Origin of the sequence: Streptomyces carpinensis, from assembly GCF_002154505.1 — a bacterium.
GTDB lineage: Bacteria > Actinomycetota > Actinomycetes > Streptomycetales > Streptomycetaceae > Streptomyces > Streptomyces carpinensis.
The window spans coordinates 1-51,954 of the sequence record NZ_MUBM01000129.1 but is presented as its reverse complement, the minus strand read 5'-3'; the positions used below and the strand labels follow the sequence as shown (position 1 = coordinate 51,954).

Annotated in this window: 55 protein-coding genes and 1 pseudogene; 51 read left to right on the top strand and 5 right to left on the bottom strand. The window is 68.7% G+C overall.

The features are described 5' to 3' along the window. Positions 1–601: 601 nt before the first annotated feature. The 4 genes from rpsL (at position 602) to tuf (ending at position 4,962) form a co-directional block, all read left to right on the top strand. Positions 602–973 (top strand): 30S ribosomal protein S12, encoded by a 372-nt coding sequence (gene rpsL, locus BZY54_RS18235; RefSeq protein ID WP_003948652.1) that lies wholly within the window; start codon positions 602–604, stop codon positions 971–973. 2 nt (positions 974–975) lie between these two features. After that, a complete protein-coding gene (rpsG, locus tag BZY54_RS18230) occupies positions 976–1,446 on the top strand; it encodes a 30S ribosomal protein S7 (RefSeq protein WP_003998848.1) in 471 nt (156 codons plus the stop codon). A gap of 39 nt (positions 1,447–1,485) precedes the next feature. Then, complete coding sequence (gene fusA / locus BZY54_RS18225) at positions 1,486–3,612, top strand: elongation factor G (protein ID WP_086726250.1); 2,127 nt, start codon at positions 1,486–1,488, stop codon at positions 3,610–3,612. A 156-nt stretch (positions 3,613–3,768) separates the two neighbouring features. Beyond that, complete coding sequence (tuf, locus tag BZY54_RS18220) at positions 3,769–4,962, top strand: elongation factor Tu (RefSeq protein ID WP_086726249.1); 1,194 nt, start codon at positions 3,769–3,771, stop codon at positions 4,960–4,962. Positions 4,963–5,160: 198 nt separating this feature from the next. Here the strand turns inward: tuf and BZY54_RS18215 are convergent, their stop codons facing one another. Together BZY54_RS18215 and BZY54_RS18205 are read right to left on the bottom strand one after the other, a co-directional pair. Continuing rightward, on the bottom strand, positions 5,161–6,540 hold the full coding sequence (locus BZY54_RS18215) for a carbohydrate-binding protein (RefSeq protein ID WP_483025148.1): 1,380 nt from the start codon (positions 6,538–6,540) through the stop codon (positions 5,161–5,163). Positions 6,541–6,752: 212 nt separating this feature from the next. Next, positions 6,753–7,725 (bottom strand): annotated as a pseudogene (locus BZY54_RS18205) (LysR family transcriptional regulator). A gap of 188 nt (positions 7,726–7,913) precedes the next feature. Between BZY54_RS18205 and BZY54_RS18200 the strand changes: the two are divergent. The 7 genes from BZY54_RS18200 to mycP all read left to right on the top strand — a co-directional run bounded on the left by BZY54_RS18200 (position 7,914) and on the right by mycP (position 18,368). Next, positions 7,914–11,018, top strand: coding sequence for a glycosyl hydrolase 115 family protein (locus BZY54_RS18200; protein ID WP_086726246.1), 3,105 nt, complete (start codon positions 7,914–7,916; stop codon positions 11,016–11,018). Positions 11,019–11,137: 119 nt separating this feature from the next. Then, entirely contained in the window at positions 11,138–11,497 is a 360-nt protein-coding gene (locus BZY54_RS18195; RefSeq protein ID WP_086726245.1) for a hypothetical protein, read from the top strand. A 241-nt stretch (positions 11,498–11,738) separates the two neighbouring features. Beyond that, on the top strand, positions 11,739–12,017 hold the full coding sequence (locus tag BZY54_RS52260) for a hypothetical protein (protein ID WP_208640689.1): 279 nt from the start codon (positions 11,739–11,741) through the stop codon (positions 12,015–12,017). A gap of 7 nt (positions 12,018–12,024) precedes the next feature. Continuing rightward, a complete protein-coding gene (locus BZY54_RS18185) occupies positions 12,025–13,800 on the top strand; it encodes an alpha/beta hydrolase (protein ID WP_143668072.1) in 1,776 nt (591 codons plus the stop codon). A 95-nt stretch (positions 13,801–13,895) separates the two neighbouring features. Then, the gene (locus BZY54_RS18180) at positions 13,896–14,396 is read left to right on the top strand and encodes a hypothetical protein (protein ID WP_086726242.1); all 501 of its coding nucleotides are present in this window, start codon (positions 13,896–13,898) and stop codon (positions 14,394–14,396) included. Between the two features lie 222 nt (positions 14,397–14,618). Continuing rightward, a complete protein-coding gene (locus tag BZY54_RS18175; protein ID WP_244217215.1) occupies positions 14,619–15,185 on the top strand; it encodes a hypothetical protein in 567 nt (188 codons plus the stop codon). Between the two features lie 1,707 nt (positions 15,186–16,892). After that, positions 16,893–18,368 carry a type VII secretion-associated serine protease mycosin gene (mycP, locus tag BZY54_RS18165; RefSeq protein ID WP_244217214.1) on the top strand — a complete coding sequence of 492 codons (1,476 nt, stop codon included), beginning with the start codon at positions 16,893–16,895 and terminating at the stop codon, positions 18,366–18,368. 103 nt (positions 18,369–18,471) lie between these two features. Here the strand turns inward: mycP and BZY54_RS18160 are convergent, their stop codons facing one another. Next, positions 18,472–18,933 (bottom strand): hypothetical protein, encoded by a 462-nt coding sequence (locus BZY54_RS18160; RefSeq protein WP_086726240.1) that lies wholly within the window; start codon positions 18,931–18,933, stop codon positions 18,472–18,474. A gap of 427 nt (positions 18,934–19,360) precedes the next feature. On the opposite strand from BZY54_RS18160, the gene gdhA reads away from it, so the two are divergent. Both gdhA and BZY54_RS18150 read left to right on the top strand, forming a co-directional pair. Further along, positions 19,361–20,701 (top strand): NADP-specific glutamate dehydrogenase, encoded by a 1,341-nt coding sequence (gene gdhA, locus BZY54_RS18155; RefSeq protein ID WP_425276291.1) that lies wholly within the window; start codon positions 19,361–19,363, stop codon positions 20,699–20,701. A gap of 707 nt (positions 20,702–21,408) precedes the next feature. After that, entirely contained in the window at positions 21,409–22,755 is a 1,347-nt protein-coding gene (locus tag BZY54_RS18150; protein ID WP_244217213.1) for a sugar transferase, read from the top strand. Between the two features lie 189 nt (positions 22,756–22,944). Here the strand turns inward: BZY54_RS18150 and BZY54_RS18145 are convergent, their stop codons facing one another. After that, positions 22,945–23,613 (bottom strand): SGNH/GDSL hydrolase family protein, encoded by a 669-nt coding sequence (locus BZY54_RS18145; RefSeq protein ID WP_158103882.1) that lies wholly within the window; start codon positions 23,611–23,613, stop codon positions 22,945–22,947. Between the two features lie 416 nt (positions 23,614–24,029). On the opposite strand from BZY54_RS18145, the gene BZY54_RS18140 reads away from it, so the two are divergent. The 5 genes from BZY54_RS18140 (at position 24,030) to BZY54_RS18120 (ending at position 28,900) form a co-directional block, all read left to right on the top strand. Further along, the gene (locus tag BZY54_RS18140) at positions 24,030–24,800 is read left to right on the top strand and encodes a CDP-alcohol phosphatidyltransferase family protein (protein WP_086726236.1); all 771 of its coding nucleotides are present in this window, start codon (positions 24,030–24,032) and stop codon (positions 24,798–24,800) included. Beyond that, positions 24,800–25,330 (top strand): LbetaH domain-containing protein, encoded by a 531-nt coding sequence (locus BZY54_RS18135; RefSeq protein WP_244217212.1) that lies wholly within the window; start codon positions 24,800–24,802, stop codon positions 25,328–25,330. Before BZY54_RS18140 ends, BZY54_RS18135 begins: the two co-directional genes overlap by 1 nt. Further along, positions 25,327–26,463, top strand: coding sequence for a glycosyltransferase (locus BZY54_RS18130; protein ID WP_086726234.1), 1,137 nt, complete (start codon positions 25,327–25,329; stop codon positions 26,461–26,463). Before BZY54_RS18135 ends, BZY54_RS18130 begins: the two co-directional genes overlap by 4 nt. Before the next feature lie 115 nt (positions 26,464–26,578). Next, positions 26,579–27,805, top strand: a complete 1,227-nt coding sequence (locus BZY54_RS18125) for a nucleotide sugar dehydrogenase (RefSeq protein ID WP_086726233.1) — start codon at positions 26,579–26,581, stop codon at positions 27,803–27,805. Positions 27,806–27,877: 72 nt separating this feature from the next. Continuing rightward, positions 27,878–28,900: an NAD-dependent epimerase/dehydratase family protein gene (locus tag BZY54_RS18120; protein ID WP_086726232.1), complete on the top strand. Its 1,023-nt coding sequence runs from the start codon at positions 27,878–27,880 to the stop codon at positions 28,898–28,900. Between the two features lie 93 nt (positions 28,901–28,993). Here the strand turns inward: BZY54_RS18120 and BZY54_RS18115 are convergent, their stop codons facing one another. Beyond that, positions 28,994–30,232 (bottom strand): glycosyltransferase, encoded by a 1,239-nt coding sequence (locus BZY54_RS18115; RefSeq protein ID WP_086726231.1) that lies wholly within the window; start codon positions 30,230–30,232, stop codon positions 28,994–28,996. A 201-nt stretch (positions 30,233–30,433) separates the two neighbouring features. Between BZY54_RS18115 and BZY54_RS18110 the strand changes: the two genes are divergently transcribed. The 33 genes from BZY54_RS18110 to rpoA form a co-directional block, all read left to right on the top strand. Beyond that, complete coding sequence (locus BZY54_RS18110) at positions 30,434–31,849, top strand: hypothetical protein (RefSeq protein WP_208640688.1); 1,416 nt, start codon at positions 30,434–30,436, stop codon at positions 31,847–31,849. Beyond that, complete coding sequence (locus BZY54_RS18105; RefSeq protein WP_086726230.1) at positions 31,824–33,473, top strand: hypothetical protein; 1,650 nt, start codon at positions 31,824–31,826, stop codon at positions 33,471–33,473. The genes BZY54_RS18110 and BZY54_RS18105 overlap by 26 nt, the downstream gene beginning before the upstream one ends. Positions 33,474–33,920: 447 nt before the next feature. Next, positions 33,921–35,453: a fibronectin type III domain-containing protein gene (locus tag BZY54_RS18100; RefSeq protein ID WP_244217211.1), complete on the top strand. Its 1,533-nt coding sequence runs from the start codon at positions 33,921–33,923 to the stop codon at positions 35,451–35,453. Then, positions 35,453–35,917: an FAD synthase family protein gene (locus tag BZY54_RS18095; RefSeq protein WP_086726228.1), complete on the top strand. Its 465-nt coding sequence runs from the start codon at positions 35,453–35,455 to the stop codon at positions 35,915–35,917. Before BZY54_RS18100 ends, BZY54_RS18095 begins: the two co-directional genes overlap by 1 nt. A gap of 750 nt (positions 35,918–36,667) precedes the next feature. Further along, positions 36,668–36,976 carry a 30S ribosomal protein S10 gene (rpsJ, locus tag BZY54_RS18090; protein WP_003948644.1) on the top strand — a complete coding sequence of 103 codons (309 nt, stop codon included), beginning with the start codon at positions 36,668–36,670 and terminating at the stop codon, positions 36,974–36,976. Between the two features lie 18 nt (positions 36,977–36,994). Continuing rightward, positions 36,995–37,639 carry a 50S ribosomal protein L3 gene (rplC, locus tag BZY54_RS18085; protein WP_086726227.1) on the top strand — a complete coding sequence of 215 codons (645 nt, stop codon included), beginning with the start codon at positions 36,995–36,997 and terminating at the stop codon, positions 37,637–37,639. Between the two features lie 8 nt (positions 37,640–37,647). Beyond that, positions 37,648–38,304, top strand: a complete 657-nt coding sequence (gene rplD, locus BZY54_RS18080; protein WP_086726226.1) for a 50S ribosomal protein L4 — start codon at positions 37,648–37,650, stop codon at positions 38,302–38,304. Continuing rightward, a complete protein-coding gene (rplW, locus tag BZY54_RS18075; RefSeq protein WP_086726225.1) occupies positions 38,304–38,723 on the top strand; it encodes a 50S ribosomal protein L23 in 420 nt (139 codons plus the stop codon). The genes rplD and rplW overlap by 1 nt, the downstream gene beginning before the upstream one ends. A 40-nt stretch (positions 38,724–38,763) precedes the next feature. Next, positions 38,764–39,600: a 50S ribosomal protein L2 gene (rplB, locus tag BZY54_RS18070; protein ID WP_086726224.1), complete on the top strand. Its 837-nt coding sequence runs from the start codon at positions 38,764–38,766 to the stop codon at positions 39,598–39,600. A gap of 12 nt (positions 39,601–39,612) precedes the next feature. Further along, positions 39,613–39,894 (top strand): 30S ribosomal protein S19, encoded by a 282-nt coding sequence (gene rpsS, locus BZY54_RS18065; protein ID WP_086726223.1) that lies wholly within the window; start codon positions 39,613–39,615, stop codon positions 39,892–39,894. A gap of 44 nt (positions 39,895–39,938) precedes the next feature. Then, complete coding sequence (gene rplV, locus BZY54_RS18060) at positions 39,939–40,286, top strand: 50S ribosomal protein L22 (RefSeq protein ID WP_086726222.1); 348 nt, start codon at positions 39,939–39,941, stop codon at positions 40,284–40,286. Continuing rightward, on the top strand, positions 40,286–41,116 hold the full coding sequence (rpsC, locus tag BZY54_RS18055; protein WP_009190135.1) for a 30S ribosomal protein S3: 831 nt from the start codon (positions 40,286–40,288) through the stop codon (positions 41,114–41,116). Before rplV ends, rpsC begins: the two co-directional genes overlap by 1 nt. Positions 41,117–41,121: 5 nt before the next feature. Continuing rightward, complete coding sequence (gene rplP, locus BZY54_RS18050) at positions 41,122–41,541, top strand: 50S ribosomal protein L16 (RefSeq protein WP_086726221.1); 420 nt, start codon at positions 41,122–41,124, stop codon at positions 41,539–41,541. Next, the gene (gene rpmC, locus BZY54_RS18045) at positions 41,541–41,765 is read left to right on the top strand and encodes a 50S ribosomal protein L29 (RefSeq protein ID WP_018564811.1); all 225 of its coding nucleotides are present in this window, start codon (positions 41,541–41,543) and stop codon (positions 41,763–41,765) included. The genes rplP and rpmC overlap by 1 nt, the downstream gene beginning before the upstream one ends. After that, positions 41,765–42,049: a 30S ribosomal protein S17 gene (rpsQ, locus tag BZY54_RS18040; RefSeq protein WP_018543912.1), complete on the top strand. Its 285-nt coding sequence runs from the start codon at positions 41,765–41,767 to the stop codon at positions 42,047–42,049. Before rpmC ends, rpsQ begins: the two co-directional genes overlap by 1 nt. A gap of 98 nt (positions 42,050–42,147) precedes the next feature. Beyond that, a complete protein-coding gene (gene rplN / locus BZY54_RS18035) occupies positions 42,148–42,516 on the top strand; it encodes a 50S ribosomal protein L14 (protein WP_003998823.1) in 369 nt (122 codons plus the stop codon). A 2-nt stretch (positions 42,517–42,518) separates the two neighbouring features. Next, positions 42,519–42,842 carry a 50S ribosomal protein L24 gene (gene rplX, locus BZY54_RS18030; RefSeq protein ID WP_086726220.1) on the top strand — a complete coding sequence of 108 codons (324 nt, stop codon included), beginning with the start codon at positions 42,519–42,521 and terminating at the stop codon, positions 42,840–42,842. Then, positions 42,842–43,399, top strand: a complete 558-nt coding sequence (rplE, locus tag BZY54_RS18025) for a 50S ribosomal protein L5 (RefSeq protein ID WP_030174550.1) — start codon at positions 42,842–42,844, stop codon at positions 43,397–43,399. The genes rplX and rplE overlap by 1 nt, the downstream gene beginning before the upstream one ends. A 5-nt stretch (positions 43,400–43,404) precedes the next feature. Further along, positions 43,405–43,590, top strand: coding sequence for a type Z 30S ribosomal protein S14 (locus tag BZY54_RS18020; RefSeq protein ID WP_059127180.1), 186 nt, complete (start codon positions 43,405–43,407; stop codon positions 43,588–43,590). A gap of 212 nt (positions 43,591–43,802) precedes the next feature. Next, positions 43,803–44,201, top strand: coding sequence for a 30S ribosomal protein S8 (gene rpsH, locus BZY54_RS18010; protein WP_009190141.1), 399 nt, complete (start codon positions 43,803–43,805; stop codon positions 44,199–44,201). Between the two features lie 24 nt (positions 44,202–44,225). Next, positions 44,226–44,765, top strand: coding sequence for a 50S ribosomal protein L6 (rplF, locus tag BZY54_RS18005; RefSeq protein WP_086726219.1), 540 nt, complete (start codon positions 44,226–44,228; stop codon positions 44,763–44,765). A gap of 3 nt (positions 44,766–44,768) precedes the next feature. Next, the gene (rplR, locus tag BZY54_RS18000; RefSeq protein ID WP_030174556.1) at positions 44,769–45,152 is read left to right on the top strand and encodes a 50S ribosomal protein L18; all 384 of its coding nucleotides are present in this window, start codon (positions 44,769–44,771) and stop codon (positions 45,150–45,152) included. 40 nt (positions 45,153–45,192) lie between these two features. After that, positions 45,193–45,798, top strand: coding sequence for a 30S ribosomal protein S5 (rpsE, locus tag BZY54_RS17995; protein WP_009190144.1), 606 nt, complete (start codon positions 45,193–45,195; stop codon positions 45,796–45,798). Between the two features lie 2 nt (positions 45,799–45,800). Next, positions 45,801–45,983 carry a 50S ribosomal protein L30 gene (rpmD, locus tag BZY54_RS17990; RefSeq protein WP_009190145.1) on the top strand — a complete coding sequence of 61 codons (183 nt, stop codon included), beginning with the start codon at positions 45,801–45,803 and terminating at the stop codon, positions 45,981–45,983. Positions 45,984–45,985: 2 nt separating this feature from the next. Continuing rightward, entirely contained in the window at positions 45,986–46,441 is a 456-nt protein-coding gene (rplO, locus tag BZY54_RS17985; RefSeq protein ID WP_086726218.1) for a 50S ribosomal protein L15, read from the top strand. 183 nt (positions 46,442–46,624) lie between these two features. After that, the gene (gene secY / locus BZY54_RS17980) at positions 46,625–47,938 is read left to right on the top strand and encodes a preprotein translocase subunit SecY (RefSeq protein ID WP_086726217.1); all 1,314 of its coding nucleotides are present in this window, start codon (positions 46,625–46,627) and stop codon (positions 47,936–47,938) included. Further along, on the top strand, positions 47,938–48,600 hold the full coding sequence (locus tag BZY54_RS17975; RefSeq protein ID WP_086726216.1) for an adenylate kinase: 663 nt from the start codon (positions 47,938–47,940) through the stop codon (positions 48,598–48,600). Before secY ends, BZY54_RS17975 begins: the two co-directional genes overlap by 1 nt. Before the next feature lie 155 nt (positions 48,601–48,755). Next, positions 48,756–49,592 carry a type I methionyl aminopeptidase gene (gene map / locus BZY54_RS17970; protein WP_086726215.1) on the top strand — a complete coding sequence of 279 codons (837 nt, stop codon included), beginning with the start codon at positions 48,756–48,758 and terminating at the stop codon, positions 49,590–49,592. A 184-nt stretch (positions 49,593–49,776) separates the two neighbouring features. Further along, the gene (infA, locus tag BZY54_RS17965) at positions 49,777–49,998 is read left to right on the top strand and encodes a translation initiation factor IF-1 (protein WP_003948620.1); all 222 of its coding nucleotides are present in this window, start codon (positions 49,777–49,779) and stop codon (positions 49,996–49,998) included. Positions 49,999–50,064: 66 nt separating this feature from the next. Further along, positions 50,065–50,178, top strand: a complete 114-nt coding sequence (rpmJ, locus tag BZY54_RS17960; protein WP_003998809.1) for a 50S ribosomal protein L36 — start codon at positions 50,065–50,067, stop codon at positions 50,176–50,178. A 197-nt stretch (positions 50,179–50,375) separates the two neighbouring features. Continuing rightward, the gene (rpsM, locus tag BZY54_RS17955; RefSeq protein WP_086726214.1) at positions 50,376–50,756 is read left to right on the top strand and encodes a 30S ribosomal protein S13; all 381 of its coding nucleotides are present in this window, start codon (positions 50,376–50,378) and stop codon (positions 50,754–50,756) included. Positions 50,757–50,825: 69 nt separating this feature from the next. Continuing rightward, positions 50,826–51,230 (top strand): 30S ribosomal protein S11, encoded by a 405-nt coding sequence (rpsK, locus tag BZY54_RS17950; protein ID WP_003956432.1) that lies wholly within the window; start codon positions 50,826–50,828, stop codon positions 51,228–51,230. Positions 51,231–51,378: 148 nt separating this feature from the next. Continuing rightward, on the top strand, positions 51,379–51,954 hold a 576-nt coding region (gene rpoA / locus BZY54_RS17945; protein WP_086726213.1), incomplete at its 3' end, for a DNA-directed RNA polymerase subunit alpha.

Here is a 51,954-nt window from a genome sequence, read left to right as displayed (position 1 = left end):
CCGCACACGGACATACGGCCCTGAGTTTCATCGGTGGGACTGGGTTGAGACCGCAGCACGCGGCGGGCTTCGGCCGCACCCCCGCGGCCCGCTCCGGCCGTCTTGCGGGTGCGGGTGCGGTCGGCTGTCCCATACGGCTGCGGACGGCCGTGCCGCGGGGCAGCACGGGTGGGTTCGAGGCGCCTTCCTCTACGGCCAGGACACGCCCGCTGACGCCCGTATGGCGGGGCGCGTCGGCCTCGTTCGGCCCTCGCACGCCTTACTTCTGGGTCGCGTCCGGCCGCCAGCTGTGGTAAGGAGGTGACGATGGGTGGAACAGCAGGCAGGACGGCGGAGCCGATGCGCGGCGAGTGCGGCGTGCCGGTCGCGCCGCTTCTGTTTTGACCGGAGTGAGTGCGCTGGGTACGCTCAGACCTTGTGCCTGGGGTGTGCCCTGGCTCTCGTGCGTGCCTACAACCGCCAGGGAGCCGTCACCGGCCACCGTAATCTGCGCTTCTTCTGCCTTGCGGCGGGAATCCGCGGGATTCGACACACCCGACCGCGTGGGTCGGCGAAGTTCCAGGTTAGCTGTACCCATCGGCACACAGAAACCGGAGAAGTAGTGCCTACGATCCAGCAGCTGGTCCGCAAGGGCCGGCAGGACAAGGTCGAGAAGAACAAGACGCCCGCACTCGAGGGTTCGCCCCAGCGCCGTGGCGTCTGCACGCGTGTGTTCACGACCACCCCGAAGAAGCCGAACTCGGCCCTCCGCAAGGTCGCGCGTGTGCGTCTGACCAGCGGCATCGAGGTCACCGCTTACATTCCGGGTGAGGGACACAACCTGCAGGAGCACTCCATCGTGCTCGTGCGCGGCGGCCGTGTGAAGGACCTGCCGGGTGTTCGCTACAAGATCATCCGCGGCTCCCTCGACACCCAGGGTGTCAAGAACCGCAAGCAGGCCCGCAGCCGTTACGGCGCCAAGAAGGAGAAGTAAGAATGCCTCGTAAGGGCCCCGCCCCGAAGCGCCCGGTCATCATCGACCCGGTCTACGGTTCTCCTCTGGTGACCTCCCTGATCAACAAGGTGCTGCTGAACGGCAAGCGCTCCACCGCCGAGCGCATCGTCTACGGCGCCATGGAGGGCCTGCGCGAGAAGACCGGCAACGACCCGGTCATCACGCTCAAGCGCGCTCTCGAGAACATCAAGCCGACCCTCGAGGTCAAGTCCCGCCGTGTCGGTGGCGCCACCTACCAGGTGCCGGTCGAGGTCAAGCCCGGCCGTGCCAACACCCTGGCGCTGCGCTGGCTGGTCGGTTACTCCCGCGCCCGTCGCGAGAAGACCATGACCGAGCGTCTGCTCAACGAGCTCCTCGACGCCTCCAACGGCCTCGGTGCCGCTGTGAAGAAGCGCGAGGACACGCACAAGATGGCCGAGTCCAACAAGGCCTTCGCGCACTACCGCTGGTAGTCGCTACCCACATCGAGACCGAGAGAAGACTGAAGCCTTATGGCTACCACTTCACTTGACCTGGCCAAGGTCCGCAACATCGGGATCATGGCCCACATCGACGCGGGCAAGACGACCACCACCGAGCGGATCCTGTTCTACACCGGTGTGTCGTACAAGATCGGTGAGGTCCACGACGGCGCTGCCACCATGGACTGGATGGAGCAGGAGCAGGAGCGTGGCATCACGATCACCTCTGCTGCCACCACCTGCCACTGGCCGCTGGAAGACGTCGACCACACCATCAACATCATCGACACGCCGGGCCACGTCGACTTCACCGTCGAGGTGGAGCGTTCCCTGCGTGTGCTCGACGGTGCCGTGACGGTGTTCGACGGCGTCGCCGGCGTCGAGCCCCAGTCCGAGACGGTGTGGCGTCAGGCGGACCGCTACGGCGTCCCGCGTATCTGCTTCGTCAACAAGCTCGACCGCACCGGTGCCGAGTTCCACCGCTGTGTCGACATGATCACCGACCGCCTGGGTGCCCAGCCGCTCGTCATGCAGCTGCCGATCGGCGCCGAGGCGGACTTCAAGGGTGTCGTCGACCTGGTGAAGATGAAGGCCCTGGTGTGGTCCGCCGAGGCCACCAAGGGCGAGATGTACGACACCGTCGACATCCCGGCCACGCACACCGAGGCCGCCGAGGAGTGGCGCGGCAAGCTGCTCGAGGCCGTCGCGGAGAACGACGAAGAGCTGATGGAGCTGTACCTGGAGGGCGAGGAGCCCACCGAGGAGCAGCTGTACGCGGCGATCCGCCGTATCACCATCGCCTCCGGCAAGGGCACCGGCACCACCGTGACCCCGGTGTTCTGCGGCACCGCGTTCAAGAACAAGGGCGTCCAGCCCCTGCTCGACGCGGTCGTGCGCTACCTGCCGTCCCCGGTCGACATCGAGGCCATCGAGGGCCACGACGTCAAGGACCCGGAGACGGTCGTCAAGCGCAAGCCGTCCGACGACGAGCCGCTGTCGGCGCTGGCGTTCAAGATCATGAGCGACCCGCACCTCGGCAAGCTCACCTTCGTCCGCGTGTACTCCGGTCGCCTGGAATCCGGCAGCTCCGTGCTGAACTCGGTGAAGGGCAAGAAGGAGCGCATCGGCAAGATCTACCGCATGCACGCCAACAAGCGTGAGGAGATCGAGTCGGTGGGCGCCGGTGACATCGTCGCCGTCATGGGTCTGAAGCAGACCACGACCGGTGAGACGCTGTCCGACGACAAGCAGCCGGTGATCCTGGAGTCCATGGACTTCCCGGCGCCGGTCATCCAGGTCGCCATCGAGCCCAAGTCGAAGGGCGACCAGGAGAAGCTGGGCGTCGCGATCCAGCGCCTGGCCGAGGAGGACCCGTCCTTCCAGGTCCACTCGGACGAGGAGACCGGCCAGACCATCATCGGCGGCATGGGCGAGCTGCACCTCGAGGTGCTGGTCGACCGTATGCGCCGTGAGTTCAAGGTCGAGGCCAACGTCGGCAAGCCGCAGGTCGCCTACCGCGAGACGATCCGCAAGTCCGTCGAGAAGGTCGAGTACACCCACAAGAAGCAGACGGGTGGTACCGGCCAGTTCGCCCGCGTCATCATCGCGATCGAGCCGATCGAGGGCGGCGACGCCTCGTACGAGTTCATCAACAAGGTGACCGGTGGCCGCGTGCCGAAGGAGTACATCCCTTCGGTGGACGCCGGTGCGCAGGAGGCCATGCAGTTCGGCATCCTCGCCGGTTACGAGATGACCGGTGTCCGCGTGACGCTGCTCGACGGTGCCTACCACGAGGTCGACTCCTCCGAGCTCGCGTTCAAGATCGCCGGCTCGCAGGCCTTCAAGGAGGCCGCGCGCAAGGCCAGCCCCGTGCTGCTCGAGCCGATGATGGCCGTCGAGGTCACCACGCCCGAGGACTACATGGGTGAGGTCATCGGCGACATCAACTCCCGCCGTGGCCAGATCCAGGCCATGGAGGAGCGGGCGGGTGCCCGCGTCGTGAAGGGCCTCGTGCCCCTCTCGGAGATGTTCGGCTACGTCGGAGACCTCCGCAGCAAGACGTCGGGTCGCGCAAGCTACTCGATGCAGTTCGACTCCTACGCCGAGGTTCCGCGGAACGTCGCCGAGGAGATCATCGCGAAGGCCAAGGGCGAGTAACGCACCCCGTTCACACGCTTTAGGCTTGACTCCGGAGCCTCGTGGGGCATTCCACCGCAAAGCGGCCGGAATGCCCCGGGGATCCGGGCCATCCAGCAAAGATCACCTGGCGCCGATGAAGTAAGGCGTACAGAACCACTCCACAGGAGGACCCCAGTGGCGAAGGCGAAGTTCGAGCGGACTAAGCCGCACGTCAACATCGGCACCATCGGTCACATCGACCACGGTAAGACGACCCTCACGGCCGCCATTACCAAGGTGCTGCACGACGCGTACCCGGAGCTGAACGAGGCCACCCCGTTCGACAACATCGACAAGGCTCCCGAGGAGCGCCAGCGCGGTATCACCATCTCCATCGCGCACGTCGAGTACCAGACCGAGGCGCGTCACTACGCCCACGTCGACTGCCCGGGTCACGCGGACTACATCAAGAACATGATCACCGGTGCCGCCCAGATGGACGGCGCGATCCTGGTGGTCGCCGCCACCGACGGCCCGATGCCGCAGACCAAGGAGCACGTGCTCCTGGCCCGCCAGGTCGGCGTTCCGTACATCGTGGTCGCCCTCAACAAGTCCGACATGGTGGACGACGAGGAGATCATGGAGCTCGTCGAGCTCGAGGTCCGTGAGCTCCTCTCCGAGTACGAGTTCCCGGGCGACGACCTGCCGGTCGTCCGTGTCTCCGCTCTGAAGGCGCTCGAGGGCGACGAGAAGTGGACCCAGTCCGTTCTCGACCTCATGAACGCCGTCGACACCGCGATCCCGGAGCCGGAGCGCGACGTCGACAAGCCGTTCCTGATGCCGATCGAGGACGTCTTCACCATCACCGGTCGCGGTACGGTCGTCACCGGCCGTATCGAGCGTGGTGTCCTCAAGGTCAACGAGACCGTCGACATCATCGGCATCAAGACGGAGAAGACCTCCACCACGGTCACCGGCATCGAGATGTTCCGCAAGCTGCTCGACGAGGGCCAGGCCGGTGAGAACGTCGGTCTGCTGCTCCGCGGCATCAAGCGCGAGGACGTCGAGCGCGGCCAGGTCATCATCAAGCCGGGCTCGGTCACCCCGCACACCGAGTTCGAGGCGCAGGCCTACATCCTCTCCAAGGACGAGGGTGGCCGCCACACGCCGTTCTTCAACAACTACCGCCCGCAGTTCTACTTCCGTACGACGGACGTGACCGGCGTGGTGACCCTCCCCGAGGGCACCGAGATGGTCATGCCGGGTGACAACACCGAGATGAAGGTGGAGCTCATCCAGCCCGTCGCCATGGAGGAGGGCCTGAAGTTCGCCATCCGTGAGGGTGGCCGGACCGTCGGCGCCGGCCAGGTCACCAAGATCGTCAAGTAACTCTTGAGGATCTGACCTGGTAGCTCCGCTGCGAGCACCTGTGAGGGCCCGTACGACTTCGGTCGTACGGGCCCTTTCGCATGTGTGTGCGACGGTCATGCCGAGGGGAGCCGGGCCGGCAACGGCAGCGGGCCCGGGTGCCCCATCACGGCGCACCCGGGCCCGTCCGCCCCCTTGGCGGTCAGTGCCGCATGTGGATCACACGCGCTGCCACAGCGCCGGTACGTTCGGCGGCTCCCAGCCGGGCTGGGCCTGGTGGCCCTGGAGGCAGCGGTACGTCGCGCCGCCGTAGGTCACGGTGTCGCCGGCCCGGTAGACGGTGCCTGCCGCCCACGTGCCGCCGGGCTGACCGGGGCCGCCCGGGTCACCGGGGCCGCCGGTCGTCGTCTTCAGGGTGAGCCCGTAGGTGCTCAGGATCGGGTTGACGGGCTGGAAGTACGTGGTCCCACCGCTGGTGCAGTCGCCCGAACCACCGGAGGTGACGCCCTGCGCCTGGCTGCCGGAGATGAAGGAGCCGCCCGAGTCGCCGGGTTCCGCGCACACCGAGGTGCGGGTGACCCCGGAGACGGTGCCTTCCTGGTAGGTCACGCTGGTGTTCAGCTGCTGCACCGTGCCGCAGTGCCAGCCGGTCGTCGAACCGGAGCGGCACACCGAGGAGCCGACCGGCGCCACGGTGGACCCGGTCACCTGGAGGTTCTGCCCGTTCTGGCTGACGTAGGGGGTCGCGGTCCAGCTGGAGTTGGTGGCCACCCAGGCCATGTCGTTGCCGGGGAAGATCGACGCCTGGAAGGTGCCCTGTGAGACCTGGTTGGAGCCGGTCGTGGTGGAGCCGGCCCGGCCGCAGTGTCCGGCCGTGGCGAAGCCCTGCTGGGCACCCCGGGTGATGGGGAACCCGATCGAGCAGCGGGTGTTTCCGTTGATGTAGTACGCGTCGCCGCCCCGCAGGTCGTACAGCGGGCGGGGCCGTTCGGCGGCCTTCTTCACCCGCACCAGGCCGCGGTCCACCCCGGCGGCCTCCATCAGCGCCCGCGCCGCGGCCGGCCGGACGGCCTCGATCACCACGCTGTTGGTGCGCACGTCGACGTACCAGGCCGGGGCGTCGGCGGTCGAGGTGTGCCGGGCCGCCCGGTCCAGACGGGCCTTGGCGGCGTCCAGCGCGGTGAGCGAGTACCGCACGACGGCGGGCTCGGCGCCCCGCGCCCTGATCGCCGCCGCGTCGGCGGCGTCGGTGGTCGCCACGGTCAGCGTGCCCGACTCGGCACCGCTGACCCAGGCGCCCGCGAAGTCGGCGCCCAGCGCGCCGCGCAGCCGGCCGGCCGTGGCGCCCGCCTCCGCCTCGTTCGCCAGCCGCCTCTCGGCCTGCTGCCGGTCGATGCCCAGGTCGCGCTGCATGGCGCGCAGGACGGCGGCGGAGGTGTCGGCGGTGCGCAGCGTCTGCGCGGCCGACGGCGCCGACCGGCCGGCCTGCGCGGCGGGGGCGGCCGTCCCCGCGCTCGCCGTGCCGCTCAGCCCGGTCAGGACCAGGGCGCCCGTGGCCACCACGGCGGCGCAGGCGGCTCTGGTGTGTCGCTGGAGCAGGGGGATCTCCTCGGTCTCGGTGGGGAGGTGCCGAAACCGTAAGAAGGGTCAACTGGACGGCATAAGGCTCCGGTTGACCCCCTGGCTCGGTGTTATGGAAGAACCCCGGCTCGTCGTCGTGGAGGAACCCTGGATCGTCGTTGCCGAAGAGCCCCCGGCCGGCCGTCGCGAATGACGCCGCGGATGACGGGACGTCGGGCGGCCTGCCGGTGTCACGGAAGGGCTCCGGCGGTACTTCCGCCCCTGGCGAGCCAGCCGGCGTAGCTGTCGCTGCGGGCCGCCGCGTCGGCGTGGGCGACGCGGGCCCGGGCCAGCACGGTGGCCGCCGTGTCGGCATGCTGGGTGGCCGGATGCCAGCCGAGCAGGTGGCGCCAGAGCAGCGGGGTGCCGGCCAGCGCTCTGGTGGTGATGCCGGGCGTGGTCGGGAAGGTGGCCCGGCACAGGCCCACCGCCCGGCCCACCTGGACCAGGTGCACGCAGGAGGCGATGTCCGTCTCGTACATCCGCCGCGGGGCGAACCCGGCGCGTGCGCAGGCGGCGGTGAAGCAGTCGCCGAAGCAGCCGTCGCCGGGCACGCAGGCCCACTCCTCGTCCGCCAGTTTGGCCAGTTCGACCTCGGGTGTGGGGGCGAGCGGATGGGTGTCGGCGAGCATGACGAAGACCGGGTCGACGGCGAACTCCTGCCACACCAGATGCTCGGTGTCGGGAGGCGCGGCGGTGCCGCAGGCGCCGGTGACCGCGAAGTCCAGGCGGCCCTCGGCCAGCAGGGCGGCCAGTTCCCGTTCGGACCACGAGGCGTGGGTGGTCACTCGGGTGTCGGGTCCCGCTGTGGCCGTCAGGTCCACGAGGGCACCCAGCAGCGGCCCGTGCGTGCCGCCCAGCCGCAGCAGCCGCTCCGTCTCGCGGCGGGCCCGCGTCCGCGCGAAGCGGACCGCCTCCTGCTGGAGTTCGGTCACCGCCGGCAGCACGATCCGGGGCGCGTTCCAGCACCAGCTCGCCCAGCGCGGTGGGCCGCACGCCGTGCCTGCCGCGCTCGAACAGCTCACCGCCCAGAGCCCGTTCGATCCGTCTGAGCTGAGCGCTCAGCGCGGGCTGCGCGAGCCCTAGAACCGTCGCCGCCCGGGTGAGGCTGCCCGCCTCGGCGATCGCCCGGACCGTCCTGAGATGCCGCAACTCCAGCTCCATGGGGGGAGCTTGCTGCGCGGACGGCGGACGGGCAAGGGGTTGGTCCGGACCACTGGAGGCGCCGCAGCAGGGGGCCGCGCGGAGCGGCCGTTACGAAACTATTCGGCGCGCACGACCCCTGTTCCTCAGGAGCCACCCGCTCCACCATTTGTCATGCCGCTAACCAAATTCGAGTGGGAGGGTGTGGCATGTCTGCGCACGTCAGCCGCAGAGCCGTACTGGGGGCCGGTCTGGCCGCGGTGCCGGTGATGTCGTCGTCGGGAGCCGTATGGGCGGCGGGGAACAAGGACGCGGAGGCGGCCGCGGGCGCAAGCGGCGGTCTCCGGCGGACGGACCCCGGGGCGTACGTCTCCTTCTCGGCCACCTCCCCGGCGCCCGGCGCCTTCTCCCTGATCGGCGCCCCGGTCCTGGTCAGCACCGACGACCACCCGGGGGTCGTACGGGTCGCGGCCGACCTGCGGAGCGACATCGCACGGGTCACGGGCGTACGCCCCGGCAGCACCATCGCCCGCTTCGCCGTGCTCGTCGGGACGATCGGCCGCAGCCCGCTGGTCGACGGCCTGGTGAAGTCCGGAAAGCTGGACGTCACCGGCGTGCGCGACCGCTGGGAGACCTCACTGCAGACCGTGGTGGACCACCCCATGCCGGGGGTCGAGCGCGCGCTCGTCATCGCGGGCAGCGACCCGCGCGGCACCATCTTCGGGGCTTACGACGTCTCGTACGGCATCGGAGTCTCCCCCTGGTACTGGTGGGACGACGTACCGCCGGTGCGCAGGAACCGCGTGTGGATCCTCCCGGGCCGGTACACGCAGGGCACGCCCACGGTGAGGTACCGGGGTGTGTTCATCAACGACGAGAACCCGGCGCTCGGCACCTGGGCCCCGGAGTACTTCGGACCGGGCAAGGCGGAGGGCTACCCCGGCGGTTTCAACGCCGACTTCTACGCGAAGGTCTTCGAGCTGCTGCTCCGGCTGAAGGGCAACTACCTCTGGCCGGCGGTGTGGGGGCGCGCCTTCGCTGAGGACGACCCGGAGAACCACAAGCGGGCCGCGGAGTACGGCATCGTCATGGGCACCTCCCACGAGGCCCCGATGATGCGGGGCATCGAGGAGTGGAACCGCCACGCGAGCGCCGGGCACGATCCCTACGGCGGCACGGGCGAGTGGTCGTACGTGCGCAATGCGGAGGCGCTCAAGAAGTACTGGCGGGCGGGCATCCAGCGGATGGTCGACCAGGGCTTCGAGGGCGTGGTGACCCTCGGCATGCGCGGCAACGGCGACACCAGCCTGCCGGACGGCGACGGCATCGAGCTGATGCGCGAGATCATCGCGGCGCAGCGCCAGATCATCGAGGAGGTCACCGGCAAACCGGCCGCCGAGACTCCACAGGTGTGGACGCTGTACAAGGAGGTGCAGCGCTACTGGGACCGCGGCCTGCGGGCGCCCGACGACGTCACCGTCGTCCTCACCGACGACAACTGGGGCAACATCCGCAAGCACCCGGACCCGGCCGAGCCCGCGCGGACCGGCGGTCACGGCCTGTACTACCACTTCGACTACGTGGGAGCCGGACGCAACTACAAGTGGGTCGACACGGCCAACCTCCGCAACGTCCAGGAGCAGCTCCACCAGGCGCACGCCTACGGCAACCACGGCCTGTGGGTGGTGAACGTGGGCGACCTGAAGGGCAACGAACTGCCGACGGAGTTCTTCCTGAACTACGCCTGGAGCCCGGAGAGCTGGCCGCAGGAACGGCTGGGGGAGTGGGAGCGGCGCTACGCCCGCCAGAACTTCGGCGAGGCGCAGTCCGCGGCGACAGCGGAGGTACTGGCGGCGTACGGGAAGTTGCAGGCCCGCCGGAAGCCGGAGCTGCTGAACCGCCGTATCACCCTCGTGGACGGCAAGGTCGTCAACGACGACCAGCAGACCCCGTACTACTTCGCCCACCGCGAGCTGGAGCGGGTCACGCAGGAGTGGCAGGACCTGGCGAGGAAGGCGGACCGGATCGCCCGCCAACTGCCCTCCGGCACCCAGGACGCCTGGTTCGAGCTGGTGGGCTACGAGGTGGAGGCCACGGCGAACCTGTACGAGCTGCGCCAGGCGGAGTTCACCAACCTCCTGTACGCACGGCAGGGCCGCGCCGCGACCAACGCCCGCGCGGAGCAGGCGGAAGCGGGCCTGGCCAAGGACCGGGCCCTGGCCGAGCGCTTCGACTCGCAGGTGGCCGACGGCAAGTGGAAGGGCTTCCAGACCCAGCCGCACATCGACTACGGAGACGTGGACCGCTACGGCCCGAACGCCGGCTGGCAGCAGCCGGAGAAGGACAACGTGGCACTCCCGGACGTGCTCTTCCCGGCGGTGAAGCGGATCGACGTGCCCGAGGGCGCGGAGCTGGGAGTGTCGGTGGACGGAGCCGAGGACGCCGGGAGATGGTGGCCGTCAGGCGCGGGGACCGAGCAGGCGAGGCTCCCGGAGTTCAGCCCGTACCAGACCCGCCCGCAGCAGTACGTGGAGATCTTCAACCGGGGCCGTACGCCCTTCGAGTACCGGGTGGAGGTCTCCGCCCCGTGGCTGAAGGTGGACCGGACCAGGGGCCGGGTGGACCAGCAGGTGCGGGTGGAGGTCAGGACCGACTGGTCGAGGGTCCCGGCGGACGGGGCGGAGGGCACGCTGACCATCACCGGCGCGGGCAGCACGGTGACCGTCTCCTGCACGGCGCGAAAGCCGTCCACGCGGGCGGCACGCGGCCTGCGGGGCTTCGTCGAGGCGGGCGGCTACGTGGCGATCGACGCGGAGCACTACGACCGTTCGGTGGGTGAATGGCGCCGTCTGGACGGCATCGGCCGCACGACGGCGGGCATGACCCCGTGGCCGGTGACGGCACCGCGCCGAATCCCCGGCGGCTCCTCGCCCCGCCTGGAGTACGAGGTGACCCTGCTGACGGCGAACCCGGGCGAGGTGACCGTCTGGGCGGAGCTCTCCCCACGCAACCCGGCGCTCCAGGCGGGTGAGGGCGGCCTGCGTTACGCCGTCTCCTTCGACGAGCAGACCCCGCAGACCGTGGACATCATCGCGGCCACGGGATCGGACGACGGCGTGATGAACAACCAGTGGGCGAGGAACACCTCGGACAACGTGAACCGCACGGCGACGAAGCACACGCTCACCGGCGCGGGCGTCCACCGCCTGAAGTTCTGGACGGTCGACCCCACGGTGGTGGTACAGCGGCTGCTGATCGACACGGGCGGCCTGCCGGAGACGTATCTGGGGCCGCTGGAGAGCAGGAGGGTGTAGCGGTCGGCGGCGACGCCGGTGTCAACATGATGCTGTGGAAGGCACCGTGACGTGCTCCCGGATCCCTCGGTTGAACTGCTGGACAGTGTCGGCGTATCCAGCGCAGTGAGGGACGGTGGATGGTGGGAGTCGGCCCCAGACCGAAGAAGCTGGTCTCCTCGTCCGCCGAGAAGCGGGCCGAGCACCACATCGAGCCCGGCACGCGCCGGGCGGGTGACTGGGCGGACGAGGAGACCGGGATCGCGGTCCGGGCCTTCGGCCCCAGGGACGGAGAAGGCCGGCTCACCTCCTCCGCCCCGCAGAAGGCCCATCGCACCTGGACCGATCAGGTGGGGAACCTGATGGACCGCCTCGGCGCGGACAAGGAGGCGCTGCGGTCCGGCGACCGTGTCCTGACCGGCATGGACCTGGCGGTCGGCTCGGCGCTGAGAGTTGAGTACGCGTACTCATGGGCCCCCTGGGCCACAGCAATAAGTTGAGGTCAGGCCGGGACATAGCTGGCACGGCACACACCGCATCGCCGCCAGGGCTAGGGGGAGGAATACGCCGATGGCGTGGGACGAGTGGGAGCGGCTCAAGGCAGACGCGGCTCAACGACACTCCGAGCGGATGCAGATCGACCACTTGGCCGACTCGGGAGGTGGAGGGGTGAGTGGTTCCTCTGGAGCGTCAGGCCCTGATCTGAAGGCGTCGATGGGTCCGTGGACCAAGGCCTCCGGCGTGGCACAGGATCTGCGGGCGGCCACGAACTCTGGGCTGTCGGAGCTCAAGACGGCCCACGAGGGCGTCAAGCGCGGGACCGACGGCTTTACGAGCACCGCCGCACTGCACGAGATCCTGGGGACCTGGGAGAAGCGACTGACCTCGGTGCGCAACGAATGCGACCGGCTGCATGGTGCGCTCGCCAAGACCGGCCGTGACTTCGGCGAGATCGACCCCGCAGTCGCCGGCAAGGTCAAGGGCGTGAACACCGGTGAAAAGCCCGACTGGGCCAGGTGAGGTGCGCATGCCCGCATGGCAGCAATTACGCGACGCGAAGTTCACCGAGTACGAGGACGCGGCCGACGGCTGGGGCAAGGTCAGTAACCGGGCCGACGCCGCACGTATCAGGGTCGATCAGGAGATGGCTGCCCCGCTCCGTGCCACACAGAAAGGCCAGGCGCGTACTTCAGCCGAACAAGACCTGACCCAGCTCAGCCGGAACTACCAGTACCTCCACGGTGAATGTGGTCTCGTCCGCACAGCCCTCAACGGCCTTGCCTCCGAACTGTCCAGTGCCCAGAAGAAACTGAGGCAGGCGCTGCAGGATGCTGCCGACCTCAGGTTCACGGTCAACGAGGACGGCTCGGTCGAGTACCCAAGGAGTGCCGAAGCTCCCATGTCGCCCGCCAATGGTGTCGCCGAGCCGGGTGCTCCGGTGCCCTTGTTGCCCGGTGCCGGCGAGGCGAACGGTGACCCCGATAAAGGCAAGGCCGAGGACATTGCCGAGCGTATCTCGCAGGCGGTGAACACAGCCGACGAGATCGATACCCGGTATGCCGAGATCCTGCGCGAGCTGAAGGCCCCGGCCGGCCTGGACGTGACCGACGACATGCTCATGGATGAGGCGCGTGACATGGGCGGCGTCAGGAAGGCGGTCGGCACCTACGTCGACAAGGACGGCATCCCGCACGGCAAGTCCCCTGCCGACAACAAGGAGTGGTGGGACAGCCTTACTGAGGAGCGGCGCGAGGAGTACCAGACGCTCTATCCGGCCGAGATCGGCGCACTCGACGGAGTACCGAGCGCGGTGCGCGACTCGGCCAACCGGATCGTGTTCGGCGAAGCCCACGCCCAGGTCAGGCATGCCCTCGCCGCGCTGGGTCCGGAGCCTCCCAAGACGGTGGTTACGGCGGCCGGGGAGATCCGCAATCCGGAGTGGACGGCGTGGGACGCCATGGGCGGCGGCCGGTTCAAGGACCAGCTCAAGGGGATGGACGCCGTCCAGGCACGCTTCGACCAGACCGGCGTCGACGGCCTGCCTGAGGCCTACCTGCTCGGCTTCGATCTCAAGGGCGACGGCCACGTCATCCTGGCCAACGGCAACCCGGACACGGCGGACAACACGGCGGTGTACGTGCCGGGGACGACGTCGAAGCTGGCGGGTGCCGGAGGTGACATCGGGCGCATGGCGCGGACGTGGAAGGAAGCCAACGGCATGTCTCCCGGCGGGTCAACCTCTACGGTCACCTGGATCGGCTACGACGCCCCGCAGAACATCCTCACCGACTCCCCTCGGCCGAGCTACGCCAGCCACGGGGCACCGATCCTCAATGACTTCTTGGACGGCCTGCAGACTGCCCAGGGCGGTCCAAACGCGAGCCACACCACAGTCATCGGTCACAGCTATGGGACCACCGTGATCGGCGTGGCCGCTCAGGAGCACCACCTGGCGGCCGACGACATTGTGGTCGCCGGCAGCCCGGGCATGCTGGTGGGTGATGCGAGTGCTCTGGGCGTAGGCAGGGAGCACGTCTGGTCCGAAGCGGCCGGATCCGATCCGGTGCCGTACATCGGCCGGGACTTCCTCGGCGGCTGGAAGTGGGGTGTGGATACCTGGCATGGCGTTCCCTACAACGCTGGGTACATCCAGACGATCCCGTCCGACGAGGCATTCGGCGCCCACAGGATGGACGTGGACACCAGTGGCCACAGTGGGTATTGGGACGAGGACTCGAAGGGTCTCAAGAACCAGGCAGCGGTAGTTGTCGGCCGATATGACAAGGTCCAGGAGGAGAATTGATCCGCCCCTCGCGTCAACGCCTTCGGGTTCATTGGCTCGGCATGGTCGCCGCCAGCGCCGTTTTCTCTCTCACTGGAACAGGTTGTTCGAACACCATGGACCACAGCGAAGCCTCCGCGTCCGGGCACGAGGCCACCGGATCAAAGGCGACCACCCTAGGTGTGGACAGGGCCCGGGAGAAGGCGAAGGCCGTCTCCAGCCAGATCTATGAACTGATCAACATTCGGACCGGCAAGGTCACCGAACCAGGTCCCAGCATCTCGACCTGCGACCAGGATCCCAAAAACTTCTACAAGACCGTTCATCCCTGGTCTGTCTACGACGTCTCCGAGGACGAGCTGAAGGCCGGATTCCAGCGACTCAAAGAAGGCCTCCCCGGGAAAGGGTGGAAGATCGTCCAATACGGTCCCAACAAGAGTAGGGACAGGACGCTCGAACTCACGGCAGATTCACGGAGCGAGCCCTTCTCGGTGAATGTCGAGCTCTGGGTTTCGAGTCCGACGGCCGGAGCTGAGAAGGACCCGAAGATCCTGGTCAACGTTGTCTCCGGCTGCTGGCGGGCCCCCAAGGGCACGGATCTCAGCACGCAGTACTGACCGCTGAGGGCCTCTATGCTCCGTGCAGGCCCTATCACGTAGGCGTTTGGCATCTCCGATGCCGGTTTTACCTGGTCAGTCGGCGTGTCAGCTGGGATGGCCTCGCGGGTGAGGTGGCGGGGCATCAGGTTGGCGGCCGGGGAGCCACATCGGGACTGTCACTGCGTGTAGCTAGAGTTGTCACCGAGGCTTCCGCTTCACGAACGCACGGGGGAGGACGTTGTGTTGCCGAGCGATGCCGGTTCGGGGGCGGCCGACCAGCCGCCGCCGTTGCTGTCGGTTCTGCCGGGCATGTTCGCGGCGGCAGGTGCCGCGGGTGTCGGGGCCGCGGCCGCGTTGGCGGCGGAGTACACGTCGTTCACGGAGTTCAAGAAGAGAGTGGACGCCCTGATCCACGATCTGAAGGGCTCGGAGGCCGGCCCGGGCAAGGTCGGCAAGGCCCAGCTCGCACGCCGGCAGTTCGGCGGCGGAGGAGGGTCGTGGGGAGAGGCGGCCGGCATCTACACGGCGTACGAGACGGTCATCAGCGAACTCGAGACGCTGTCGAAGCTGCTGTCCGACTCCATGGAGGGCATGGGCATCGCGGTCGTGGCCTCGCACAAGGGCTACCAGAACATCGACGTCGACGTCCGCAGGCGGATGGCGGCGATCAGCGCCGAGACGACCGAGCACTACGGCGGGGCCTACGACCCGTCCCTGCCCGAGAAGGGCCACGGTCAGGGTGACGTCGGGGCGCAGCCGGACCAGTCCGGGCGGCCGCCCACGGGCGACTCGGGTGGCACGATCTGATGGCGGCGGATGTCTTTCGGACGGCGGCGGGGGAGGCCTGATGGCAGGCAAGGGAAGCGGCGGCGGTACGTCCTTCGAGAGCATGAGCCACGAGCAGATGCTCGCGTGGCTGGACCAGGCGAACGCGGGAGAGGTGCAGGCCGCCGCCGACCGTCTGACCGCGGCCGCCACGGAGATCCGCAAGATCGCGGATGAGCTGAAGGTGCGCCCGCAGTGGGTGGAGTGGAAGGGCGACGGTGCGGAGGCGTTCCGTACCTGGGCCGACGACCTCGCCAACTCCACCCACCGACTGGGCGACTTCAGCGAGGGCGCGGGGAAGTGGCTGGGCCACGCCTCGGGCGCGATCGCGACGGCCCAGACGTCGATCCCCCGCGACACCAAGAGCGCCCAGGCCAACCTGGACGCGGCCACGGCCGCCCACAACGACCCGGACGCCGCCGCGGTCCGCGCCGAGTCCGCGAGCGAACTGGCCGCCCTGAAGGCCGACCGCGAGAAGGTCCGCCAGGAGGCGGCGGCCCAGATGCGGAAGCTGGGACAGTCCTACGATCAGTCCGCTACGCAGATGAATGCCCTGGAAAGGCCTAAGTTTCCGCCACCGCCGGGTGCGATTACGCCGCCGGCTCCATACATCTCCTCCGAGGACCTGGCTAGGCCAGGAAACGGCTCGAGCCGAGGCGCCGGCGGTGGTTCCAGTTCTGGAACAACAGTTGAACGGCGCGGAAGCGTACGAACTCAGCGGCAAGATTCCGCGGCTTCCAAGCTCCCCTCGGATCTGTCCACGAGTGGGTCTCCGTTTCATCGGATGCACCCGCCGACCAGTGAACCCGCTCCGCATGTCGGCATCGACTCAGTATCTGTACCGCCGGACGCCCCTCAGCCCTCCACGCGTTCCGTGGAGGGACCTGCTACGACCCCGCGTCCGGACACGGGACCGCTGTCACCGACGAATGGCCCGGTATCTCCCATGCCACGTCCCATTCGTATGCCTTCGTCATCCGGCGGAATCGGAAAGCAGGCCGGTGGCGGAAGCTTGCCCGCCCGACCTGCGCAAGGGCCCATGGGGCGTGTACCCGGTCGCGGAACCGAGGGAATCAGTCCTGTCCCGGGCCGCAATGTGCCCAGTTCCACCGGGACGGTCGGTCGCGCCATCTCGAACCAGGGATCGGTATTCGGCCGGGGCGGTGCCTCCGGCTCGGGCGTCACGGGTGGGCGTCCAGCCGGGCCACCCGCCACTGGCCGGTCGACCGGTCGGGCACCCGGGGCCTCGCTTGGCGGCGAATCCGCAGCCAGTCGAGGCTCGGCGAGCCATATGCCGAGCACGGGTTCGATGGGGCAGCCGGTCAACCGGACCGCCGGGCGCCCGGTGGCGACGCCGCGCGAGGGCATCGTGGGCGGTACGCCGCAGAGAACAGGTCGTGCTCAGGCGAGGCCGGGCGGCCCTGTACCTTCCGCACCGACGCGGGGAGGTATCTCGGGTGGCGTGCCCAGTAAGGCTGGCACGCGGGGTGGCGTTCGCGGTGCTCCGGGCGGATCGACCAGTCGTGTGCGGCAGCGGAACGAGGAGCAGAGGGACACGGAGCAGAGGGGCGACCGCCGAAGCGAACCGCCGACCACCGACTGACGATCAAGGGAAACGGAACCATGCGCATGCCCCTGGCCCGTAGGTGGGAGAGAGGGATACGTGCCGTAGCCTCAACGGCATTCAGTGTGCTGCTGGTGGGCGGTCCAGCCACGCAGGCTTACGCCGACTCCACACGCTCACAGCAATGGCACCTGGACGCCATGCACGCGGAGGAGATGTGGCGGACGAGTACGGGCAAGGGCATTACGGTCGCGGTGATCGACACCGGAGTTGACCCAGACAACGCGGACTTGAAGGGCCGGGTGCTCGACGGAGAGGATCTCGCGCCCTCAAAACGTGCTGGTGATGAACACACGGACTATGACGGTCACGGCACAGGGATGGCTGGACTCATCGCCGGCACGGGTGCATACGGCGGAGGAAACGGCGCCTTCGGTCTCGCGCCAGGTGCCAAGATTCTGCCGATCCGGATGCCCGCCCCCAGCGACACCAACGGGTTCGCCGGCCCCTCGGACTTCAGCAAAGCCATCCGCTACGCAACTGACTCCGGCGCCCGGGTCATCAACATCTCCATGGGAGAACGTCTCAACTCTCCGCAGCTCACTGCTGCGGTGAAGTACGCCCTGTCCCACGGTTCGCTCATCTTTGCGGCTGTAGGAAATAACGCTGACAAGGGAAACCCGGTCGAGTACCCGGCGGCCACGCCCGGAGTCGTCGGCGTGGCAGGAGTCGGCAAGGATCTCCGCAGGACCGCCGAATCGGAGTTCGGGCCCCAGGTCGACATGGCAGCCCCGGGTGCGGACTTGGTCCATGCCTGTGGCGGCAAAACGGGTCTCTGTAAGAGTCATGGCACCAGCGGCGCTACCGCGCTGGCCTCCGCCAGCGCCGCCCTCATCTGGTCCGAGCACCCGACCTGGACCAACAATCAGGTCCTCCGCGTCATGCTCAACACCATCGGCGCCCCCACCAACGGCGCCAAGCGCAACGACTCCATCGGCTACGGCATCGTGCGGCCGCGCATCGCGCTGGAGGATCCGGGCGACCCGGGACCGGCCGACGTCTATCCGCTGCCGGACCTGGCAGCGGCGGAGTCGTCGGCGCCGGCCAGGCCCTCGTCCTCGCCGTCGGGCAAGGATTCCGGCGCTGTGCAGGACGAAGGTGTCGCTGCAGGCGGGGCCTCCCAGGACGACAGCGGCAACGGCATGCTGTGGATCGGGTTGGGTGCCGGCGCGGTGGTGATCGGGGGCGGAGCCGTGGTGGCCGTAGCCGTTACCAGGCGGCGGCGGTCCGGCGGGAAGGTGCCCCGCGAGCACGCGGTGGCAGCGGCCTCCCACCATCTGAACACCACCGCCTACCCGGAGAGAGCCGGCTCCGTGATCGTTTTCCCGGAGTCGGGAATCGACTTCGCCTACGGCTGGACGTTCCGCTTCGGCTTCAGGGAACACAATAAGACGGGCGACCCGGCCACGGTTCCGTTCAGCGCCGTCATCGTCGTCCCGCACTCGGGAGCAGGCCCCCACTTTCCTCCGACCCACCTTCCCACCGCCCAGTACATGGAGCTGTGCGCCTCCGGGAACTGGCCTCCGGTGGAAGCCCGCTGAGAGGAATCGGGATCCCGCCGCTCAACGAGACGGACGACCACCGACGCCCCGATGCGGTCCGTCGTCGAGGACCGGCGGTTGAGTCGCCCGCCAGGTCGCGGAACTACATCAACCAGTGCGAACTTCCGGTGGCTTCGGCGAGTTGCCGGCGGGCGCGGTCACCTGGGTTCGCGGCGAGGAGGCCGCGAATCGCGTCGGTGACCGTCGGCTCGTCGAAGCGGCGCATGGAGGCCGTGAGCAGGGCGAGTTGGAGGCCGAGGTCGAAAGGGTGGTCGGCGGCGCGCCGTTGGATGCCGCGCTCGACGGTGGCGCGGATCTCCTCCTGGCACGCGCACCGACCGCTTCCGCGAGCTGCCCGAAGGTGCCGTCCTGGCCGAAGCAGCGGTCGTACGACTGCCTGCGCCACACCACGTCGTCCGGCGCGGCGGCGGCCGCGGTGACAGGGGCCGTAACCGGCCGGGTCGGCCCAGCTGCTCAGTGCGGCGCAGGCGAGAAGAGGCTCGGCCGGGTCGGCGTTGTCGTCGTGGAGGACGCCGATGACCTCGTGCGTCGGGCGACGCAGCACGCCGAGGTTCGTGAAGTGGGTGGTCGTTCGGTCGTGAGGTCGGCTAGTTCCTTCCCTACGGTCACTCAGCGTGGTCGACTCCGCCCACTGCAATGAGTGAATGACTGCTTGCGTACGGCAACCGTTGGCAGCTCGTCCGGTGTTTCCGGGCTGTCCGCACGGTTCGCAGGGCGGGGCGCCGAGGGCCGCCGCGTCCGCCCGCTGCTCCAGCAGTGGGCGGACCGACTGGAACAACATCGCATCTCAGATAGTGAGCGGTCGACATAGTCATGCTGGCCTCGGCGTTTACGCAGGGGTAACAGTGGAGTGTCTGCGCGCGGCAACGGCGCCGAGCGCCCATCAGCCCATCACCGGTCTCGTACCGGTGGCAGCCGTGCCAGAAAGGGACCCCGTGACGACCACCCACCCCCATGCGACCCGCTCCGACATCCAGAGCAGGCTCGACGCCCTCCGCGTGGAGATCGAGCGCCGCAACCCCGCCCAACCCGAGTTCCACCAGGCCGTCCATGAGGTGCTGGACACACTCGCGCCGGTCCTCGCGGCGCGGCCCGAGTACGCGGAGCCGGGGCTTGTGGAGCGGCTGTGCGAGCCGGAGCGGCAGGTCATCTTCCGGGTGCCCTGGCAGGACGACAAGGGGCGGGTGCACGTCAACCGGGGGTTCCGGGTGGAGTTCAACAGCGCGCTCGGCCCGTACAAGGGCGGCCTGCGCTTCCACCCGTCCGTGAACCTCGGGATCATCAAGTTCCTCGGGTTCGAGCAGATCTTCAAGAACGCCCTGACCGGACTCGGCATCGGCGGCGGCAAGGGCGGGAGTGACTTCGACCCGCACGGGCGCAGTGACGCGGAGGTCATGCGGTTCTGCCAGTCGTTCATGACGGAGCTGCAGCGGCACATCGGCGAGCACACCGACGTCCCGGCCGGCGACATCGGGGTCGGAGGACGCGAGATCGGTTACCTGTTCGGGCAGTACCGGCGGATCACCAATCGGTGGGAGGCCGGCGTGCTCACCGGCAAGGGGCTCGGATGGGGTGGCTCGGCGATCCGGCCGGAGGCCACCGGGTACGGGAACGTGCTGTTCGCGGAGGCCATGCTGCGCGAGCGCGGTGAGGACCTGGAGGGGCAGACGGTCGTCGTCTCCGGGTCCGGGAACGTCGCCATCTACACCGTCGAGAAGCTGCTGGCCCTCGGGGCCAATCCGCTGACCTGCTCGGATTCCACCGGCTACGTCGTCGACGACAAGGGCATCGACCTGGAGCTGCTGAAGCAGGTCAAGGAGGTGGAGCGCGGGCGGATCAGCACGTACGCCGAGCGCCGGGGTGCCTCCGCGCGGTTCGTGCCCGGCGGTCGGGTCTGGGAGGTGCCGGCCGACGTCGCGCTGCCCTCCGCCACGCAGAACGAGCTCGACGAGGAGGACGCGGCGGCGCTCGTCCGCAACGGAGTGAAGGCGGTGTCCGAGGGCGCGAACATGCCGACGACGCCCGAGGCCGTGCACCTGCTCCAGCGTGCCGGGGTCGCCTTCGGGCCCGGCAAGGCGGCGAACGCGGGGGGCGTCGCGGTCAGCGCCCTGGAGATGGCGCAGAACCACGCCCGTACGGCCTGGTCTCCGGCCCGGGTCGAGGAGGAGCTGGCGCACATCATGAGCGAGATCCACGGCACCTGTCACGAGACCGCCGAACGCTACGGCGCCCCCGGCGACTACGTGACCGGCGCGAACATCGCCGGCTTCGAGCGGGTCGCCGACGCCATGCTGGCCCAGGGCGTGATCTGACCCACCCGGGTCCGCCCCGCCAGGGTCCGAGCCACCCGGCTCCGACCCGCCTGTGTCGATCCACCCGGGTCCGACCCATCTGCTCCGACCCACCTGCTCCGATCCGTCGATTCGCCCTGACCGGTCGAAGTCATGGGGCGAATCGAGCCACTGAGCTCTTTCGGTGTGGCCACCGCGCGGGTGATGACGGTGCCCGCAACACACGAGGCTCCAGTGCCGTCGGGAGAGGCGTTCGACGTCTCAATCCGCCAGTGCGGGAGCCTCGTTGATTCCATATCAGCCGCCGTCCTCACCCGGGCATACAAGTGGGCAGTACCCGGCGCCGCCGGACGACACGACGCAGTCCTCGTCGCGCCCGGGCCGCTCCGGACGGCATCCCCGGACCGTCGCGGCCGCCCGCTCGCACCTCGTCACTCCTTCGTCCCTCCAAGACAGGATTTAGTTAGTGGTAAATCCCGAAAGTAAGACATAGGTGTGTAAAGGTTGATATCAACATCGCATGAGGCGCGTGCGTCGGCTTCGTATCGGCGCGGTTGCAGTCGCGCCCTGCGCTTCGTACGGGGTCTTTGGGGAGAATCATGATGTGGCAGTCGACCAGTGCGGCGTCATGGCAGGCGGCATCTCGGACGGCGCACCGGACGCCCTCGCGCACAAGCCATAGGTTCGGGCGGTACGCGGCGGTCGCGGTCTGTGCGGACGCCGCCGGAGTGGCGCTGCCGGCGGCGGTGACGTTCTCGGCGATCAGTGAGCCCCACCCCCTGCGGCAGGCGGCGGTGATCAGCATGGTCTGGTTGCTCGTCGGCGTCGTCGGCGGGCGGTACGCACCCTGGACGTGGGACGAGGACGCGCCGCTCGGGTCGCTCGTGCGGGACTGGCTCGTGCTGCTCGGCGCGCTGGCCGTGCTGCGTAGCGTGTCCGGCCTCGGCGGCGCGCCTGCCGTCCCGCTCGGCGCGCTGTGCCCGTCGCTGGTGGTCACCCTGCTCTGCCGCAGGGCGGTGCACCGCAGTGTGCTGGCAGCGCGTCGCGACGCCCGCGCGCTGCGGCGCGTGTTCGTCATCGGTGAGGCCGGGGCGGTGGACGCCGTGGTCGGACAGCTCGCCGAGCGGACCGATCACGGCTATGTGGCGGTCGGAGCCTGTGTGGTCGGCGAGGGTGACCTGCTGTCCGGTGTACGGGTGTGCGGCCGGCTCCGGGCCGAGGAGCCGGCGGACTTCGACGAGGATGCCTTGTCCGTGCGGGAGGCGGCCGAGGCGCTCGGCGCCGATCTGGTCTTCGTGGCGCCCGGCGGGCACATGTCCGGGGGCCGGCTCAGGCGGCTGTCCTGGGCCCTGCACGACGCGGGCTGTCCGCTCATGATCCTGCCGGGCATCATCGAGGTGGCCCGGCGCAGGATCCGGCTCACCACGGCGGCCGGACTCACCCTGCTGCACATCTCACCGCCGACGCGACGCGGCCTGCCGACGCTGCTGAAGGAGGCCACGGATCGGCTGGGGGCGCTCGTCCTTCTCGTCGTGCTGGCTCCGCTGTTCGCGATTCTGGCGCTCTCCGTGCGCATGGGCTCGGCCGGGCCGGTCATCTACCGCCAAACCCGTGTCGGGCGGCACAACATCCCTTTTCCCCTGTGGAAGTTCAGGACCATGGTGGCGGACGCGGACCGGATGAAGAGCGACCTGGTCGCGGCGAACGAGAACGACGGCCACATGTTCAAGCTCCGCCGGGATCCACGGGTCACGCCGGTCGGCCGTCTCCTCCGCCGCTACTCGCTGGACGAACTTCCCCAGCTGGTCAACGTTCTGCTCGGTCACATGTCGCTGGTGGGCCCCCGCCCGCCGCTGCCCGAGGAAGTCGCCTGCTACGACCAGGCGGAGATGCGCCGGCTGAGCGTCAAACCGGGCCTCACGGGGCTCTGGCAGGTGAGCGGGCGGTCGGACCTGACCTGGCACGAGACCGTCTCACTCGATCTGCGGTACGTGGACAACTGGTCCTGGACCCTGGACATGTCGGTCATGGCCCGCACCCTCCGCGCCGTCCTGGACGGACGCGGCGCCTACTGAGGCAGGCGCCCCACGGCCGGCCGGGCCGCACCCCGTGCTCGCGCGACCCGGCCGACCGGCTCACGATCCGGCCGACCGAGTCTTCTCCAGCCGTGTGCACGCCGGGAGCGGTGGCCGATGACGGCGGTGGCGCGGGCGGGCGCGGCGCCGACGCGGATGACGAAGCCGGCTGTGACCCGGGCGAGACGCTCACTGGCCGCCCGAAGCAGACCCACGGTGCAACAGCCGGGAGAGTTCGGGGCGGATCCGCTCGGCGAGGTAGGCGTGCCCGGCGTTTGTGGGGTGGACGCCGTCGCGGCCGATGAACCGGTGCGCGGCTCCGGTGAACCAGCCGAGGCGCACCGGGGACAGGTAGGGCAGGCCCAGTGTCCTCGCCGCGGCCGCGACTGCCTCGTCGACCGGGCGAGAGCCGACCGGCCGCGGGTCGGAGTAGATCGGCCCGATGACCAGGATCCGCGCGTGGGGCAGCCCTGCACGCAGCCGGCGCAGGCTGTTCACCGCGGCGGTCCGGACCCGTGCCGGGGCGAGGTCGTTCCGGGACCCCTCGACGATCACCGAGTCGGGCGCCGCCGCGATGGCTTCACTGATCCGCCGCGGGTAGGGCCGCCCGCCCGGTTGCCGGCCGCCGGTGGTGTAGCCCGTGCCGCCCTCACCGTCGAGACGCAGCGCCAGCCCCAGCCGGTGGGCGACCAACGCGGGCCAGCCGTGCGGCCCGTGGCCGCCCTGGTCGCTGCCGCCGGCGATGCTGTCGCCCAGGACGAACAGCCGCAACCTCGGTGTGCCGGTGCCGGTGCCGGTCACGGTGTCCTCGGCTGTGGCGGGGGTGACCAGCAGGGATGCCAGAAGGGCGATCAGCACGACAACCAGTGCGCGTCGGGGCCGCTGTGCCGGCCCACCCGAACGCTGTGACCTCGAAGATCTCGCCATGGGCGCCGAGGCTAGCGTCCCAGCGCATACCTCACCAATGGGACACATCGGGCCGTGGGCGTGATCGAGCGAAGCTCCTGCGGCATGAACGTGGGCATTCGCCTCCGCACTCCGCCCGTCGCACGGGCACCGGTCGAGTGCGGCGTCGCACGCACGCCCGGTCCTCATCCTGGGCCGCCGGTGCCGAAAAGGCTCAGCCGGTCATGAAATATCGAGGCTGATCGGGTGGATCTTGCGATAAGCCTGCCTGTCGAATCCGGTGAGGCGAGGTCGAGCTGCCTACTTTTGGCCAATGACCTGCAGCAGGGCGAATTGCTTTTCCGTGTCGAACTTCGGAGCCTTCACGCATGGACGCCACTGAGGATTCGGGCCGGCGGCGATCATTCCAACAATTCAGGTGCGAGGTTCCGCGAGCGGACTTCTCCACCGCGGTGCGGCAGCTCTCGAAGGCGCAGAAAACCGCTTCGGGGGTTCCCGCCTACACACGCTTCGTCAATCGGCCGGTCGGCAGGCTGCTCGCGGCGGCGGCACACTGCATGGGGCTTTCACCCAACCAAGTGACCGCCGCCAGCGGAATGGCCAGCCTGGCAGGCATCACCGCCATCGCCTTTCACCGCCCTTCTCCCGCGCTCGGGTGCTGGGTCGCGCTCGCCCTGCTCATCGGATTCGCGCTCGATTCCGCGGACGGCCAACTGGCGCGGCTGAACCGATCCGCCAGCCCGTCCGGGGAGTGGATGGACCATGTGGTGGACTGCGCGAAGCTGCTGGGAATCCATGCCGCCGTGCTGATTTCGCTCCACCGCTTCTTCGACCATCTGCCACCGGCCCTGCTGCTGGCCCCGATCGCTTTTCAGTTCGCTGCCGTCCTGCTGTTCTTCGGCGGGATGCTGGCGGGACAGCTCAGAACGCGACGGGCGGCCGTGGACCTCCGCCCGTCGCAGCCGCCCTCCGCCGTCCGGGGCGTGGCGCTGCTGCCCGTGGACTTCGGCCTGCTCTGCCTGATCTTCTTGTTCCTGGGAAACGAAAGGCTATTTCTCGCGCTCTACCTGTCTCTGCTCGCGGCACACCTGGTGTTCGTACCGGCATTTCTCGTCAAATGGTTCCGGGAGTTGTCCTGATGGCCATCATGGAGCGTTCCCTGAGGGGTTTCACCGGAGCGGGCTACGACAAAGGGCGCACCCTGCTGGTCCAGGCCGCCTGGTTCGCCGTTCTCCGTCTCGTCTTCGTCAGATGGTGGTTCCCGGCAAGGTGGCGGCCGGCTCTGCTGCGGGCGTTCGGCGCGCGGATCGGGCAGCGGGTGCTGATCCGTCACGGGGTGCGGGTGCACTGGCCCTGGCGGCTGGAAGTCGGCGACGACGTGTGGATCGGCGAGGGGGCCTGGCTGCTGAACCTTGAGCCGATCACCATCGGCAGCGATGTCTGCGTCTCCCAGGAGGCGCTGTTGTGCACCGGAAGCCACCAACGCCGCAGCTCCACCTTCGAGTTCGACAACGCGCCCATTCGCGTGGAGCCAGGTGCCTGGGTCGCCGCGCGGGCGGTCGTGCTGCGGGGCGTGACCGTGGGCCGCGGCGCGGTGGTGGGTGCCGCGTCGGTCGCCCACCACGACGTCGCCCCGGGCGCGGTCCTCACGACAGGAGTCGCAGCGTGAGGATCGTTCATGTGGTGACGCTCGTCAGTGACGACGGAGCGTACGGCGGGCCGACGAGCGTGGCGACGGGACAGCTGGAGGAGTGCGCGGCGCGCGGCCACGAGGTCACCTTGGTGTCCTTGTGGCGCGGCAGGTCCCGGGCGCCGGAACGCGTCGGCTCGGTGCCACTGCGGACACGCCCGGCGCGTGCGCTGATTCCGGGGCGTGTCATCGGACTCATGCACCCGCTCCTGGTCAGGGACCTGTGGCGCTGCATGGGCAGGGCCGATGTGGTGCACATCCACGCGGGACGTGACCTGGTGTCCCTCACGGCGCTCGCCGTGGCCGCGCTGCGCCGCAAGAAGTTCTTCACGCAGACGCACGGCATGGTCGAGTCCCGCCACGGGGCCGTCGCCCGGCTCTTCGACCGCGTGTACGTGCCCCTGCTGCGGCGGGCACAGGGCTGCCTGGTCCTCACCGAACGGGAGCGGCGGGCCGTGACCGAGGTGGTCGGCCCCGAGGGGCCGCCGCTGCTGACGCTGCCCAACGGAGTGCGGCCGGAACATGCCGGGACGGCGGTACGGCATCGCCGGCGCGACCGGGAGGTGATCTTTCTCGCCCGGCTGCACCCGCGCAAGCGCCCGGAGGCGTTCGTCGAGATGGCCGCACTTGTGCACCGGAAGACGCCCGACGCCCGCTTCACCCTGTACGGGCCGGACGAGGGGTCGCTGCCGGCGGTGCGCCGGATCATCGCCGATCACGGGATGAAGGGCGTCGTCTCCTACGCCGGGGCGCTGGACTACGCCGCGGCGGTGCGCGCCCAGGCGCGGGCGTCGGTGTACGTGCTGCCGAGCGTTGACGAGCCGTTCCCCATGACCGTGATGGAGGCGCTTTCCGTCGGCACTCCCGTGGTGTGCACGGACACCTGCGGCATCGCGGACGAGCTGGCTCGCCGGGGTGCGGCGGTCGTCACCGACGGCAGTCCGCGGGAGATGGCCGACGCGGTGTGCGGTCTGCTGTCCGACGAGAACAGGTGTGAGGCCCTGGCGAAAGCCGGTCATCGCGCCGTCGAAGAGATCTTCTCCATTCACGCGGTGACGGACCGGCTGGAGGAGATCTACCGGCGTCCGTGTCATATCGGCTGTACGGAGTAACCGTGCCGTGCGGCCTGTTGCCGAATCATTCTTTTCAGAAAAGCCCTTGTACGGTTTTCACGCATCGTTGCGCGCCCGCCACAGGTGGCCCGAACGACGGAGATGAGTTCCAGGAATGAACGAGCAATTGTGTGGCGGCACGGAAAACTCGCTGCCGGCCGCGGACGTGGTCATCATCGGCGGTTGCGGGCGCGTGGGACTGCCCCTGGGGATCGCCCTCGCCGCGCGCGGAATGCTCTCGGTCACGCTCTACGACATCGACGCCGCGGCCGTCGACACGGTCAACCGGGGAGAGCTTCCGTTCCACGAGGCCGGGGCCGCGGAGCCGCTGCGCCGGAGCGTGTGCGACGGTCTGCTGCGCGCCACGACCGACGGTGCGAGCGTCGCCACCACGGAGAACCTGATCGTGGTGGTGGGGACGCCGGTGGACGAGCATCTCAACCCGGATCTCGGCGCGGTCCCCCGGGCGTTGGAGCGCTGCGCCGAGCACCTGCGGGACGGGCAGCTGGTCATGCTCAGAAGCACGGTGCACCCCGGAGTCACCGCGCTGACCGAGCGGCTGCTGGAGCGGCTCGGCAAGGCCGTTGACGTGGCCTTCTGCCCGGAGCGCATCGCCGAGGGCGCGGCCATGACCGAACTGTTCGAGCTGCCGCAGCTGGTGGCGGCCCGGTCGCAGCAGGCGGGCGACCGGGCGGAGAAGTTCTTCCGCACCCTCACCGACAAGATCGTCCGCATCGCGCCGGAGGAGGCGGAGCTCGCCAAGCTCTTCGCCAACACCTGGCGTTACGTCAAGTTCGCGACGGTCAACCAGTTCTGGATGATGGCGAACGACTTCGGACTCGACTTCGAGCGCATCCGCCAGGCGATCACCTACGAGTACCCGCGGGCCGCCGACATGCCGGGAGCGGGATTCGCGGCCGGCCCCTGCCTGCTGAAGGACACCTTGCAGCTGGCCGCGTTCACCGGCAACAACTTCGTGCTCGGACACGCGGCGATGCTCGTCAACGAGGGACTGCCGCTCTACCTCGTGTCCCGGCTGGAGCGCAGGTTCCCGCTCGCGGACACGCGCGTGGGCGTGCTCGGCATGGGATTCAAGGCGGGCAGCGACGACGCGCGCGAAAGCCTGTCGTTCAAGCTGCGCAGAATCCTGACGGCCAAGGCGCGGGAAACGCTGTGCACCGACCCGTACATCAGCGATCCGCGTTTCCTGGAGATGGGCGAGGTCATGCGCCGGGCCGATGTGCTGGTCATCGCCACACCGCATCCCGAGTACCGGGACCTGGTCACGGAGAAACCGGTCGTGGACCTCTGGGGAATCACCGGCAGAGGCGTCCGGGTCTGACCGGCAGTAGGGCAACGCTGCGCCATCCGGCCCGAGGAACCGGGCACGCAACTCGCACCAGAAAGGTCTCCTGTGAAGGTTCTCGTCACCGGCGCGTCCGGTCTGATCGGCAGTTACCTCGTCAGGGAGCTGCTCCACCAGGGGCACACCGTGGTGGGCCTGGACAACTTCTCCAAGTACGGTGAGGCCCGCCGCAGCACGGTGGAGGATCCGCGCTACCGGCTGGTCGAGGGAGACGCCCGCGACACCGACCTGCTGGCGGACCTGCTGGCGGACTGCGACCACTTCGTCGCCGGCGCCGCCATGATCGGCGGTATCTCCTACTTCCACACCTACGCCTACGACCTCCTGGCCACCAACGAGCGGATCACCGCCGCCGCCTGCGACGCGGCGATCCGGGTCCACGGCGACGGACCGCTGCAGAAGGTGACGTACCTGAGCTCCTCGATGGTGTACGAGAACACCGGCTTCTGGCCGTCCCGGGAGGGCGACGAGCGCCGCATCCCCGCACCGTCGTCCTCGTACGGCTTCCAGAAGCTGGCGGTGGAGTACTTCGCCAGGGCGGCCCACGACCAGTACGGCCTCCCCTTCACCATCGTGCGGCCCTTCAACTGCGTGGACGTGGGGGAGGAGCGGACCGTCGGGCAGAGCGAGGAGCGCTCGGGCGACATCAAGATCAGCATGTCGCACGTCGTTCCCGACCTGGTGCAGAAGGTGCTCAAGGGCCAGGACCCGCTGCACATCCTCGGCAGCGGTGCCCAGGTGCGGCACTTCACCTACGGCGGGGACCTGGCCCGTGGGATCTGCGCCGCGATCTTCCACCCCGCCGCGCTCAACCAGGACTTCAACCTCGCGAGCGAGGAGCCGACCACCGTCCTGGAGCTGGCGGAGCGGATCTGGCTCAAGGTCAAGGGGCCCGACGAGCCGTTCCGATACACCACCGACCAGCCCTTCGAGCACGACGTGCAGCGCCGGTCGCCCGATGTGTCCAAGGCCAGGGACCTGCTCGGCTTCACCGCGACGACCACGCTGGACGAGATCCTCGACAAGGTCGTCCCCTGGGTACGCCAGGCGATCGACGAAGGCCGTCTCTGACCGGATCTCCTCGGTTCCGGGGGCCGTGCAGACGTCCCGCCGAAGAGCAGACGGCCCGCCGATGAACCGGCGGGCCGTCTGCGAGGGTGGTCGTCACCCGGCCAGGGCCTCGGACAGCATCGCGGTGATCCGGCCGAGTCCGGCCTCGGGGCTGAGCCGTTCCCGGACGTAGGCGGGGCCGTGCGCGCCGAGCGCGGCCGAGCCGCCGGGGTCGCGCATCAGTCCCGCGACCGCGCCGTGCAGCGCCTCCGGGTCCTCCGCGCGGACGACGACCCCGGCACGGGAGCGGCGCACCTCCTGGGCCGTGCCGCCTTCGGCGGCCACCGAGGCCACGACCGGACGCCCGCTCGCGAAGTACGACGTCAGCTTGGACGGCAGGCTCATGTCCAGCACGGACGCCCGCTGGGTGACGGCGAGGACGTCCGCCGCGGCCAGCACGTCGGGGAAGTCCGCCTCGGTCGCGGGCGGAAGGAAGCAGAGGTTCGGCAGGCCGGACGCGAGGCGTTCCAGGTGGGCCCGGCGGCTGCCGTCGCCCATGAGGACGATCCGCAGGCGCGGGGTGTCGCGGGCCGCGATCCGGGCGGTCTCGACGAGCACCTCCAGGCCCTGCTTCAGCCCCATGTTGCCCGCGTGCAGCAGGACGAAGTCCTCCTCGCCCCAGGCGAGCCGCGCCCGTACCGCCCGGCGGTCGCCGGTCGGGGGCGGCACATGGGTCCAGTTGGGCACCACCCTGACCCTCGGACCCGGCACGCCCATGGCGGTGACGCGGTCGACGAACGACTCGTGCACCACGCCGGTCAGGGCGGCCCCGCGCAGGACCCGACCCTCCACCCGGGCCACCAGGGACGCCACGCGGCCACCGCCGCTGATCCCGCTCTGCGCCGCCGCAGCGCCCATGAGGTCCTGCACCACGACCACGTGCGGCACCCCGTGGCGGCGGGCGAGCCGGCCGCCGATGACGCCGCCCGCGAGGGTCGGCATCTGGCTGATCACCACGTCCGGCCGTCCGGCGGGCGGCCGGATCGAGCCGTGTGCCAGGAAGCTGGTCTCGTAGGCCGCTCTGCGCAGTGCCGTCTGGCGCGCGGGCACGAAGCCGCGACGGCGGTGGACCCGGACGCCTTTCCGGTTCTCCACCGTGCGCCAGCGCCCCTCGTAGTCGCCGTGCACCCGCCACTCGGGGTAGTGCGGCATACCCGTCAGGACATCGACGTCGGCGCCGAGGGCGGCCAGGTGTTCCGCGGTCAGGGTCGAGTAGGGCGCGATTCCGGTGTGCTCCGGCGCGTAGTTGGTCGACACGAGGAGGACGCGGCGCCCCTCGAAAATATCGGTCATTCAATGAAAATACGACAGAAATTGATACTTTATGACGCGAAACGCTCTCGATGGCGACCGGTATGCGTGGTAACTGAGCTATAACTCGATCACTCCTGATTTTTTCGGTTCATTCGGTTCCGACGCCTCGGTGAGGGGATGCGAGTGCGGGACGGTCGAGTCCGTTGCACGGCTGCGGTAGGGGCCTGGGCCCTGGTGCTCATGGTCCTGCTGCCCGGCCTGGTCCTGCTGAGCCCCGGCACGCACCCCGTCCTCACGCTCGCCGCGCAGTGCGTGGTCGTGGCGCACAGCGGTGGGGCGCTCGCTCGGGTACTGACCGACACCTCCGTGCGGCTCACCGCACTCGGTTTCTGGCTCTTCACCTACGTATGGCTCGGGCTGGCGCCGCTGGCGATGCTCGCCACCGACACCTACCCCGAGGGATACCGGACCGGCGCGGCCACCGCGTTCACCGCCACCGCCCTGACCGAACTCGGGCTCGTCGCCTACAGCGCCGGAGCGGCCCTCGCCAGGCGCGCGGCCGGCCGATCGGTCGTCCTCGAACCGCTGCTCTCCCGCCGGATCGCACCCGTGCGCGCACTGCTCCTGTGCGGTCTGTCGCTCGTTCTCGCGATCCTGCTCATCCCCCGGGCCGGCGGACCAGGCGTCTTCTTCAGCAGCCGGCAGGCCCTGGAACAGGCGGGCGCCGACGGGGAGATGTCGAAGGCGCTCGAGGTCTCGATCCTCGCCGCCCCCGCCTTCTGGGCGCTGGTGGCCCTGCTGCACCTGCCGCGTCCGAGGGCGGGCGACCGGCTGCTGCGCGCCGTCCGCCTGCTGCTGCTCCCGCTCTTCCTCGGGCTCAACGCGGTCGTCAACAACCCGATCAGCAGGCCGCGTTTCTGGGTCGGAACCGTCCTGCTGGTCCTGCTCTTCTCATGGCGCCGGTTCAGCCGGCCGCGCGCCTTCCGCCTCGCGGCGGCGGCGCTCGCAGCCGTGGTGCTGCTCGTCTTCCCCTACAGCGACTACTTCCGCACCGACAAACGTGAGGCCATCCAGGTGCTGAGTCCGGCGGAGCAGTTCACCACCAACATGGACTACGACGCCTTCCAGCAGATGCTGGTAGGCGTCGACTACGTGAAAGAGGCCGGCTTCTCGCCGTCCGCGGTGCTCGGCCCGGCCCTGTTCATGGTCCCGCGCTCGGCATGGCCCGGCAAACCTGAGCCCGTCGCCACGACGCTCGCCGAGTACGCGGGCTACCGGTTCCAGAATCTCTCGGCGCCGCTGTGGATCGAGAGCTATCTGTGGGGTGGTGCTCCCGCCGTGGTGGCCGTCTTCTGCCTGTTGGGCGCGGCCGGGCGCCGCATGGACGACATCCGGGAACGGCTCCGGGGCAGGCGGGCCACGCTGGCCGTGCTGCTGGTCCCGGCCTTCGCCTTCTACCAGATGATCTTTCTGCGCGGCAGCCTCCTGGCCGTCATGGCGCCGATGACGCTGTTCCTGGCCCTTCCGCTGGTCATCAGCTCGTCCGCCGCCCGGTCGTCCCGTTCTCCTTCACCGGCGTGTCCGCCCGCGGACGCCGACCACGTACCGATCCCCGCACAAGGAGGCTTCCGTGCCCAGCCCCACCGGCTTCGATGACCAGTACGTGGAACGGGACCAGCTCCGCGACCAGCTGCGTCAACTGCTGCGGTACCCCGTCACCATCGCCGCGGGAATCGCCCTCGGGCTGCTCGGCGGGCTGCTGCTCGTGCAGCTCCGCGCAGGCAGCTACACCTCCACCGCCGACGTTCTCGTCCGCTCGAAGGTGGACCCGTTCAGCACGTACGGCGTGTCCGTCGACAACCAGTTGAGCATGGGAACGGAACGGCAGATCGGCCTGAGCGCCACCGTCGCGACCCGTGCGGCACGGGCGCTGGGCGAACCGTCCCGAGCCGCCACGCTTCCGGCGGACCTGCGCGTCACGAATCCCCCCGACAGCCAGGTGCTCAGATTCACGTACACCGCGGCGAGCCCGCGGCGGGCGGCCCGGGTGGCCAACGCGTTCGCGCAGGCCTACCTCGCCGATCGCCAGGACAGGACCCGGGCCACGGTGCAGCGGATGACGAGTGGGCTGGAGCAGCAGATCGGCGTGCTGGCCGCCAAGGGGAGCACCGCGAAGACGGACGATCCGGCGGCCGGGGCCCGACGGGACCAGATCAACGCGCTGCAGAAGCGGATCTCGGACATCCGGGCCTTCGACACCAGCGGCGGTGACATCGTGCGCGTGGCCGAGCCCCCGGCGCGGCCCTCGGGACCGGGCAGAGGTGCACTGATCGGCCTGGGCCTGCTGGCAGGCGTCCTCTTGGGCATCGTGCTCGCGTGGCTGAGGTCCGCCCTCGAACCGCGGGTGCGCTCGGTCGGCGAGGTCCAGGCGGTGCTCGACGCCCCCGTGCTTGGCATCCTCCCGGGCCGCGGCACGGGGGACGACAAGGACGAGCTGCTGCAGGTCGGCCGGGTCGCCGGCAGCCGTGCGGAGGCCTACCGGACTCTCGCCTTCCGGCTCCGGCACGGCAAGGACGGCGTGGTCGGGCGCACCCTCCTGGTCGTCGCGCCGAAGCAGGACGGCAACGCGGAGGCCGCCGCGGTGAATCTCGCCGCGGCCCTCGCCGAGTCCGGTGACGACGTACTGCTGGTGGACGCCACCGCGAGCACGCCCGGCCTCTCGGCACGACTGCCACTGGCCGCCGACGACTCCGGTGCCGGCGGCGAGGCGGCCGGTCCGCCCGAGGGTCGGGTCGCCGTCGACGCGGGCACGGCCGGGCGTTTCCTGCTCGTTCCGGGAACACGCGGCACCGACGACGTCGCGGCCTCCGCCACGGTGACCCGTGCCGTGCCGTGCGCCGATTCCGGTATGACGGTCATCGCCATCACCCGACCGCTGCTCGAACGCACCGACGGTCTCGCCGTGGCCCAACGCGTCGACGGCGTCCTCGTGGTGGGCGGTGACCACACCAGGCGCGACGACCTCAAGCGGCTGCGGGAGCACATCGGTTGCTCCGGCGGTCGCATCGTGGGCGCGGTGCTCGACGCCGATGCACGGCGCAACTGGGGGCATCGGCCGAAGAAAGAGGGTCCGGCCACGACGCCGGCCGCATCCGTCCCGGAGGCCGCCCAGCCGCCCGTGCCCGGACAGCACGCCGACGGCACGGCGGGGAAAGAAAAGCTCCCGCAGCCGCAGGACGGCTCGTCCGCGCAGGACGACACCCTCACCGTCTCCGGGTGACGCGCGCCTTCGCAGCCGTTTCCCCCGCCGCGACCGCCTTCGCCGGTCCGCGGGCCATTTCCTCCCTCTTCGGCATCAGCGCGGACCGAAGCAGACCGCCGGAATCCTCGCCGCTCCTCGTTCGGGCATTCCGGGAGCCGCCTTTTCGTGGGAAGCGGCCGGCGTCGTCGAAAACTTCTCGGCCGCAGGTTCCCGCAGGTTGCCGACGGGCGACACGGGGATCGGACTCGCTATCGGAATTACCCAGGGAATCGGTGCGCTCGGTATACGTTTGCACCGATTTCCCGCCACGCCGGGAGCGTATGAGCCGGCCGGTGTGCTCCATGCACGTGTCTCGCAAAGCCGTCGTGGAACCGAATTCTGAAAAACCCCTCCGCTTCTTCTCGCACCCTTACACCTCCACCCCGGGGTAAACGCATGCGCCTGAGAAAACACACGACGAGGGCCGTGGCCACTGCTTCGACCGCGGTCCTCCTCGTGGCCGCTTCGCTGCTGACCGCCGCCAACTCGGCCGCCAGCGGCCAGAAGAACGAAAAGACCCGCGCCGCCGGGAAGACCCTCACCGCCCGTCCGCTGGCGACATGGCAGACGGACGGCATCGTCTGGTCGGTCGAGTACGCGCGCGGTGTGGTGTACGTCGGCGGCACCTTCGGCAACGTCCGGCCGCCGGGCGCCAAACCCGGCGAGAAGCAGGTCCCGCGCAAGAACTTCGCCGCGTTCGACGCCGCCACCGGCGCGCTGCTGCCGTGCGCCCCCGCCTTCTCGGGCACCAGCAGCACCGTACGGGCACTGAAGGCGTCGCGCGACGGCAAGAGGCTGTACGTCGGGGGCTACTTCAGCAGGGCCGGCGGCACCGGAGTGGCCAGCGCGGTCGCGCTGAACACGGCCGACTGCTCCCTGCGCAAGGATTTCCGTCCCGCCGTGTCGGCGACCGTCCGGGCCATCGACACGACCGACACCGCCGTGTACCTCGGCGGCGACTTCATGACCGTCAGCGGCCGGTCCAGGCACCGCATCGCGGCGCTCGGTCCCAGCGGCTCGGTGCTGCCGTTCACGGCGGACGTCGATGCACCGGTCAGGGCCGTCCTCGCCGCACCGGACCGCGGGAAAGTGATCGTCGGTGGCGACTTCCACCGGGTCAACGGTGCCCCGCAGCGGGCACTGGTCGCCCTCGACGCGTCGAAGGGCTCGACAGCCGTCTCGTACCCGCACTGGGTCCCGGAAGGATCGGCGGTGAAGGCGCTGGCGAGGGACGACACCGCCTTCTACGTGGGAGCCGAGGGCAGAGGGGTGGGGCGCTTCGACGGGCGCATCGCCGGCCGGCTGTCCGACGGCACGATGCTCTGGAAGGACGACTGCCAGGGCGCCACCCAGGCTCTTGTGGTGTACAAGGGAGCCCTGTACAGCGGATCCCACGCCCACGAATGCCGCTCGACACCGGGTGGCTTCCCCGACGGACCCCGTCACCACTTCCTGGCTCAATCGGTCCGGGACAAGCGGATTCTGCACTGGTTCCCCGACACCAACGACGGAATCGGCGAAAAGATCGGTCCCCGAGCCCTGGTGATGGCCGGCGGGATCCTCTGGGCGGGCGGCGAGTTCACCACGGTCAACGGCAGACCTCAGCAGGGGCTGACGCGCTTCGGCGCCGGGCCCGGCAACGCGGCGCCGGAAGCGGCTCCCCGGCTCACGGCCGGGAGTTCCCGCGCGGGCGGTGTGACACTCACCTGGCGTGCCGCATGGGACCGGGACGACGCGGAGCTGACCTACCGGATCTACCGCGACGGCGTCCTCGTGGCCACGATGAGGCAGCAGTCGGTCGCGTGGAAGCGCCCGCAGATGAAGTACACGGACTCCGTCACCCCCGGCTCCCGCCACCGCTACACGATCGCCGTCACGGACGGCGCGAACACCCTGCCGAGGTCGCAAGCGGTCGAGGTGACCGCAGCCGCCGCGAAGCGGTCGGCGGGAGCGCACTGATGGGAGAGCGCCTCGGGTACGCGCCAGGGGTCTTCGACCTGTTCCACGTGGGGCACCTCAACATCCTGCGCCGGGCCCGGGAGCACTGCGACCGGTTGATCGCGGGCGTCTGCACCGACGACCTGGTGGCGCAGCTGAAGGGCCGGCCGCCCGTCGTGCCGCTCTCCGAGCGACTGGAGATCGTCCGCAGCGTGCGCCATGTGGACGGGACCTTCGTCGCCACGGTGAACGACAAGATCGAGGCCTGGAAGCAGGTCGGTTTCGACGTCATCTTCAAGGGCGACGACTGGCTCGGCTCAGAGGTCTGGACCAACCTCGAAACCGAGTTCGCGAAGCTCGGTGTGGACGTCGTCTACTTCCCCTACACCGCGCACACCTCCAGCACGCTCCTGCGGGACGCGCTGCGCATCCTGGGGCCGCGCGATCCCTCCGGGGCGAACGAGATCCTTTCCCTCCGGGAGTAGGGTCTTTCGTTCGGATCAGGCCGGATCAGGGAGCGGGGTCTGGTGCGTGCAGCTGCAAGGCGGAGGAGGGCGTCGACGCGGAGCGTCGGCGACCGACGACAACGCCGCTGGGGGCACCACCCACGCCCTTGAGGCAGTGGGGGGAGCGCGTGCCAGGCCCCGCGAGCCCGGCATGATGCAAATGAGAGGCCCTAGGGATCTCCGGCAGCCTCCAGGAGCAGGGGCCTCCAGAGGCGGAAGGCGGGCGCACGACGAGCCGGACCGGCGGACGGGGAACCCTCCCGTCCGCCGCTTCGGCGTGCCCGACAGGGGCAGCCGCGTCGAGTCCCCGTTTGACCTCTGCCACCCCCGGGGTAATCTCTTCGGCTCGATTGGCCAGGCTGCCGCCCTCTATGGCAGACTGTCCGAGTTGCTCGGTCGAGTGTTGATGCTGCGCGCCTCCCGCCGGGAGGACCGGAAGCGAGTCCCACAGTACTCGTCGCCTTAACTGCCTGATGGCAGCGCTGGGGCGGACGTACGGGAATCTTCCGGGAAGTGTGGGCGCGGCACCGGCCAGGCACCCGGTGGGTCTTCACCCTCGGTCCAGCGGTTCCGAAAGGGCCGTGCTCCCCACGCAGGGATGTTCGAACAAGGGACATCCATGTCAGCGGGAGCGCGACACGCCCGACCGCGTGGGTCGGAGGAGGCCAAGGGAAACCAGGCAAGCACCGGGTTCCAGAGCGTGAGAAGAGACAGGACTACGAAGTAGCCATGGCGGGACAGAAGATCCGCATCCGGCTCAAGGCCTACGACCACGAGGTCATCGACTCCTCGGCGAAGAAGATCGTCGAGACGGTGACCCGCACTGGTGCGTCGGTCGCGGGCCCGGTGCCGCTGCCCACTGAGAAGAACGTGTACTGCGTCATCAAGTCGCCGCACAAGTACAAGGACTCGCGCGAGCACTTCGAGATGCGCACGCACAAGCGCCTGATCGACATCCTCGACCCGACCCCCAAGACCGTTGACTCTCTGATGCGACTCGACCTCCCGGCCGGTGTCGACATCGAGATCAAGCTCTGAGGCGCGGTGATCTGAGAGATGGCTAAGCAGATCAAGGGCATCCTGGGCGAGAAGCTCGGCATGACGCAGGTGTGGGACGAGAACAACCGTGTTGTTCCGGTCACCGTCGTCAAGGCCGGCCCGAACGTCGTCACCCAGGTTCGTACCAACGACGTCGACGGCTACGAGTCCGTGCAGATCGCCTTCGGCGAGATCGACCCGCGCAAGGTGAACAAGCCCCTCAAGGGCCACTTCGCGAAGGCCGACGTCACCCCCCGTCGTCACCTCGTCGAGATCCGCACCGCGGACGCCGCCGAGTACGCCCTCGGCCAGGAGATCACCGCTGAGGTGTTCGAGGCCGGCGTGAAGGTCGACGTCACCGGCAAGAGCAAGGGCAAGGGCTTCGCCGGTGTCATGAAGCGCCACAACTTCGGTGGCCTCGGCGCCGGTCACGGCACCCAGCGCAAGCACCGCTCTCCCGGTTCCATCGGTGGCTGCGCCACCCCGGGCCGTGTGTTCAAGGGCCTCCGCATGGCGGGTCGTATGGGCAACGAGCGGGTCACCACCCAGAACCTGACCGTCCACGCCGTTGACGCGGAGAAGGGTCTGCTGCTCATCAAGGGCGCGGTTCCCGGTCCGAACGGCGGCCTCGTCCTGGTCCGCACCGCGGCCAAGGGGGCCTGAGGTAACCGATGAGCACTGTTGACATCCTTTCGCCGGCGGGCGAGAAGGCCGGTTCCGTCGAGCTCCCCGCGGAGATCTTCGGCGTTGAGAAGGTCAGCGTTCCGCTGATCCACCAGGTCGTCGTCGCGCAGCTGGCCGCCGCCCGCCAGGGCACGCACAAGACCAAGACCCGCGGCGAGGTCCGTGGCGGTGGCAAGAAGCCGTACCGCCAGAAGGGCACCGGTCGCGCCCGCCAGGGTTCGACCCGCGCGCCGCAGTTCGCCGGTGGTGGCGTCGTGCACGGTCCCGTGCCGCGCGACTACTCGCAGCGGACCCCGAAGAAGATGAAGGCCGCGGCCCTGCGCCACGCCCTCACCGACCGGGCCCGCCACAACCGCATCCACGTCGTCACCGGCGTGGTCGAGGGCGAGATCTCCACCAAGGCCGCCAAGACGCTGTTCGGCAAGATCAGCGAGCGCAAGAACCTGCTGCTCGTCGCCGACCGCTCCGACGAGGCCGCGTGGCTGTCCGCCCGCAACCTGCCCCAGGTCCACATCCTGGAGCCGGGCCAGCTGAACACGTACGACGTTCTCGTCTCGGACGACGTGGTCTTCACCAAGGCCGCTTTCGAGTCCTTCGTCGCCGGCCCGAACAAGGCCAACGACACCGAAGGGAGCGAGGCCTGATGGCTACGCGTCACCCCTCCATCGCCTCGAAGGCCGCCAAGGCCGCCAAGGCCGCGCGCGTCGCCAAGGCGCGCCGTCACGCCGCCGAGGGCAAGAACACCGTCGAGACCCCGCTGAGCAAGTCGTACACGGACCCCCGTGACGTCCTGGTCAAGCCGGTCGTCTCCGAGAAGAGCTACGCGCTCCTCGACGAGAACAAGTACACGTTCATCGTCGACCCGCGTGCCAACAAGACCCAGATCAAGGAGGCCGTCCAGGCGGTCTTCGAGGTCAAGGTCACCGGGGTCAACACGATCAACCGCCAGGGCAAGCGCAAGCGGACCCGCACCGGCTTCGGCCAGCGTGCGGCGACCAAGCGCGCGATCGTGACCCTCGCCGAGGGCGACCGTATCGACATCTTCGGCGGTCCGACCGCCTGACGGCGGTCCGGATCGTCCGATATCGGACGAGGACTGAGAAATGGGTATCCGCAAGTACAAGCCGACGACTCCTGGCCGTCGTGGCGCCAGCGTCGCCGACTTCGTCGAGGTCACGCGGTCCACGCCGGAGAAGTCGCTGGTCCGTCCCCTGCACAGCAAGGGCGGCCGTAACAATTCCGGTCGTGTGACCGTTCGCCACCAGGGTGGCGGACACAAGCGCGCCTACCGCGTGATCGACTTCCGTCGTCACGACAAGGACGGCGTGCCGGCGAAGGTCGCGCACATCGAGTACGACCCCAACCGCACCGCGCGCATCGCGCTGCTGCACTACGCCGACGGCGAGAAGCGCTACATCCTCGCGCCGCGCGGCCTGTCGCAGGGCGACCGCGTCGAGAACGGTCCCGGGGCCGACATCAAGCCGGGCAACAACCTGGCCCTCCGTAACATCCCGGTCGGTACGACGCTGCACGCGATCGAGCTCCGTCCGGGTGGTGGCGCCAAGTTCGCCCGCTCCGCCGGTGCCTCCGTGCAGCTGCTCGCGAAGGAGGGCTCGATGGCCCACCTCCGCATGCCGTCCGGTGAGATCCGCCTGGTCGACCAGCGCTGCCGCGCCACGGTCGGCGAGGTCGGCAACGCCGAGCAGAGCAACATCAACTGGGGCAAGGCCGGCCGCAAGCGCTGGCTGGGCGTCCGCCCGACCGTTCGCGGTGTGGCGATGAACCCGGTTGACCACCCCCACGGTGGTGGTGAGGGCAAGACCTCGGGTGGTCGCCACCCGGTCAGCCCCTGGGGTCAGAAGGAAGGTCGTACTCGTTCTCCCAAGAAGGCGAGCAACAAGTACATCGTCCGCCGCCGCAAGACGAACAAGAAGCGCTAAGGACGGGTTGAGATGCCTCGTAGCTTGAAGAAGGGGCCTTTCGTCGACGACCACCTGATGAAGAAGGTGGACGTCCAGAACGAAGCCGGCACCAAGAACGTCATCAAGACCTGGTCCCGCCGCTCGATGATCGTCCCGGCCATGCTGGGCCACACGATCGCGGTGCACAACGGCAAGACCCACATCCCGGTGTTTGTCACCGAGTCCATGGTCGGCCACAAGCTCGGCGAGTTCTCGCCGACGCGCACCTTCCGGGGTCACGTCAAGGAAGACCGGAAGTCGAAGCGCCGCTAGTCAGCGGGGTGTGAATGATCATGACAAACACTGAAGGGACAACCATGGAAGCCAGGGCCCAGGCGCGGTACATCCGCGTCACGCCCATGAAGGCCCGCCGTGTGGTGGACCTCATCCGTGGCATGGACGCCGCGGAGGCTCAGGCGGTCCTGCGTTTCGCCCCGCAGGCCGCGAGCGTGCCGGTGGGCAAGGTGCTGGACAGCGCCATCGCCAACGCCGCGCACAACTACGACCACACCGACGTCGACAGCCTGTACGTCTCCGAGGCGTACGTCGACGAGGGCCCGACCCTGAAGCGGTTCCGTCCGCGTGCCCAGGGCCGTGCCTACCGGATCCGCAAGCGGACCAGCCACATCACCGTGGTCGTCAGCAGCAAGGAAGGAACCCGGTAATGGGCCAGAAGGTAAACCCGCACGGGTTCCGGCTCGGTGTCACGACCGACTTCAAGTCGCGTTGGTACGCCGACAAGCTGTACAAGGACTACGTCAAGGAAGACGTCGCCATCCGTCGGATGATGACGTCCGGCATGGAGCGCGCCGGCATCTCCAAGGTCGAGATCGAGCGCACCCGTGACCGCGTGCGTGTGGACATCCACACCGCTCGTCCGGGCATCGTCATCGGCCGCCGCGGCGCCGAGGCCGACCGCATCCGCGGCGACCTCGAGAAGCTCACCGGCAAGCAGGTCCAGCTGAACATCCTCGAGGTCAAGAACCCCGAGACCGACGCTCAGCTCGTGGCCCAGGCCGTCGCCGAGCAGCTCTCCTCCCGCGTCTCCTTCCGCCGTGCCATGCGCAAGAGCATGCAGTCGGCGATGAAGGCGGGCGCCAAGGGCATCAAGATCCAGTGCGGTGGCCGCCTCGGCGGCGCCGAGATGTCCCGCTCGGAGTTCTACCGCGAGGGCCGCGTGCCCCTGCACACGCTCCGCGCGAACGTGGACTACGGCTTCTTCGAGGCCAAGACGACCTTCGGCCGCATCGGCGTGAAGGTCTGGATCTACAAGGGCGACGTCAAGAACATCGCCGAGGTCCGCGCCGAGAACGCCGCCGCCCGTGCGGGCAACCGCCCGGCTCGCGGTGGCGCCGACCGCCCGGCCCGTGGTGGCCGCGGTGGCGAGCGGCGCGGTCGCAAGCCGCAGCAGCAGTCGGCTCCCGCCGCCGAGGCCCCCAAGGCCGAGGCTCCGGCCGCTGCCGCTCCGGCTGAGAGCACCGGAACGGAGGCCTGACCGAAATGCTGATCCCCCGTAGGGTCAAGCACCGCAAGCAGCACCACCCGAAGCGCAGCGGCGCTGCCAAGGGCGGTACCCAGGTTGCGTTCGGCGAGTACGGCATCCAGGCGCTGACCCCGGCGTACGTCACGAACCGCCAGATCGAGGCGGCTCGTATCGCCATGACCCGTCACATCAAGCGTGGCGGCAAGGTCTGGATCAACATCTACCCGGACCGCCCCCTCACCAAGAAGCCGGCCGAGACCCGCATGGGTTCCGGTAAGGGTTCCCCGGAGTGGTGGGTCGCGAACGTCAAGCCCGGACGCGTGATGTTCGAGCTGTCGTACCCCAACGAGAAGATCGCCCGTGAGGCGCTGCTTCGTGCGGCCCACAAGCTGCCGATGAAGTGCCGGATCGTCAAGCGCGAGGCAGGTGAAGCGTGATGTCGGCCGGTACCAAGGCGTCCGAGCTGCGCGAGCTGGGCAACGAGGAGCTTCTGGGCAAGCTCCGCGAGGCCAAGGAAGAGCTGTTCAACCTCCGCTTCCAGGCGGCGACCGGTCAGCTCGAGAACCACGGCCGTCTGAAGGCGGTCCGCAAGGACATCGCGCGGATCTACACCCTGATGCGCGAGCGTGAGCTGGGCATCGAAACGGTGGAGAACGCCTGATGAGCGAGAAGAACGTGACTGAGAACGCAGAGGCCCGTGGCTTCCGCAAGACCCGTGAGGGTCTCGTCGTCAGCGACAAGATGGACAAGACCGTCGTCGTCGCCGTCGAGGACCGCGTGAAGCACGCGCTGTACGGCAAGGTCATCCGCCGTACCAACAAGCTCAAGGCGCACGACGAGCAGAACGCCGCGGGTGTCGGCGACCGCGTCCTCCTGATGGAGACCCGGCCGCTGTCCGCGACGAAGCGCTGGCGCGTCGTCGAGATCCTCGAGAAGGCCAAGTAATTCCTGCGGGGCAGACCCCGCAGGTCAGTTCCGCCAGGCTCCGGGGGCCGCTCGCCTGAGCGGCCCCCGGGGAACCGGCAGACGATCAGGAGATAGACGTGATCCAGCAGGAGTCGCGACTGCGTGTCGCCGACAACACTGGTGCGAAGGAGATCCTTTGCATCCGTGTGCTCGGTGGCTCCGGTCGCCGCTACGCGGGCATCGGTGACGTCATCGTCGCCACCGTCAAGGACGCGATCCCCGGTGGCAACGTGAAGAAGGGTGACGTCGTCAAGGCGGTCATCGTTCGCACCGTCAAGGAGCGCCGCCGTCCGGACGGCTCGTACATCCGCTTCGACGAGAACGCCGCCGTCATTCTGAAGAACGACGGCGACCCTCGCGGCACCCGTATCTTCGGCCCGGTGGGCCGTGAGCTGCGCGAGAAGAAGTTCATGAAGATCATCTCCCTCGCGCCGGAGGTGCTGTGAGCATGAAGATCAAGAAGGGCGACCTGGTCCAGGTCATCACCGGCAAGGACAAGGGCAAGCAGGGCAAGGTCATTGCCGCTTACCCGCGCGAGGAGCGTGTCCTGGTCGAGGGTGTCAACCGGGTCAAGAAGCACACCAAGGCCGGCCCGACCGCCAGCGGTTCCCAGGCCGGCGGCATCGTGACCACCGAGGCCCCGATCCACGTGAGCAACGTTCAGCTCGTCGTGGAGAAGGACGGTCAGAAGGTCGTCACGCGTGTCGGTTACCGCTTCGACGACGAAGGCAACAAGATCCGCGTTGCCAAGCGGACGGGTGAGGACATCTGATGGCTACCACCACTGCCCCGCGTCTGAAGCAGAAGTACCGCGACGAGATCGCCCCGAAGCTGCGTGACGAGTTCAAGTACGAGAACGTCATGCAGATCCCGGGCCTCGTCAAGATCGTGGTCAACATGGGTGTGGGCGACGCCGCCCGCGACTCCAAGCTGATCGAGGGCGCCATCCGCGACCTCACCACGATCACCGGCCAGAAGCCGGCGGTCACCAAGGCCCGCAAGTCCATCGCGCAGTTCAAGCTGCGTGAGGGTCAGCCGATCGGTGCCCACGTCACGCTCCGTGGCGACCGCATGTGGGAGTTCCTGGACCGCACCCTGTCGCTCGCGCTGCCGCGCATCCGCGACTTCCGCGGCCTGTCCCCCAAGCAGTTCGACGGCCGTGGCAACTACACCTTCGGTCTCACGGAGCAGGTCATGTTCCACGAGATCGACCAGGACAAGATCGACCGCGTCCGGGGTATGGACATCACCGTGGTCACCACGGCGACCAACGACGCTGAGGGCCGCGCGCTCCTTCGTCACCTCGGCTTCCCGTTCAAGGAGGCGTGAGCGAGATGGCGAAGAAGGCTCTGATTGCCAAGGCTGCTCGCAAGCCCAAGTTCGGTGTGCGTAGCTACACGCGCTGCCAGCGCTGCGGCCGTCCGCACTCCGTGTACCGCAAGTTCGGCCTGTGCCGCGTGTGCCTTCGTGAGATGGCTCACCGTGGCGAGCTGCCGGGCGTGACCAAGAGCTCCTGGTAACAACCCAGTTGGGTTGAAGCCGGGCTCTCGGTAAGCATCTGGGTCCGGCAGGAGGCCCACCTCACATGCCTTAGGCTTGTGGGGTTGGGCGCCTGCCGTGCCCGTACGACTTACTACGCCGTAGGTCCACCGCGCCGCACCCGTCCCGTCTCGGATCGGGGAGAGGGATGGCGCACCAGGAAACCCCGGCGAGAGAGGCCGAAGGCCAATTCATGACCATGACTGATCCGATCGCAGACATGCTCACGCGTCTGCGGAACGCGAACTCGGCATACCACGACACCGTGACCATGCCGCACTCGAAGATCAAGTCGCACATCGCGGAGATCCTCCAGCAGGAGGGCTTCATCACGGGCTGGAAGACCGAGGACGCCGAGGTCGGCAAGAACCTCGTCCTCGAGCTGAAGTACGGCCCGAACCGTGAGCGCTCCATCGCGGGCATCAAGCGGATCTCCAAGCCCGGTCTCCGGGTCTACGCGAAGTCCACCAACCTGCCGAAGGTGCTCGGCGGCCTCGGCGTGGCGATCATCTCCACGTCGCACGGGCTCCTCACCGACAAGCAGGCCGGCAAGAAGGGCGTGGGTGGGGAAGTCCTCGCCTACGTCTGGTAACGGAAGGGAACGGAGGAAACAGCTATGTCGCGCATCGGCAAGCTCCCCATCGCGGTTCCCGCCGGCGTGGACGTCACCATCGACGGCCGTACGGTTTCGGTCAAGGGCCCCAAGGGCGAGCTGACCCACACCGTCGCGGCGCCGATCGAGGTCGCCAAGGGCGAAGACGGCACCCTGCTGGTGACCCGCCCGAACGACGAGCGTCAGAACAGGGCCCTGCACGGCCTGTCCCGCACGCTGGTGGCGAACATGATCACCGGCGTGACCCAGGGTTACGTGAAGAAGCTCGAGATCAGCGGTGTCGGTTACCGCGTTGTCGCCAAGGGCTCGAACCTCGAGTTCGCGCTCGGCTACAGCCACCCGATCCTGGTCGAGGCGCCCGAGGGCATCACCTTCAAGGTGGAGGCCCCGACCCGCTTCTCGGTCGAGGGCATCGACAAGCAGAAGGTCGGCGAGGTTGCGGCCAACATCCGCAAGCTGCGCAAGCCGGACCCGTACAAGGCCAAGGGCGTCAAGTACGAGGGCGAAGTCATCCGCCGCAAGGTCGGAAAGGCGGGTAAGTAAGCCATGGCATACGGGCAGAAGATCCTCAAGGGCGACGCCTACAAGCGCGCCGCGATCAAGCGCCGTCACATCCGGATCCGCAAGCGGATCGCCGGTACGGCGGAGCGCCCCCGTCTGGTCGTGACCCGCTCCAACCGCCACATCGTGGCGCAGGTGATCGACGACCTGAAGGGCCACACCCTGGCGTCGGCGTCCACCCTGGACACCTCGATCCGCGGTGGCGAGGGCGACAAGTCCGCGCAGGCCAAGCAGGTCGGCGCCCTGGTCGCCGAGCGTGCCAAGGCCGCCGGTGTCGAGGCCGTCGTGTTCGACCGTGGTGGCAACCAGTACGCCGGGCGCATCGCCGCCCTGGCGGACGCCGCCCGCGAAGCCGGCCTGAAGTTCTGAGCCGGTTCCGAGCTAGCGGAAACAGAGAGAGGTAATTCCAATGGCTGGACCCCAGCGCCGCGGTGGCGGTGCCGGTGGCGGCGAGCGGCGGGACCGGAAGGGCCGTGACGGCGGCGCAGCTGCCGCCGAGAAGACCGCGTACGTTGAGCGCGTCGTCGCGATCAACCGCGTCGCCAAGGTTGTGAAGGGTGGTCGTCGCTTCAGCTTCACCGCGCTGGTCGTGGTGGGCGACGGTGACGGCACCGTGGGTGTCGGATACGGCAAGGCCAAGGAGGTGCCGGCCGCCATCGCCAAGGGCGTTGAGGAGGCCAAGAAGCACTTCTTCAAGGTCCCCCGGATCCAGGGCACCATCCCGCACCCCATCCAGGGTGAGAAGGCTGCCGGCGTCGTGCTGCTCAAGCCCGCGTCCCCCGGTACCGGTGTTATCGCCGGTGGTCCGGTGCGTGCCGTGCTCGAGTGCGCCGGTATCCACGACGTGCTGTCGAAGTCGCTCGGCTCCGACAACGCCATCAACATCGTGCACGCCACCGTGGAGGCCCTCAAGGGCCTGCAGCGTCCCGAGGAGATCGCGGCCCGCCGCGGTCTGCCCCTCGAGGACGTCGCTCCCGCGGCTCTCCTGCGTGCGCGTGCCGGGGCGGGTGCGTAATCATGGCGCAGCTCAAGATCACGCAGACGAAGTCCTACATCGGCAGCAAGCAGAACCACCGCGACACCCTGCGTTCCCTGGGCCTCAAGCGCCTGGGTGACGTGGTCGTCAAGGAGGACCGTCCCGAGTTCCGCGGCATGGTGCACACCGTCCGCCACCTCGTAACGGTCGAGGAGGTCGACTGATCATGGCGGAGCAGAACCCGCTGAAGATCCACAACCTCCGTCCCGCCCCGGGCGCCAAGACCGCCAAGACCCGTGTCGGTCGTGGTGAGGCGTCGAAGGGTAAGACGGCCGGTCGTGGTACCAAGGGCACGAAGGCCCGCTACCAGGTTCCGGAGAGCTTCGAGGGCGGCCAGATGCCTCTGCACATGCGCCTCCCGAAGCTGAAGGGCTTCAAGAACCCGTTCAAGACCGAGTACCAGGTCGTGAACCTCGACAAGCTGGCCGCGCTCTACCCGCAGGGTGGCGAGGTCACGGTCGAGGACCTGGTGGCCAAGGGTGCCGTTCGCAAGAACAGCCTCGTCAAGGTCCTCGGCCAGGGCGAGGTCTCCGTGGCGCTGCAGGTGACGGTGGACGCCGTCTCCGGCTCCGCCAAGGAGAAGATCGCCGCCGCCGGCGGCACTGTCACCGAGCTCGTCTGAGCGATCGCTCAGGCCTTTCGATGACGTAGACAGTCCCGACCGGGGATACCTCACAATGAGGTATCCCCGGTTGGTCGTTCCAAGGGGGGCAGTGTCGCCGGTAAGGTGGCCTGCACTGCTCTTTTCATCGAACCTCAAGACCGTCACCCTTGACGCACTGGCGCGGGGGTCGCAGGAGGCACCGTGCTCACCGGCTTCGCCCGGGCGTTCAGGACGCCCGACCTGCGCAAGAAGCTGCTCTTCACACTCGGCATCATCGTGGTGTACCGCCTCGGTACCCACATCCCGATCCCGGGCGTCAACTACAAGGCCGTCCAGCAGTGTGTGACCGAGGCATCCGGCAACCAGGGGCTCTTCGGCCTGGTCAACATGTTCAGCGGCGGCGCACTGCTGCAGATCACGGTCTTCGCCCTCGGGATCATGCCGTACATCACGGCGAGCATCATCCTGCAGCTGCTGACCGTGGTGATCCCGCGCCTGGAAGCCCTCAAGAAGGAGGGCCAGGCCGGCACGTCCAAGATCACCCAGTACACCCGTTACCTGACGGTGGCGCTGGCCATCCTGCAGGGCACCGGCCTGGTGGCCACCGCCCGCAGTGGCGCCCTGTTCTCCGGGTGCACGGTCGCGGGCAGCATCGTGCCCGAGCGGGCGATCTTCAACACCATCGTCATGGTCATCTGCATGACCGCCGGCACGACCGTCGTCATGTGGCTCGGTGAGCTCATCACCGACCGCGGCATCGGCAACGGCATGTCGATCCTGATGTTCATCTCGATCGCCGCGACGTTCCCGTCCGCGCTGTGGGCCATCAAGAAGCAGGGCACCCTGGCCGGCGGCTGGATCGAGTTCGGCACCGTCATCCTGGTCGGCCTGGTCATGGTCGGTCTGGTCGTCTTCGTGGAGCAGGCCCAGCGCCGCATCCCGGTGCAGTACGCGAAGCGCATGATCGGCCGACGGTCCTACGGCGGTACGTCCACGTACATCCCGCTCAAGGTCAACCAGGCCGGTGTGATTCCCGTCATCTTCGCGTCGTCGCTGCTCTACATCCCGGCACTGGTCGCCCAGTTCGCGGGCGGCAACGCGGGGTGGAAGACGTGGGTGACGCAGAACCTGACCAAGGGCGATCACCCGATTTACATCACCATGTACTTCTTGCTCATCGTGTTCTTCGCGTTCTTCTACGTGGCGATCTCCTTCAACCCCGAAGAAGTCGCGGACAACATGAAGAAGTATGGTGGCTTCATCCCGGGCATCCGGGCTGGCCGACCGACCGCTGAGTACCTTTCGTTCGTGCTCAACCGGATCACCTGGCCGGGTTCGCTGTATCTGGGTCTGATCGCTCTCGTGCCGACAATGGCGTTGGTCGGGTTCGGCGCAAGCCAGAACTTCCCCTTCGGCGGGACCAGCATCCTGATCATCGTGGGTGTCGGCCTCGAGACGGTGAAGCAGATCGAGAGCCAGCTCCAGCAGCGCAATTACGAAGGGTTCCTCCGCTGATGCGAATCGTCCTCGTCGGGCCGCCTGGTGCCGGTAAGGGAACACAGGCCGTACGCCTTGCCGAGAAGCTGCGCATCCCGCACATCTCCACGGGTGACCTGTTCCGCGCCAACATCAGCAAGCAGACCGAGCTCGGCAAGCTCGCGAAGTCCTACATGGACGCCGGCAACCTCGTACCCGACGAGGTCACCATCGCCATGGCCAAGGACCGCATGGAGCAGCCCGACGCCGAGGGCGGCTTCCTGCTGGACGGCTTCCCGCGCAACGTGTCCCAGGCCGAGGCGCTGGACGCACTGCTGCAGGAGGAGAGCATCAAGCTCGACGCGGTGCTGGACCTGGAGGTCCCCGAGGACGAGGTCGTCAAGCGGATCGCCGGCCGGCGGGTCTGCCGGAACGAGTCCAGTCACGTCTTCCACGTGACCTACAGCCCGCCGAAGCAGGAGGGCGTCTGCGACGTCTGCGGCGGTGAGCTGTACCAGCGCGACGACGACTCCGAGGGGACCGTCCGCAAGCGGCTGGAGGTCTACCACACGCAGACCGAGCCGATCATCGACTACTACAAGGCGCAGGGCCTGGTCGTGACGATCTCCTCGCTCGGCCCGGTGGACGAGATCACGCGGCGCGCGCTGGAGGCGCTCAAGCGCGAGGACGCCACGAAGTAGTCACCATGTCGCGTGCAGCCGCGGTTCCTCCGGAAGGGACCGCGGCTGCGCTGTGGGGTCGGGTCGCGCCCCCGTATCTTTGAATGAGTCCGCCCCCTTCCGGGGACCCACCTCCCGGAGAGTCCTCGTCCGGTCCGAGAAAGGCCGTTGTCCCCATGGTGCAGATCAAGACCCCCGAGCAGATCGCCAAGATGCGTGCGGCGGGGCTGGTCGTCGCCGCGATCCACGCGGCCACCCGGGAGGCGGCCGTGCCCGGGGCGAGCACCAAGGACCTGGACGAGGTGGCCCGCAAGGTTCTCGCCGAGCACAACGCCAAGCCGAACTTCCTCGGCTACGGCGGCTTCCCGGCCACGATCTGCACCTCGGTCAACGAGGTCGTCGTCCACGGCATCCCGTCGGAGGACGTCGTCCTCAAGGACGGCGACGTCATCTCCATCGACTGCGGCGCGATCGTCGACGGCTGGCACGGCGACGCCGCCTACACGGCGTTCGTGGGATCCGGTCACTCCCCGGAGCTCGTCGAGCTCTCCCGGGTGACCGAGGGGTCGATGTGGGCCGGGATCGCCGCCATGAAGCAGGGCAACCGGCTGGTCGACATCTCCCGTGCCGTCGAGACGTACATCCGCCGCCAGCCCAAGCCCGGTGGCGGCCGGTACGGGATCATCGAGGACTACGGCGGCCACGGCATCGGCACCGAGATGCACATGGACCCGCACCTGCTGAACTACGTCGACCGGCGGCGCGGCAAGGGCCCCAAGCTGGTCCCCGGCTTCTGCCTGGCCATCGAGCCGATGGTCTCCCTCGGCACCCCGCGGACGCGGGTCCTCGAGGACGACTGGACGGTCATCACCACGGACGGCACCTGGTCCTCCCACTGGGAGCACTCGGTCGCCCTGACCGAGCAGGGGCCGCTGGTCCTGACGGCCCCGGACGCCGGCAGGGCGAAGCTCGCGGAGTACGGCATCACCGCGGCGCCGGACCCGCTGGCGTGACGGCGCTTCTCGACGGCTCCCCGCTCGCATAACGATCTCCTGCGCGGGGCAGACTCCTCCGATTCGTGTTTCCGGGTGCGCTGACGTAGACTGACTCGTCGGCTCTCGTGCACCCGCATGTCCGCATGCGCCCGCAAGGGAAGCAGAGAGAGTCGATCAAGGTAGTCGATTCGAAGGGCGAAGCGTGGCCAAGAAGCAAGGTGCCATCGAGATCGAGGGCACTGTCGTCGAGTCTCTGCCGAACGCCATGTTCAAGGTCGAGCTCCAGAACGGCCACCAGGTCCTGGCACACATCAGCGGCAAGATGCGTATGCACTACATCCGCATCCTCCCTGACGACCGGGTCGTGGTGGAGCTGTCTCCGTACGACCTGACGCGTGGCCGGATCGTCTACCGCTACAAGTAGATCTTGCCCCACGTCCCGCGGTGACCGCGGGGCCGCCGGCAACTGACCCGGAGAACCTCACATCCCATGAAGGTCAAGCCGAGCGTCAAGAAGATCTGCGACAAGTGCAGGGTGATCCGCCGTCACGGCCGGGTCATGGTCATCTGCGAGAACCCGCGCCACAAGCAGCGCCAGGGCTGACGTACGACCGACCGCACCCTCTGCACCGCTATCGCAGAGATTCGCGCGACGCGAGCTGAATATGTTCATACGCAGGACCCGAGCCGCGAGGCGGCTTGACACCCCCGGTTCGGAGGCCGGGGACCCGGTTCGTACCTCGTACGGCGGCCGGGAGTCGGTTCTGCGGAAGACCTCCGAAGATCAACTGGAGCCATTGAATGGCACGCGTTTCCGGTGTTGACATCCCGCGCGAAAAGCGCGTGGAGATCGCACTCACCTACGTGTTCGGCATTGGCCGGACCCTGTCGCAGCAGACCCTTGCTGCGACCGGCATCGACCCGAACACCCGAGTTCGCGACCTCTCCGAGGAGCAGCTCGTCGCGATCCGCGAGTACGTCGACAACAACATCAGGACCGAGGGTGACCTCCGTCGCGAGATCCAGGCCGACATCCGCCGCAAGGTCGAGATCGGTACCTACCAGGGTCTCCGTCACCGTCGCGGTCTGCCCGTCCGCGGTCAGCGCACCAGCACCAACGCCCGTACCCGCAAGGGCCCGCGTCGCGCCATCGCCGGCAAGAAGAAGCCGGGCAAGAAGTAGTCCGCAGCGACACTCGCCGTCCAGCGGTCTTCGCTGTAGGACCGACCACCTCCCGTAGGAGTTTTCGACATGCCCCCCAAGGGACGTCAGGGCGCTGCCAAGAAGGTGCGCCGCAAGGAAAAGAAGAACGTCGCTCACGGCCACGCGCACATCAAGAGCACGTTCAACAACACCATCGTTTCGATCACCGACCCGAGCGGCAACGTGATCTCCTGGGCCTCCGCCGGCCACGTCGGCTTCAAGGGCTCCCGGAAGTCCACGCCGTTCGCCGCGCAGATGGCCGCCGAGTCGGCCGCCCGCCGCGCCCAGGAGCACGGCATGCGCAAGGTCGACGTGTTCGTCAAGGGCCCGGGTTCCGGTCGTGAGACCGCGATCCGCTCCCTGCAGGCCACGGGTCTCGAGGTCGGCTCCATCCAGGACGTCACCCCGACCCCGCACAACGGCTGCCGTCCGCCGAAGCGTCGTCGCGTCTGACGCTCGCCGCTCCAGGGCGTCGGTTCGGGCGGTACGGCTCCTTCGGGTCGTGCTGCCCGTACCCTTGCAGTACCCGCACTCTTCACGGGTGCGGTCTCCGTCGGACGTCAAATAGCGGGCGTCCACGAAAGAAGGATCTGATCCACAGATGCTGATCGCTCAGCGACCCTCGTTGACCGAAGAGGTCGTCGACGAGTTCCGCTCCCGGTTCGTGATCGAGCCGCTGGAGCCGGGCTTCGGCTACACCCTCGGCAACTCCCTGCGCCGTACCCTCCTGTCGTCGATCCCCGGAGCTGCTGTCACCAGCATCCGCATCGACGGCGTCCTGCACGAGTTCACCACCGTGCCGGGCGTCAAGGAGGACGTCACCGACCTGATCCTCAACATCAAGCAGCTGGTCGTCTCCTCGGAGCACGACGAGCCCGTCGTGATGTACCTGCGCAAGCAGGGCCCGGGTCTGGTCACCGCCGCCGACATCGCGCCCCCGGCCGGTGTCGAGGTGCACAACCCCGACCTCGTCCTCGCCACGCTCAACGGCAAGGGCAAGCTGGAGATGGAGCTGACCGTCGAGCGCGGTCGCGGCTACGTCTCCGCCGTGCAGAACAAGCAGGTGGGCCAGGAGATCGGCCGCATCCCGGTCGACTCGATCTACTCGCCGGTTCTGAAGGTCACGTACAAGGTCGAGGCCACGCGTGTCGAGCAGCGCACCGACTTCGACAAGCTG

Coding starts and splice junctions, on each gene's coding strand:
- rpmC (WP_018564811.1), top strand. CDS start 41,541: ATGTCGGCCGGTACCAAGGCGTCCGAGCTGCGCGAGCTGGGCAACGAG.
- rpsE (WP_009190144.1), top strand. CDS start 45,193: ATGGCTGGACCCCAGCGCCGCGGTGGCGGTGCCGGTGGCGGCGAGCGG.
- rplW (WP_086726225.1), top strand. CDS start 38,304: ATGGCTACGCGTCACCCCTCCATCGCCTCGAAGGCCGCCAAGGCCGCC.
- BZY54_RS18195 (WP_086726245.1), top strand. CDS start 11,138: ATGGTGGGAGTCGGCCCCAGACCGAAGAAGCTGGTCTCCTCGTCCGCC.
- fusA (WP_086726250.1), top strand. CDS start 1,486: ATGGCTACCACTTCACTTGACCTGGCCAAGGTCCGCAACATCGGGATC.
- BZY54_RS18185 (WP_143668072.1), top strand. CDS start 12,025: ATGCCCGCATGGCAGCAATTACGCGACGCGAAGTTCACCGAGTACGAG.
- rplB (WP_086726224.1), top strand. CDS start 38,764: ATGGGTATCCGCAAGTACAAGCCGACGACTCCTGGCCGTCGTGGCGCC.
- map (WP_086726215.1), top strand. CDS start 48,756: ATGGTGCAGATCAAGACCCCCGAGCAGATCGCCAAGATGCGTGCGGCG.
- BZY54_RS18180 (WP_086726242.1), top strand. CDS start 13,896: ATGGACCACAGCGAAGCCTCCGCGTCCGGGCACGAGGCCACCGGATCA.
- rpsJ (WP_003948644.1), top strand. CDS start 36,668: ATGGCGGGACAGAAGATCCGCATCCGGCTCAAGGCCTACGACCACGAG.
- BZY54_RS18135 (WP_244217212.1), top strand. CDS start 24,800: ATGGCCATCATGGAGCGTTCCCTGAGGGGTTTCACCGGAGCGGGCTAC.
- rplP (WP_086726221.1), top strand. CDS start 41,122: ATGCTGATCCCCCGTAGGGTCAAGCACCGCAAGCAGCACCACCCGAAG.
- rpsM (WP_086726214.1), top strand. CDS start 50,376: ATGGCACGCGTTTCCGGTGTTGACATCCCGCGCGAAAAGCGCGTGGAG.
- rplE (WP_030174550.1), top strand. CDS start 42,842: ATGGCTACCACCACTGCCCCGCGTCTGAAGCAGAAGTACCGCGACGAG.
- BZY54_RS18020 (WP_059127180.1), top strand. CDS start 43,405: ATGGCGAAGAAGGCTCTGATTGCCAAGGCTGCTCGCAAGCCCAAGTTC.
- BZY54_RS18125 (WP_086726233.1), top strand. CDS start 26,579: ATGAACGAGCAATTGTGTGGCGGCACGGAAAACTCGCTGCCGGCCGCG.
- rpsG (WP_003998848.1), top strand. CDS start 976: ATGCCTCGTAAGGGCCCCGCCCCGAAGCGCCCGGTCATCATCGACCCG.
- rpsK (WP_003956432.1), top strand. CDS start 50,826: ATGCCCCCCAAGGGACGTCAGGGCGCTGCCAAGAAGGTGCGCCGCAAG.
- BZY54_RS17975 (WP_086726216.1), top strand. CDS start 47,938: ATGCGAATCGTCCTCGTCGGGCCGCCTGGTGCCGGTAAGGGAACACAG.
- BZY54_RS18110 (WP_208640688.1), top strand. CDS start 30,434: ATGGTCCTGCTGCCCGGCCTGGTCCTGCTGAGCCCCGGCACGCACCCC.
- rpmJ (WP_003998809.1), top strand. CDS start 50,065: ATGAAGGTCAAGCCGAGCGTCAAGAAGATCTGCGACAAGTGCAGGGTG.
- rpsH (WP_009190141.1), top strand. CDS start 43,803: ATGACCATGACTGATCCGATCGCAGACATGCTCACGCGTCTGCGGAAC.
- rplX (WP_086726220.1), top strand. CDS start 42,519: ATGAAGATCAAGAAGGGCGACCTGGTCCAGGTCATCACCGGCAAGGAC.
- BZY54_RS18140 (WP_086726236.1), top strand. CDS start 24,030: ATGGACGCCACTGAGGATTCGGGCCGGCGGCGATCATTCCAACAATTC.
- rplO (WP_086726218.1), top strand. CDS start 45,986: ATGGCGGAGCAGAACCCGCTGAAGATCCACAACCTCCGTCCCGCCCCG.
- rpsC (WP_009190135.1), top strand. CDS start 40,286: ATGGGCCAGAAGGTAAACCCGCACGGGTTCCGGCTCGGTGTCACGACC.
- BZY54_RS18200 (WP_086726246.1), top strand. CDS start 7,914: ATGTCTGCGCACGTCAGCCGCAGAGCCGTACTGGGGGCCGGTCTGGCC.
- rpsS (WP_086726223.1), top strand. CDS start 39,613: ATGCCTCGTAGCTTGAAGAAGGGGCCTTTCGTCGACGACCACCTGATG.
- rplC (WP_086726227.1), top strand. CDS start 36,995: ATGGCTAAGCAGATCAAGGGCATCCTGGGCGAGAAGCTCGGCATGACG.
- BZY54_RS18115 (WP_086726231.1), bottom strand. CDS start 30,232: ATGACCGATATTTTCGAGGGGCGCCGCGTCCTCCTCGTGTCGACCAAC.
- rplR (WP_030174556.1), top strand. CDS start 44,769: ATGGCATACGGGCAGAAGATCCTCAAGGGCGACGCCTACAAGCGCGCC.
- rpsQ (WP_018543912.1), top strand. CDS start 41,765: ATGAGCGAGAAGAACGTGACTGAGAACGCAGAGGCCCGTGGCTTCCGC.
- BZY54_RS18095 (WP_086726228.1), top strand. CDS start 35,453: ATGGGAGAGCGCCTCGGGTACGCGCCAGGGGTCTTCGACCTGTTCCAC.
- rplD (WP_086726226.1), top strand. CDS start 37,648: ATGAGCACTGTTGACATCCTTTCGCCGGCGGGCGAGAAGGCCGGTTCC.
- rplV (WP_086726222.1), top strand. CDS start 39,939: ATGGAAGCCAGGGCCCAGGCGCGGTACATCCGCGTCACGCCCATGAAG.
- rplF (WP_086726219.1), top strand. CDS start 44,226: ATGTCGCGCATCGGCAAGCTCCCCATCGCGGTTCCCGCCGGCGTGGAC.
- rpmD (WP_009190145.1), top strand. CDS start 45,801: ATGGCGCAGCTCAAGATCACGCAGACGAAGTCCTACATCGGCAGCAAG.